Origin of the sequence: Methylobacterium adhaesivum, from assembly GCF_022179065.1 — a bacterium.
Lineage (GTDB): Bacteria > Pseudomonadota > Alphaproteobacteria > Rhizobiales > Beijerinckiaceae > Methylobacterium > Methylobacterium adhaesivum.
In genome coordinates this window covers 113,672-166,116 of sequence record NZ_BPQD01000008.1, presented here as the reverse complement: position 1 = coordinate 166,116, position 52,445 = coordinate 113,672, and the positions used below count along the sequence as shown (strand labels likewise).

Sequence of the window (52,445 nt, the reverse complement as noted above, 5' to 3'; positions counted from 1 at the left end):
GACCTGCACAGCACATCATAACCATCCCCTCAAAACGATCCCCCTTTGCCTAAACGGCAAACACCCTGGCGCGGGGTGGAGCAGCCCGGTAGCTCGTCAGGCTCATAACCTGAAGGTCACAGGTTCAAATCCTGTCCCCGCAACCAAATCAACGATCTCGAAAGCCCTTACCGTCTCGGTGGGGGCTTTCGGCGTTTCAGGGCTGGTCATGGACGAAGATCTGCCGGCTGAGAAACCACGGATCGATCCCCGCGAGGGGAGGGGGCTTTGCGCGGGCAACGTCGGACCCGAGAGTGCTGGCCGTCGCTCATGTTACGAGCGGACCGAGGTCGGTAAAAGGACGAGACAGTCACATTCGGCTTCGCCATCGCTTTCACGCGGAAGGCGTGTCGCAGTCCGCTCCAACCGAGGCCTCGGATTCTGCGCGTCCTGCGGTTCTGAATCCCGGGTCCCGCTTCGCGGGCCCGGGATGACGGGGGGGCGGGCCGATCACGTGGACACCATCCGCTCGGGCAAACAGAAGGGCCGGCCCGACATGTCGGAACCGGCCCTTCGCAAGCAATACCTTCGAGGACGCTGCGTCAGCGCCGACGCCTCACTCCCACTCGATGGTGCCGGGGGGCTTCGAGGTGATGTCGTAGGTCACGCGGTTGATGCCCTTGACCTCGTTAATGATGCGGGTCGCGACCCGGCCGAGGAAGGCCATGTCGAAGGGGTAGAAATCCGCCGTCATGCCGTCGACGGAGGTGACGGCCCGCAGGGCACAGACGTGGTCGTAGGTCCGCCCGTCGCCCATCACGCCCACGGTCTTCACCGGCAGGATCACCGCGAAAGCCTGCCAAATGGTGTCGTAGAGACCCGCCTTACGGATCTCGTCGAGGTAGATTGCATCGGCCTTGCGCAAGGCATCGAGCTTCTCGCCCGTGATGGTGCCGGGGCAGCGGATGGCGAGGCCTGGACCCGGGAAAGGATGACGGCCGACGAAGGCCTCCGGCAGGCCGAGTTCCTTGCCGAGCACCCGCACCTCGTCCTTGAATAATTCCCGCAGGGGCTCGACGAGCTGCATGTTCATGCGCTCGGGCAGGCCGCCGACATTGTGGTGGCTCTTGATGGTGACCGAGGGACCGCCCGTGAACGACACGCTCTCGATCACGTCGGGATAGAGGGTGCCCTGCGCCAGGAACTTGGCGCCACCGATCTTCTTCGCCTCGGCGTCGAACACGTCGATGAACAGGCGACCGATGGTCTTGCGCTTGATCTCCGGGTCGCTGACGCCCTCGAGTTCGCCGAGGAACAACTCCTGGGCCTGAACGTGCACGAGGGGGATGTTGTAGTGATCCCGGAACAGGCGCACGACCTCGTCGGCCTCACCCATGCGCAGGAGGCCGTGATCCACGAACACGCAAGTGAGCTGATCGCCGATGGCTTCGTGAATCAGGACCGCCGCCACGGAGGAATCGACACCGCCCGACAGGCCGCAGATCACCTTCTCGGCGCCGACCTGCTCGCGGATCTTCGCAATGGCCTCCTCGCGGTAGGCCCCCATGGTCCAGTCGCCGGTACAGCCGGCGATGTCGCGCACGAAGTTGCGGATGAGCAGGGCGCCGTGCGGGGTGTGGGCGACCTCCGGGTGGAATTGCACCGCGTAGTAGTGCCGCGATTCGTCGGCCACCGCCGCGAACGGCGCGTTCGGCGACATGGCCACGGTGGTGAAGCCGTCGGGAAGCTTCGTGACCCGGTCGCCGTGGCTCATCCACACCGGGTAGTGCTCGCCCACATGCCAGACGCCCTTGAACAGGGGACAGTCCGACAGGATCTCGATCTCGGCGCGCCCGAACTCGGCGTGATGCCCGGCCTCGACCTCGCCCCCGAGCTGGGCCGCCATGGTCTGCTGACCGTAGCAGATGCCGAAAACGGGAACGCCCGAATCGAACACGATCTGGGGGGTCCGCGGCGAGGCATCCGTGGTGACCGATTCGGGGCCGCCCGAGAGGATGACGCCCTTGGGGCGGCTCTCGGTGAAGGCTTCGGCCGCCTTCGTGAAGGGGACGATCTCGCAATAGACGCCCTCTTCGCGCACACGCCGCGCGATGAGTTGCGTCACCTGGGAGCCGAAATCGACGATGAGGATCTTGTCGTGGTCGGTATTCATGGAACCGGAGTTAGACGACGCATCGGCGCGGTGCAACGGAGTGTCCGCCCCGCCGGCCCCGATCGGCTGGGGATGCGGCGGATGTCTCCCCTGAAACCCCCGTCTTGCCATGGCTCTCGGACCGCGAGCCGTCCGAGACCGAACGTTTCATGACACCGGCTCAACTGCCCGACCGGCGCTCCAGGGTGGCGACGTAGAATCCATCCGTTCCGGTCAGGGCCGGGCTCATCTGCAGGCCGTGATCGGTGAAGCGCACGAAGGGCGCGAGATCGGGTTTGGCCGCAGCCACAACCTCGGTGGCCGGAATCACCCGGAAGGCTTCGCCCGTTCGGCTGAGGAAGCCCGCGATGGCAGCGTCGTTCTCGTCGGGGATCAGGGAGCAGGTGACGTAGGTGATGCGCCCGCCCGGCCGGGCCAAGGCGCCGGCCCGGTCGAGGACCGCCGCCTGTTCGTTGACGCGCGCGGCGAGGGCGCCGGGACGCATGCGCCACTTGGCGTCGGGGTTGCGGCGCCAGGTGCCCGATCCCGTGCAGGGGGCATCCACCAGCACGCGGTCGGCCGTGCCGTCGAGGTCGCCGAGGACGTCGGTGCGGGCGCGGCCGCCCCGGGGTGTCCGAACCTCGGCCTGGGCCCCGGCCCGGCGCAGGCGCTCGTGGATGGGAGCGAGCCGGCGCGGATCGTCGTCGCTCGCGACCAGGCGGCCCTCGTTGTTCATCATCGCGGCGAGGCTCAGGGTCTTGCCGCCGCCCCCGGCGCAGAGGTCGACGATGGTCTCGCCGGGGCGCGCCCCGGACAGGAGGCTCGCGAGCTGCGAGCCCTCGTCCTGAATCTCGTACCAGCCGTCCAAGAATTCGGGCTCGACATGGAGCGCCGGGCCGCGGCCGTCCTCGCCGATGGGGATGCGCAGGCCGTTGGGGGCATGCGGCGTCGCCTTGGGCGCGAGATGATTCAACTCGCCCATGGCCGCTTCGCGGCTGTGCTTGAGCGTGTTGATCCGGATGTCGAGGGGTGCCCGGCGTCCCAGGGCCCGGGCCTCGTCGAGGAGGGCGGGGCCGAAGGTTTTCGCGAGGGCGGGCAGCACCCATTCGGGCACGTCGCCGGCGACATGGTCGGGGGCGTCCGCCAGCGTCGCGTCGGCGAGACGGGAGCGCTCGTACTCGGACAGGGGCTCCGGCGCGAAGCGCTCGCCCGAGAACAGGCCCGCGATGGTGGGGGCGGCAAGGCCGTACTGAAGGCGCAGCATGCCGGCCACGAGGGCGCGGGGGCTGTCCTCGTCCATGATCCAGGCGGCCGAGGCGCGCCGGCGCAGGGCATCGTACACGAGGCTGGCGATGGCCGCGCGGTCGCCGGAGCCGGCAAAGCGGTGGGCGAGGCCCCAATCCTTGAGGGCATCGGCGGCGGGGCGGCGGCGCGCGGCGATGTCGGCGAGGACTTCGATGGCGGCTGAAAGGCGGGCGGGGGGCGTCAGGGTCGGAATCCTTACGGTTGCGGCCGGCGCCGCGATACGGCCACGCTTGGGCCGGGGCAGGGTCACAAGTCGGTCGAGCTTTCGGCGGGATGTCGCGTCAGAACGAAGGCGGGGCCGACTTGTCCGGCGCCCGGAGCTTAGAGAACCCCATGCCCTCCGTCATCCATCTCGGCCTAGCCGGCCTCATGATGCTGTTTGTCGCCGCCTGCGCGACGGCGCCGGCGGCCGTCGATCCAACCCCGCCGCCGCGTCGCCCGGACGCGAAGACGCAGCTCGAATACGGCAACCCGCCGCCGCCCGGCCCGCGCTACTGAGTTCGGCTTCGAAGGGCTTGGCCCTTCGCGGGTCCAGGGCAGAGCCCTGGGGTCTTCGTCGGGCTCTGCCCGACACCCGCCGAAGGGATGATCCCTTCGGAAACCCGGATTTCAGCAGGACCTATGCACTTTCGCGGGCGCGACGGGTCTCGTAGGCTTTGAGGTGCGTCAGAAGGCGGTCGAGCATCGGGTGCCCGGCCGCGCCGGGTGCCCGCGCGATGAGATCGCCGATGATCTGGTCGGCCTCGATCCGGGCGCCGTTCTCGATGTCGCGCAGCATCGAGGCGGTGAAACCGGAGCCCTCCGCCGTCAGGGTGGCGCGGGTGCGGGCCAAGAATTTCTCACGCGGCGCATGGCCGGACGCTTCCGCGATGCCCCGGCATTCCTCCAGCAGGGCCTCGATGAACGCCCGGCCGCCCGGCGCCGCGACGATGTCGCCGATGGTGGCCCGCATAAGGCAGGTCGATCCGGCGAGGGTCGCGAGAAACGTCCACTTCTCCCACATCTCCAGCAGCATGGTCCGGCTGAGGCGCGGCTCGAAGGTGGCGCCCTGCATCAGGGCGTCGATGGCCTCGATGCGCGGCGACAGGCTGCCGTCGCGCTCTCCGTAGGTGAGCGTGTGCAGGTCGTTCATCTGGTGGACGGTGCCGTCCGCCCCGAGGGTGGCCGCGATGGCGCAGGTGCCGCCGAGCACGCGGTCCGCGCCGAACCGGGCGTCGAGGACATCGAGATGGCGCAGGCCGTTGAGCACGGGCAGGATCGCCGTGTTCGGCCCGATGGCGGGGGCGACATCGGTCAGCGCCCCCTCGAGGTCGTAGGCCTTGCAGCTCAGGAACACGAGGTCGAAGGGCTCGGCCGCGTCGAGCCCCGTCGCCGTGACGGTCTTCGGGGCTGGGATCGTGAGGTCGCCGTGCGGGCTCTTCACCCGCAGGCCCGACGCCGCGAGCTTGTCCGCGCGGGCCGGGCGCACGAGGAAGGTCACGTCCCGGCCGATCTCGGCGAGACGGGCCCCAAAGTATCCACCGGTGGCACCGGCGCCGACGACGAGCACGCGCATGGGACGATCCTTGTTGTCCGGCGCCGTCACGCCCGGCCGGGGTAGTTCGGGCTCTCGCGGGTGATGGTCACGTCGTGGACGTGGCTCTCGCGCAGGCCCGCGTTGGTGATGCGGACGAACTGCGCCTTCTCTTGGAATTCGGGGATGGTCGGGGCGCCGACATACCCCATGGCGGCCCGCAGCCCGCCGGCGAGCTGGTGCAGGACCGCCGCGACCGGGCCCTTGTACGGCACCTGCCCCTCGATGCCCTCGGGCACGAGCTTGTGGGTGTCGTTGACCTCGGCCTGGAAGTAGCGGTCGGCCGAGCCGCGGGCCATGGCGCCGACCGAGCCCATGCCCCGGTAGCTCTTGTAGGAGCGGCCCTGGTGCAGGAACACCTCGCCGGGCGCCTCGTCGGTACCGGCGAGCAGTGAGCCCAGCATGGCGACGGAGGCACCCGCCGCGATGGCCTTGGCGAGGTCGCCCGAATACTTGATGCCGCCATCGGCGATCACCGGCACGTCGGCCCGGTCGGCGGCCTCCACGGCCTCCATCAGGGCGGTGAGCTGCGGGACGCCTACACCCGCCACGATGCGTGTGGTGCAGATGGAGCCCGGTCCGATGCCGACCTTGATGGCGTCGGCGCCCGCATCGATGAGGGCCTGGGCACCGTCGCGGGTGGCGACGTTGCCGGCCACGATCTGGACGGTGTTGGAGAGCTGCTTCACCCGGCGCACGGCGTCGAGGACCTTGATCGAGTGTCCGTGGGCGGTGTCGACCACCACCACGTCGCAGCCGGCGTCGATGAGGCGCTCCGCCCGCTCGAAGCCGCCGTCGCCCGTGGTGGTGGCGGCAGCGACCCGCAGGCGGCCCTGCTCGTCCTTGACGGCGCCCGGATACGCGACCTGCTTCTCGATGTCCTTGACGGTGATGAGGCCGATGCAGCGGTAATGGTCGTCGACCACGAGAAGCTTCTCGATGCGGAACTGGTGCAGGAGGCGCTTGGCCTCGTCCTGATTCACGCCTTCGCGGACCGTGATGAGCCGATCGCGGGTCATGAGCTCGGCCACCGTCTCGCCCGGATTGGTGGCGAAGCGCACGTCACGGTTGGTGAGGATGCCGACGAGCTTGCCGCGCGATCCGTTGGGGCCGCGCTCCACCACCGGGATGCCGGAGATGCGGTTGCGCTTCATCAGCGCGAAGGCATCGGCCAGGGTCTCGTCGGGGTGGATGGTGATGGGGTTGAGCACCATGCCCGACTCGTACTTCTTGACGAGGCGGACCTGCTCGGCCTGCTCCTCGGGCTCGAGGTTGCGGTGGATGACGCCCATGCCGCCGTTCTGCGCCATGGCGATGGCCATGGGCGCTTCCGTCACGGTGTCCATGGCAGAGGCCAAGATCGGCAGGTTGAGATGGATGGTGCGGGTGAGGCGGCTCGCGACGCTCACCTCCGTCGGCATCACCGAGGACGCGGCGGGGCGCAGGAGGACGTCGTCGAAGGTCAGGCCCTCGATGATGGAATCTGCAGTGATGCGCGCCATGAACCAACTCCCAAACGGGCCTGAGACGCCGTTCCGGCGTCATCGAGTTGGCACGGGCCAGTATCATGCGGGCCCGACACGCGCAAAGGCGGAATCGGTGTGCGGCGGGGGGATATCCCCCGGCCGCATGGCTCACGGCGCCACGTCTCCCGGCCCCAGGGCCGGGCGGCCGCGTCAGTTGACCCGCGCGGCCGGCCCCTTGTCGGTGTATTCCGGCGGCAGGCCGATATAGTCGGCCGCGATGCCGTCGAAGCCCGGCGCGCGGCCGAACGCCTCGCAATCGGGGTCGAGGGGCGCTTCGCCGAGGGTGGTGATGCGGATGCGGTCGTAGCTCGGGATCGCGAGCGGCGCCTTGAACGGATCGACGCCGGTGGCGAGATAGCCGCCCCAATCCTGCCCGAACTCGCCGGCGAGGTCGTAGGCATCGGAGATGGGGGAGAAGCGCGGCTGACTCGTGAACGAGTTGGCGGCCCCGCCCCAGACCATGGCGGCGCGCTGTTCGTGGCGCCCGTCGAGGGCTTCGGCCTCGATGGTGAGGCTTCCCAGACCGATGGGGATGCGCGGGATCGGGATTCGGCCGACGGATGTGGCGAAACCGACGCCCGCCTGCGACGCGATGCTGACCCCCGCCGAGGTGGCGATGGTGGCGCCCGCCGCCGGCAGGCCGGTGAGCTCGATCCGGGTCACGGCGGCACGCACGGTGAGATCGGCCTTCCGGCCCGAGACCACGTCGTAGCGCAGGGACAGCTCGTAGCAGAGGGCCCGGTCGGCGGCATTGGCCACGAGGCGGCGTTCCGTCGGCGTCAGGCCGGGGCCCGAGACGGCCTCGGGGAACGACGTCGGAATGATCCGTACCGTGCGGGCGGCGGCCATGGCGGCACGGTCGATGTAGAGCTTGGCCCGGGTCGCGACCTCCTCGCTATTCACGAGGCGGTCGTAGCGGGTGAGCGAGCCGGAATCGTTCAGCACAACCGTGCCACAGCCGGCCATGGCGAGGAGCAGGGCCAGGCCGGCGGTCATGCCCGGCACCCTGAGACGACATTCGAAGCGCGAGGGCATCCAGGAACCTTGACGGAAGAACAGGAGAACCGGCCTTTGCGGACGTTCGGGACGCGGACGTCCGCGACCTACGCAAGGCCGTTCGTATAGGCACCAGCTTAGCGGGGCCGACGACACCGTGGAAAGGTATTCGGCCGATCGTCGCGACGGCGTCGGCTGCCTGTGGCGCAAGTGCCACGCCGCCGGAACGCCCTCGCGAGCCATCGTTTCCTCCATTGTCCGGCAACGAACGCTGGGTTCCGCCGCGCTTGCGCGAACTTTCTCGGGACGAGACGCAACCCGAGCCCGCTTCGGGGACTTGTTGCCCTCCGATGCGCCCGTCTCAGATCGTCCCCCTCGTCGTCGCCACCGCCCTGTTCATGGAGAACACCGACGCGACGGTGATCGCCACGGCCTTGCCCGCCATCGCGCGAAGTCTTGGTGAGGATCCCATCGCCCTCAAGCTCGCGCTCACGGCCTATCTCGTGAGCCTCGCGATCTTCATTCCGATCAGTGGATGGATCGCCGACCGTTACGGCGCCCGCACCGTGTTCCGGGTGGCGCTTGGGGTCTTCATGGCCGGGTCCCTGGCCTGCGCAGCCTCGAATTCCCTTGCGGGTTTCGTCGCGGCCCGTTTCTTCCAGGGTCTTGGCGGCGCGATGATGGTGCCGGTGGGTCGCCTCGTCATCCTGCGCAGCGTGCCGAAGAGTGAACTCGTCAGCGCCCTTGCGTATCTGACGATCCCCGCCCTCATCGGTCCGATCATGGGACCGCCGCTCGGCGGCCTGATCACGACCTATCTCGACTGGCGCTGGATCTTCCTCATCAACATCCCCATCGGGCTCATGGGGATCTGGCTCGCGAGCGTCTATTTCGAGAACGTGCGCGAGCCCTCCCGGCCGCCCCTCGACGTCGTGGGGTTTCTGCTCTCGGGCCTGGGGCTCGCCGTCCTGATGCTCGGGCTCGCCTCGACGGGCCGCCACCTCCTGCCGGAGGGCGTCTCGTGGGGATGCCTCGCCGCCGGAATCGTGCTGCTCGCGCTCTACCTCCAGCATTCGCGGCGCGTGGCGCATCCGGTGATCCGCCTCGATCTCCTGCGCTACCCGACGTTTCGCGCGGCGGTGACGGGGGGCAGCCTGTTTCGCATCGGCACCGGGGCGATCCCGTTCCTGCTGCCCCTGATGCTGCAGATCGGGTTCGGCCTCGATCCCCTGCAATCGGGTCTGCTCACCTTCGCGGCGGCGGCCGGCGCCCTCCTGATCAAGCTCGTCGGGCCGCGCATCCTGCGCACCTACGGCTTCCGGCCCGTGATGCTCGTCAACGCCGTCGTGGCTTCCGGCTTTCTCGCGGTGAACGGCCTTTTCACGGCCGAGACCCCGCACGCGGTCATCGTCTGCGTCCTGCTGCTCGGCGGCTGCGTGCGGTCCCTGCAGTTCACCTGCGTCAACGCCATCGCGTATGCCGACCTCGAGGCCAGGGACATGAGCGCCGGCACCAGCCTCGCCAGCGTTGCCCAGCAATTGTCCCTCAGCCTCGGTGTCTCGTTCGGGGCGCTCGCCCTCGAGGGCGCCGCCGGCTGGCATGGGCGTACGGCGATCCAGGCGGAGGATTTCGCGTTCGCTTTCTTCGCCGTCGCGGCGATTTCGGCCCTGTCGGTGTTCGCCTTCCGCCGACTCGCGCCGGATGCCGGCGCCGAGGTGTCTGGTCAGCGCCGGAGCGAGGCGGTTTCGTAGGTCAGGCTGCCGCGCGCGCCGGGCTACGTCCGGCAGGGCGCTTGGGCCGGGCCGGCGCCTTCGGGGCGGCGGCTTTCTGCGGTGCCGGCCGCGACGGGGCCTGGATCGCGCGGCTCATTCGCCAGCCCTGCCAGCTCCACGCCCCCGGGCCGGTCAGGGCATAGAGGAGGAAGCCCCCGGCGAGGCCGAGATCCGCGAGCAGGAGGGTGCGCTCAGCGATCGCCGTCGGCCCGGAGAACAGCCAGAACGGATGCAGCAGCACCGCCATCGCGAGGGCGAAGGCCGCCAGCGCACCGCCGGTGACGCGCGGCAGCACGCCGACGATCAGGGCGAGCGGTCCGAACACCTGCACCACGACGGCGAAGGTCGCCACGAGGTTCGGCGAGGGCAGGCCGGTGCCGGCGAGCGTCAGGGCGAAACCCGCGACGTTCAGGGCCCGGGCGATGCCCGTGGGCAGGAGCGCGGCGGCGAGGAGGAGCCGCGCGAGGAGAAGCGTTCCATCATGGATACGGCCGGGCACGTCGGGACTCCGTTTGATCGATTGAGAACAAACCATGTCCCGAGGGTTTGAAGACGGGGTTAAGCCCTCACCCCGAGACGCCGCCGCGATACAGCCGACCCCGCTCCGTCCAGGCCACGACGAGGAGGGCGAGGCCGCCGAGCCCGGCATAGCCGAGGCCGATGGGCAGCACCGTGCCGTCGAACGCCTGCCCGATGATGAAGCCGCACAGGGCGCCCAGGATCGTCGTGTAGAATCCGAGGAAGGACGAGGCCGTGCCGGCGATCTCGCCCAGCGGCTGCAGCGCCAGGGCATTGAAGTTGGGCATGGCGAAGCTGAGGAGGAACTGGTTGACCGCGAGAATTCCGAGGAAGAGGCCCAGGGGCGGACGGCCGCCATAGGCCAGGGCCACCATGACCTGAGCCACCGCCACGACGACGAAGGCGGTGAGCCCGGCATGGGAGAGCGGCCGCATGCCGATCCGGCGCACCAGGCGGGCATTGACGAGGGTGGCCGCCCCCATGGCCCCGGCCACGAGACCGAAGGCGACGGGGAACAGGGCGCCGAGGCGGTAGAGCCCCGTATCGAAGACCTGCTGGGCCGAGCCGACATAGCCCATGATGCATCCCGTCAGCAGGCCCAGCGCCGTGGCGTAACCGACGGCGACGCGGTTGCGGAAGGTGAGGGACACCGCCTGGCCGATGGACGGCAGGGAGAATGTCCGCCGGTCCTGCGGATGCAGGGTCTCGGGCATGCGGGCGGAAAACCAGACCACGAGGAGGCCGGCGAGCACGAGCATCGACACGAAAACGTAGTGCCAGGAGCCGAGGTGCAGCATGGCGCCGCCGACGGCCGGGGCGATCATCGGCACGATGAGAAACACCATCATGATGAGCGACATCACGCTCGCCATCTCACGCCCGGCGAAGCGGTCGCGCACGATGGCCGTGGACAGGACGCGCCCGCCGGCGGCACCGATGCCCTGGATGATGCGTGCGGCGAGCAGCCAGCCGAAGGAGGGGGCCACCATGGCGAGGAGCGTGCCGGCGACGTAGACCGCCAGGCTCGCGAGCAGGACGGGGCGGCGCCCATAGGTGTCCGACAGGGGGCCGTAGATGATCTGCGCCGCGCCGAAGCCGATCATGTAGATGTAGATCAGCCATTGCAGATGGTTCGGATCGGCAACCGCGAACTCGGCCCGGATCTCGGGAAACGCCGGCAGCAGGTTGTCGATGGAGATGGCGGTGACCGCCATCATCAGGGCGACGATGCCGACGAACTCGCCGAAGCGCGGGCCGTTCCAGGCGGGCTGCGCGACAGCGATGGGATTCGGCGCCGAGCGCGCCAGATCGGGCGGGGATGTGACGGTCAAGGGCGATCCTCGAAGGGGGCCGGCGCCGCATGGGACGCGCGCCGGCCGCGGGTCCGGACCGATGGCCCGGAGATGCAGCCCAGCCCAACGGACGGACGGGCGGCCTCGATCCGTCGCAGAACGCATGACGGCCCCTCGCGCGTCGGTGCCAAAACACGCGAGAGCGCCGCTTGGCCTGCGCGGCAAACCGCCTCAAATTCGAAGGCATGCCGCACCTTCGCCTTCTCGCCTGCCTCATCGTCTTGCTCGCCGGATGCCGCGTCGCCCGGGCCGGAGACGATCCCGATTTTGCCGTGCGCGCCGACGCCCTCGTGGCGCCCTATGCTCGATCCGGCATCTTTTCCGGCACCGTCGTCGTCGCCCGAGAGGGGCACATCCTGTTCCGGCGCGCCTATGGCCTCGCCAATCGCGAATGGGACCTCGCCAACACGCCCGAGACGCGGTTCCGCATCGGCTCCCTCACCAAGCAGTTCACGGCGGCGGCCGTGCTGCGGCTGGTGGAGGCGGGCCGGCTCAGCCTCGACGATCCGGTCTGCGCCCACGTGCCAGGCCTGCCCGTGTCATGGGCGACGATGACGATCCGGATGCTCCTGAACCACACATCGGGGTTGCCCAACGTCACCGCCCTGCCGGATTACATCACGCGGACGGCGCGCCTCGACCGGACGCCGCTGGAGACCGTGTCGCTCCTCTTCGGCGAGGATCTCCTGTTCCCGCCGGGGTCGGTCTACGAATACAGCAACACGGGCTACATCCTCCTCGCCGCCCTCATCGAGCGGATCACCGGCAGGCCGTTCGTGGATCACCTGAATCACGTGCTCCTGGCACCCGCCGGCCTCGCGCCCATGGCCGATGGCGACGCCCTCCTGCCCCGGCGCGCCTCAGGCTATCACCGGGCCGACGGTGCCTGGCGCAATGCCATGCCCCTGGCCGCGAGCGTCCCGTCCGGGGCCGGCGGCCTGTGGGCGACGGCGGACGACCTCGTCGCCTGGGACCGGGCCCTCCTGTCGGGCCGGGTCCTGTCGCCGGCGTCCCGCGCGACGATGTTCGCCGATGGCGGCAATGGCTACGGTCTCGGCTGGTACGTCGGCAACGCCTACGGGCGCCGCCTGTGGTCCCATGGCGGCTTCCTCAACGGTTTCGCGGCGATCAAGGACACCTATCCCGACGCCGATCTCACCATCGTGGTCCTCGGCAACACCGAAACGGCCCCGGCGCAGGCCCTGTCCCGACGCCTCGCCGCCCTCGTGTTCGAGGCCGTGCCCGACACGCAGCTCTCGGTCTCGGACGCGGTCCTGGCGCGCTACGTCGGATTTTACCGGATCGCTCCCCGCTCCGTCCTCGGCCTCACCCTCGAAGGCGGACGGCTCGTCGCCAGCATCACCGGACGGGGCCGGATCGTCCTGAGCCCCGAGAGCGACCGGGTGTTCGCCGGCGAGGGAGACACGCGCATCGCCTTCGATATCGAACCCGACGGGCGTCCCACCGGTGCCCTCCTCGACGAAGGGGGCCTCGTTCGGTCCGGTCCACGCATCGATTCGGCCATGGCCCGGCGGATCACGGCCCGGCGGATCGGCCGCCTCACGATCCCTTGAACCGGCTCGCCAGGATACGCGATCGGGTCTAGCATGCGCGCCACGTCCGAACGCCATTCGGCGTGAACGCAGGGCTCGATTGGCCAAAGGTCTATCTTGCGCCCGTCGACCGACTGGCCTTGTCTGCCCACACAAAAACAAGACTGGAGGAACTACTCATGAACAAGCCCGAATTCCTTTCCACCGGCACCAAGGCGCCGTTCTCGGCCCGCTACGACAACTTCATCGGCGGCCAGTGGGTCGCGCCGGTGGCCGGCCGCTACTTCGAGAACACTTCGCCGCTCACCGGCCGCGTCATCTGCGAGGTCGCCCGCTCGGACGCCGCCGACGTCGACAAGGCGCTCGACGCCGCGCACGCCGCCAAGGAGGCCTGGGGCCGGACTTCACCGGCCGAGCGCGCGCTGATCCTGAACCGGATCGCCGACCGGATGGCGGACAACCTCGACCTCATCGCGCTGGCCGAGACCTGGGACAACGGCAAGCCGATTCGCGAGACCACCCACGCCGACATTCCCCTGGCCATCGACCATTGGCGCTATTTCGCCGGCTGTCTGCGGGCCCAGGAAGGCTCGATCTCGGAGATCGACCACGACACGGTCGCCTATCACTTCCACGAGCCGCTCGGCGTCGTCGGCCAGATCATCCCGTGGAATTTTCCGATTCTGATGGCTGTGTGGAAGCTCGCCCCGGCGCTGGCCGCCGGCAACTGCGTTGTGCTCAAGCCCGCCGAGCAGACCCCGGCCTCGATCCTCGTGGTGGCCGAGCTCATCGCCGACCTGCTGCCCCCCGGTGTCCTCAACATCGTCAACGGCTTCGGCCTCGAATGCGGCAAGCCGCTCGCCTCCTCGCCCCGCATCGCCAAGATCGCCTTCACGGGTGAGACGACGACGGGCCGCCTCATCATGCAATACGCCTCGCAGAACCTGATTCCCGTAACGCTCGAACTCGGCGGCAAGTCACCGAACATCTTCTTCGCCGATGTCGCCAACGAGGACGACGACTTCTTCGACAAGGCGCTGGAAGGCTTCACCATGTTCGCCCTGAACCAGGGCGAGGTCTGCACCTGCCCGAGCCGGGCGCTGGTGCATGAATCGATCTACGACCGGTTCATGGAGCGGGCGATCAAGCGCGTCGAGGCGATCACGCAAGGCTCGCCCCTCGATCCCGCCACGATGATCGGCGCGCAAGCCTCCTCCGAGCAGCTCGAGAAGATCTTGAGCTACGTCGATATCGGCCGCCAGGAAGGCGCCGAGTGCCTGACGGGCGGCGAGCGCAACGTGAAGGACGGCGAGTTCGCGGACGGCTTCTACATGAAGCCGACCGTGTTCAAGGGCCACAACAAGATGCGGATCTTCCAGGAGGAGATCTTCGGGCCGGTGCTCTCGGTGACGACCTTCAAGGACGATGCCGACGCGCTCAGCATTGCCAACGACACCCTCTACGGCCTCGGTGCCGGCGTATGGACCCGCGACGGGACCCGCGCCTACCGCTTCGGCCGCGCCATCCAGGCCGGCCGCGTCTGGACCAACTGCTACCACGCCTACCCGGCCCACGCGGCCTTCGGCGGCTACAAGCAGTCCGGTATCGGCCGCGAGAACCATAAGATGATGCTCGATCACTACCAGCAGACGAAGAACATGCTCGTCAGCTACTCGGCCAAGAAGCTCGGCTTCTTCTGAGCCTCGCGCCGAAACCGCCTCGCCCCGGCCGAAAGGCCGGGGTTTTTTCGTTTTGCGCCCTATCTTCCCGACCGGATCGCCTGCGTGAGGATTGCCCGATGAGCGATGTCTCCACCCCCGAATCGACCACTGCCGATCAGGCCGGCGTCGACGGCACGCCCCTGCGCGTCACCGCGACGCCAGCGGCCCTCGCCCTCATCGAGGAATTGCGGGCCGACCACGGTCCGGTGATGTTCCATCAGTCGGGCGGCTGCTGCGACGGCTCCTCGCCCATGTGCTACCCGCAGGGTGAATTCCTCACGGGTGACAGCGACGTGCATCTCGGAACCGTGGCGGGGGCCGATTTCTGGATCAGCCGACCGCAATTCGAGGTCTGGAAGCACACCCACCTGATCCTCGACGTGGTGCCGGGGCGCGGCGGCATGTTCTCCCTCGAGAACGGGCGGGACAAACGCTTCCTCATCCGCTCGCGGCTGTTCACGCAAGCCGAGAACACCGCCCTCGCGGGCGCCTGCAAGCTCTGACCGCGACGCCTATGGCCAGACCTTGATGGCGAGGGGGCGTCGCACGAGGTCGCGGTCCGAGGTAACGGTGCAGCCGTTCACGCGCAGGGTGACGTAGGTGAGGACGGCCCGGTCGCCGGTATCGTCGAAGTTGCGGCCGGTGGCGGCGGGGTCGAGGAGCGACGGATAGGCGATGAGGCCGCCGGTCGCGCCGCACGGGTCGTCGTAGAGGGTGGGACCGGCGAGTAGCAGGCGCGGCGTGTCCCAGGTCAGGAGATCGCGCGAACTCGTCCAGTAGAACCCGGATTGCGGAAACGCCTCGGCGGCCTTCGCCATGAACACGGCGATCCAGGCCCCGCTGCCGCGATGGCGCACGATGGCGCCGACGGGGGTGGGGAAGGGGGCGATGGGCCGGCAGGTCGCCGGTTTCGGAGCGGGCTTGGCGTAGGGATCTGGAAATGCCGCCGTGAAGCCGGTTCCGGTCCAGGCGCGCCAGCGCGTTGGATCGGCCGGATCGTCGGTGCGGAACAGGCAGACCCCGGCGGATTGATCGCTGCCGGGAATCGTCCACCCCGTCGTCGAGGCGAACATGTAGCGCCAGCGCCCGTCGCCGAAGATATTCGACGGATTGAAGAAGCCGCGATGGCGCCCCTGTCCCACTTCCTGGCGGAACGGCGCTCCGGCCACCACCACGGGTGGGGTGGCCCGCGTGAAAAGCCGCCCGCCATCCCGCGAGGCGGCGGCCACCACCGTGTTGTACCAGCACTCCATGTAGACCGTGGAGCGGCAGCGCCCGGGATGCTCGTTGGCCTGGTACTCATGGTGGAGGAGGGCGGCCACGGCCGCGCCGTCCTCGGTCCAGGTCGCGGTGATCCAGGAGCGGTCGTCGTAGTGGGCGGGATCGGACTTTTCGCCCGAGTCGAGGACCACCGCGCAATCGAGCTTGAGCGTGTCGAGGGACGGGCCGCGCAGGGCGCGGTTGCGGTAATGCATCCCGTAGAGGGCGATCGCCCCCGACGCATCGCGAAAGGCCCGGGCCGAGGCGTCGGGCACGTCGGCGCCGTCGCAGGCGTCGCGTCCCGCCTTGAACACCACGCTCGGCGGTCCGACCAGGGTCAGGGCCGAGAGCGGCGGCTCGGTGCCGGCCCGGACCCCGCCCGCGAAGACGGAGAGGAGCAGGGCGGTGAGGAAGCGGCGCGTCATCGCGTGTGCCTGGACATCGCCGCGAGTTTGGGTTTTGAACCGTTACAGACTGATTGCCGCGACGGCCCCCATTCCGGCCGTCCACATCCCAACCGCGAAAGCCCTCCATGCTGATCCTGATCCTCGGCCTCGTGCTGTTTCTCGGCACGCACGCCTTCTCCATGGCGCGGGCGAAGCGCGCGAACGTCATCGGCGAGGTCGGCGAGAGCCGGTACAAGCTCATCTACACCGGGGTTTCGGTGCTCGGCCTCGTGCTCATCGCCTACGGCTTCCACCTCTACCGCCAGTCCGGCTACATCGAGGTCTGGAACCCGCCGGTCTGGACCCGTCACCTCGCGCTCCTCCTGACCCTGCTCGCCTTCATCGCCCTAGCCTCGGCGTATCTGCCGGGTCATATCCGCGCCAAGGCGAAGCACCCGATGCTGCTCGCCGTAAAGATCTGGGCCACGGCCCACCTCCTCGCCAACGGCGATCTCGGCTCGATCCTGCTGTTCGGCAGCTTCCTTGCCTGGGCCGTCGTCGCCCGCATCAGCGCCAAGCGCCGGGCCCTGAGCCCGGCCGCCGTGGCGGCCCAGCACGGCCCCGTCGCGACGCCCGCCGGATGGCGCAACGACGCCCTCGCAGTCGCCATCGGCTTCGCCGTGTGGTTCGTCTTCGCGAAGTATCTCCATCCGATCCTCATCGGCGTCGCGGCCTGGCCGGGACAGGCCTGAGCGCCGCGCAGACGAGACCGGTCGCCAAGGGCGCCGGCCTGTGCTAGGCGCTGGCCCTCCTCTTTCGTGAAGTGGTCGGCCGGGCGTTCCGGCCGACGTGAGGCAGCATGGCCGAGAACAACGAGTTCATCCGCGAGGTCAACGAAGACTATCGCCGGGATCAGGTTGCCGCGATCTGGCGCCGCTACAGCGGCGCGATCATCGCCGTGGCGATCCTCGTGGTGGCGGGTGTCGGCGGCTGGCGCTACTGGCAGCACGATCAGCGCGTGCGGGCCGACGCGGCCTCCGAGCAGTTCGACGCCGCCAACCGCCTCGCCCGTGACGGCAAGATCGAGGAGGCCGACAAGGCGTTCACGGCCCTCGAAACCGACGCACCGGGCGGCTACCGCCTCCTCGCGCGCTTCCGTTCCGCCGCCGAGACCGCGAAGCGCGATGCCGCCGCCGGCGCCACCGAATACGACGCCCTCGCGGCCGACACGGGCGTCAGCGATGCCCTACGCGACTTGGCCCGCCTGCGCGCCGCGCTCCTGCGCCTCGACGGTCCCCAAGCCGATGCGGCTCTGGCGAGTCTCCAGGGGCTTGCCGCACCCACCGGCGCCTTCCGCCACACCGCCCGCGAGATGCTCGGCCTCGTCGCCCTGCGCCGCGGCGAGTACGACGCCGCCGGGCGCTGGTTCGACCAGATCAACGCCGATCCGCAGGCGCCGCAGAACCTGCGCCAGCGCATCGAAGTCTACGCTGCCCTCGTGGCCGGCGGCCCCGTGACGGTGACGGCGGCGACGCCCGAGCCGGCCGCGCCCCCGCCCGTGACGCGCTGACACCGATCCCCATTCCGATCCCAACCGACTGAATCGAGCACACCATGGACATGCCGACCGTCGCGATCGTCGGACGGCCGAATGTCGGCAAGTCGACCCTCTTCAACCGCCTCGTGGGCAAGAAGCTCGCCCTCGTTGACGACCGCCCCGGCGTGACCCGCGACCGGCGCGAGGGCGACGTCAATTTCGGTGGCCTCGTCTTCCGCATCATCGACACCGCCGGTCTCGAACAGGCGGACGCCGATTCGCTGCTGGGCCGGATGCGGGCCCAGACGGAGGCGGCGATCCTCGAGGCCGACGTGGTGCTGTTCGTCATCGATGCCCGCGCCGGCATCCTGCCCGCCGACCAGCCCTTCGCCGAACTCGTGCGCCGGGCCGGCTGCCCCGTGATCCTCATCGCCAACAAGGCGGAGAGCGGCGCGGGCCTGAGCGGCGCCTACGAAGCGTTCTCCTTGGGGCTCGGCGATCCGATCCCGTTCTCGGCCGAGCACGGGGAGGGCATCGGCGAACTCCACGACGCCCTGTCCGAGGTTCTGCCGCAGCCCGACGAGGACGACGAGGACGAGGATCCGTCCGACCGATCCCTCAAGGTCGCCATCGTCGGCCGCCCGAATGCCGGCAAGTCGACTCTCATCAACCGGATGCTCGGCGAGGAACGCCTCCTCGTCGGCCCCGAGGCCGGGATCACCCGCGACTCGATCTCCCTGGACTGGGAGTGGCGCGGACGCCGGATCAAGCTCCACGACACCGCCGGCATGCGCCGCAAGGCTCGGATCGACGATAAGCTCGAGAAGCTCGCGGTCTCGGATGGGTTGCGCGCCGTGCGCTTCGCCGAGGTGGTTGTCGTGCTCCTCGACGCCACGATCCCGTTCGAGAAGCAGGATCTCACCATCGTCGATCTCATCGAGAGCGAGGGCCGGGCGCTGGTCATCGGCCTCAACAAGTGGGACCTCGTCGCCGACCAGAACGGGCTGCTGAAGAAGTTGCGCGAGGATTGCACGCGTCTGCTGCCGCAGGTGCGCGGCGTCCCCGTGGTGCCGCTCTCGGGCCTCGCGGGCGAGGGCATCGACAAGCTCATGCAGGCTGTGGTCGGCGCCGAGACGGTGTGGAACACCCGCGTCTCGACCTCGCGCATCAACGATTGGCTGAGCGAGGCGACGCAGCGCAATCCGCCCCCGGCCGTGTCGGGCCGGCGCATCAAGATCCGCTACGCCACCCAGGTGAAGGCCCGCCCGCCGCACTTCGCCCTGTTCGGCAACCAGCTCGACGGCCTGCCGAAATCCTACACCCGTTACCTCGTCAACGGCCTGCGCGAGGCGTTCGTGCTACCCGGCGTGCCGATTCGCCTCTCCCTGCGAACCTCCAAGAACCCGTTCGACAAAGAGAACAAGGGTTGAGGCCCGGGACAGACCGAAGGCCTTCGGATCTGTCCCGAGATAGCGAAAGACGTTGTCGTCGTCCGCCGGCAGGGCGTCTTCCGGCGGGTGCGCGGGGAGAACCTGCCCGTCCCACCCCACGATCGACAGGGGTCGGGGCTCCGCGGTGACGCGGGGGATCGCATCGGCATACGGCTTCCAGATTTCCCAGGCCGCCGGGTCCCAAGCCCGGTAGGTGAAGGCGATGAGGGGCAGGACCGCGATGAGATTCGGCGGTCGGTAGGGATAGCGTTGGGAGAGTTTTTCCCACGCGAGGGTAATGGTCGGTTCTTCCGCCGCATCCAGGAGGGCGAGGGCGCTGACGTGGATCATCTCGCAGATCGGGTCTTCGTTCGCCATGAGACCGACCGCGACGGTCCCGCGCCCCTTCGTCGGAGAGCCATAGGACGCCAACGGTCGCGTCTGGTTGATGGCCCGGGCGGCCTGTGACCGGATGTGATCGACCATGTCCCAGGGCCGGTGGATGGGCGATGTCAGGTGCGCGGGGGGATCGCAGCGCAACGCCGGTGCGGGTGCGTTCGGGTCGAGATCCGCGAAGTGGAGGCCCAGGTGGTCCACGAGGCGCCGATGCATCCACGCGAACGCAATGTCCTGGCGACCGCCCTCGCCGTCGTTCCACCGGCTATAGCCGCCGCCGATATCCGCATGGGCACCGGGGAACCACACCTGCTCGACATGGTGGCCGTTCGCCAGGCGCTTGACCTTCGGCCTATGCCACAGGGCGGCCTCGAAGGAGGGGCGGTGCTCGTCGATGGCCACGGCGTGGAAGCTGTTCTCCACGATGGAGGACAATTGGGTGTCGTGGAACTCGAACCGGCGCCGGTTCGCCGCGAGGAGAAAGCGGCTTGGAATGCCGAGGGCGCCCACCGTATCGAACACGGCCAGCGATTTGATCCTCAGGCAATCGACGTCGTTGAGGAACGGCTCGAGGGCACGCCAATCGCCGCGAGCGCGGTCGCCCGGACGGGTGCGATAATAGCGCCAGGCTTCCTCCTCGCGCTCCGGCGTGCAGTGCTCGGCCTTCAACAGGCCCGCGGCGAAGAGATAGCCGACGATGCTGCGGGCCGTGTAGGCGCCGCGCGAGAACCCGACGAGATGGATCTCGTCGCCCGGCCGGTAATGCTTGCTGAGGAAGCGATAGGCCTGCCGGATCTTGTCGTCCAACCCCACGCCGGTCAGGCCGCCCGACACCCGGTCCCACACACCCGTTCCCACGCCGGAATCGTAAGAGACGACGTATTCGACCTCGCCCTGATCGGTCTTCACACGGCTGCCCTCGACCGGGGCGTCGGATGGCGGGTCTTGGGCCTTGCCTCGGTCGATCCCGATCTTCAAGGCCTCGCGCAGCCGGACGACATTCGTCAGGGGATTCTTGGCGTTGTCGTCGCTCCACGTCCCGTCGAGAAACAGCACGATGCGGCGGGTGATGGCATCCGACATGGCAGGAAGGCTCGATCTTCGCCTAAACCAAGTCGTGATGCTAACTCAGGTGGTGTTCGCCCCCGTCCTAACGCGTGAAAAGCGCGGCGTCTCAACCTGAGACGGCTTCGCCCCGTGTCGTCCGCGCCAGCCAGTCCACCACGGCCGCGACGGACGATGCGCCCGCCTCACCCCCGGCGGCCTCAAAGGCCGCGATCTGACCGTCCGCGCTGGTGCCGTCGCGGACGATATATCGTGCGGCCTCGACGTCGCTCAGGCAATCGAGTGCCTCGGCGTCCTCGCGGATCAGGGTCAGCAACCCATCGAGGGCCTCGGCGAAGGGGATGGCTGTCTCGCTCGCCTCATCAATCAGCTCGGCCTTCGTGCCTCCGTGCTGGGCGCGCCAGAGATTCTCCTGTGCCAGGGCCCGCGAGACGCCGTCGAGGCCGGCGTTCAACTCAGGACGGCGCACGGCGCAGCGCACGAGGCAGCGATACAGGGCCGCGATGGTCACGGCGTCGTCGACCCGCGTGCAGGAATCGGCGATGCGCAGTTCCAGGGTCGGGAACTTGATGGACGGGCGCAGGGACCACCACAGGAAGCTCGCATCCGCGATGGAGCCGGCCCGCGTCATAATGCGGACGTAACGTTCGTAGGCCGCCCGATCGGCGAACAGGTTCGGCAGGCCGGTCCGGGGAAGCTCCCCGAACGCGCTGAGGCGATAGGCGGCGAGTCCCGTCGGCTTGCCCTGCCAGAACGGCGACGAGGCCGACAGGGCGAGGAGGATCGGCTGGAACGGCAGCAGGCGGTTCATGAGGTCGACCCGCGAATCCGGGTCCGGCACCTCGACATGAACATGCATGCCGCAGATCAGGCTGCGCCGTCCGGCCAACCCCACATCTGCCAGGATGCCCGTGTAGCGCTCGCCCTGCGTCACGGCCTGACGCGACCACGCCGCCACGGGATGGGTGCCGGCGGCGAAGACCAGCACCCCGTGCTTAGCGCCGATCCGCGCCAGGGTCGCGCGGTGATGGACGAGGATGTCGCGCGCCTCGGCGAAGCCCTCGGACGGCGGCGTGCAGGCCTCGACCTGGGATTCGAGGAGTTCGCGGCCGATTTCCGGCAGGGCGGCGCCGGCCGCCTCGTGGAAGGCGGCGAGGGACCGATCCGGCGTCCCCCGGGTCTCGGCATCGGCCAGGAAATACTCTTCCTCGATGCCGAACTGGTAGCTGTGCTGGCTCATCGGGCGCTTTCGGAACGGGTGGGCTTGCCTCAACCCGTCACGGCGCCGGTTGTGCCCTCAAGCGCGCAGGGGCCCACCGACGAGCCAGGCCGGATCGAACCAGCGGTCGGCCTCTCCGTCGTAGGGCAGGCGGGTCACGTCCCAATGCTGGATGTATTGCGCGTAGACGTTCCACACGGCGATCCCGCCGCCCACGAAGATGCGCCGGCCGGGATAGCGCTTGAGCACCTCTTCCGGATCCTCGTGACTGCGGATCACGTCGATGGTGCGGTCCTTGAACGCGAAGTCCGGCACCGACGCCACGGTCTTCGGCCCGGCGATGAGCACATGGCCCATGGTAAGGGCGAAGAACCGGGTCACGTCCTCGACGAACAGGGGATCGGTGTTGCCCTCCCACGGCAGCTGCCCGTTGAGGCCGAGCTGTCCCCGGAGGCCGATGGCGCAGATGCAGCGGACGTCGATCATGGTGTCACAAGCCTTCAGGGGAGCATCGGTCTTGGACCCGGCGGCGCGCCGCCGTCAGTCCGCCATGCGCGGGGTGAGCAGGCGGTCGCTCGGAAAGTCGTAGATCAGGCCCGTCTCGCTCCAGGCGGGGCTCGCCAGGCGGACGAGGTGGGGGGCGAGATCCTCCGGCGTCCGCAGGCTCTCGGGATCCTCGCCCGGCATGGCGGCGCGGCGCATGTCCGTCCGTAGGGGACCGGGATTGACCAGCATCGCGCGGATCGGCGTCGTCTCGGTCTCGGCCGCATAGGTTCGCACCAGGGCGTCGAGGGCCGCCTTGGAGACGGAATACGGTCCCCAATAGGCCCGGCACTTCTGCGCGGCGCCGGAGGTGATGAAGATCGCCCGGCCGGCATCAGAGGCGCGCAGGAGCGGATCGAACGAGCGGATGAGGCGCCAGTTCGCCGTGACATTGATATCCATCACCTGCGCCCAGGTTTTGGGCGTCACGTGGCCCAGCGGCGTGAGGTTGCCGAGGATGCCGGCATTGCCCACCACGATGTCGAGGCGCTTCCAGCGCTCGTAAAGGCCCGCCCCGAGGCGGTCGATGGCGTCGTAATCCGTCAGATCGAGGGGAACGAGCGTCGCGCTCGATCCCGCCGCCCGGATGGCGTCGTCGAGTTCTTCGAGGGCGCCCTGCGTGCGGGCGACGGCGACGACATGGGCACCGGCCTCGGCCAGGGCGAGGGCAGCGGCGCGGCCGATGCCGCGCGACGCGCCGGTGACCACGGCGACGCGCCCCGCCAGGGAACGATGCGGATCGAGCGCCATGGCGTCAGTCGGCTTCCGCCAGCATCGCCAGTCGCCGGGGACCGGTGATGGCCATGTCGGACAGGGGCGTCGGATAATCGCCGGTGAAGCAATGGTCGGTGTATTGCGGGCAGGCTTCGTCGCGCCGCTCCTCGCCCATGGCCTTGTACAGGCCCTCGATGGACAGGAAGGCGAGGGAATCGGCGCCGATGTAGCGGCGCATGCCCTCGAGATCGTGGGTGGCGGCGAGCAGCTTCTCGCGCTCCGGCGTGTCGATGCCGTAGAAGTCCGGATAGGTGATCGGCGGCGAGGCGATACGGAAATGCACCTCCTTGGCGCCGGCCTCGCGCATCATCCGGACGATCTTGATGGAGGTGGTGCCGCGCACGAGGCTGTCGTCCACGAGGACGATGCGCTTGCCCTCGACCACGGCGCGATTGGCCGAGTGCTTCATGCGCACGCCGAGTTCACGCACGGACTGCGTCGGCTGAATGAAAGTGCGGCCGACATAGTGGTTGCGGATGATGCCCATCTCGAAGGGCAGCCCGGTCTCCTGGGCGAAGCCGAGGGCGGCCGGCACGCCGGAATCCGGCACGGGGATCACCACGTCGGCGTCGGTCGCCGATTCGCGGGCGAGCTCGTGGCCGATGTTCTTGCGCACGGCGTAGACGCTCTTGCCGTTCACCACCGAGTCGGGCCGGGCGAAGTAGATGTACTCGAAGATGCACGGGCGCATGGGCCGGGCCGGGGCGAACCGGATCGACTCGATGCCCTCCTCGGAGATCACCACGATCTCGCCGTTCTCGACGTCGCGGATGAACTTCGCGCCGATGATGTCGAGGGCACAGGTCTCGGAGGCCAGGATGTAGCGTCCGTCGAGTTCGCCGAGCACCAGGGGACGGATGCCCATGGGATCGCGGGCGCCGATGAGCTTCTTGTTCGTGAGCGCCACGATGGCGTAGGCGCCTTCGATCTGCTTCAGGGCCTCGGTGAAGCGCTCGACGATGCGCGGGGCCCGCGAGCGCGCCGCGAGATGCAGGATCACCTCCGTGTCGGAGGTGGATTGCGTGATTGCGCCATCGCGCACGAGGTCGCGGCGGATCGACAGGGCGTTGGTGAGATTGCCGTTATGCGCCACCGCCAGACCGCCGCTGGCGAGTTCGGCGAAGAGTGGCTGGACGTTGCGCAGGATGGTGCCGCCGGTAGTCGAATAGCGGACATGGCCGATGGCGACCTGTCCCTTCAACCGCGCGATGGTCTCGCCGTCGGAGAACGAATCGCCGACGAGGCCCGGCCGACGCTCCGAATGGAACACCGACCCGTCGAAGGAGACGATCCCCGCTGCTTCCTGCCCGCGATGCTGGAGGGCGTGGAGGCCAAGCGCTACGATGGCCGAGGCGTCAGGGTGTCCGAAGATGCCGAAGACGCCGCATTCCTCGCGCAGGGTGTCGCCGTCGCGGTCGAGGCCGTCCACGGTGCCGGCGGGCGGACGGGCACTCGGTTTCACTGGAAACATGGTGAGGTGCATCCCTGGTTGCCCGCGACTGTCAGCGAACCGTCATGCGAGAACCGCCATGTAAGCGGCCTGGGCGCCGGCACCAAGCGCCGGCGCGCAGATCAGCGTCGCGGCGCGGTCGTGGCTGGGGACGGCGCATCGCTCCGGCGCTGCACCGGCACGTCGCCTTCCGGCGGCTCGACGGGATCGGCCGGGGTCTCGACCTTAGGCTTCTTGAACTGCTTCAGAAGCCCTTCGGGATTCTCGGGCAGTTGCGCCACCAGGGCCTCGCCGGATTTCTCCAGCATCGGCCGGCTGCGGGCCTGGGCGGCCCAATCGGGCATCTTGCCCTGGACGAGCCAGGCGAGGAACACCCAGCCGATCACGCAGATGAGGAAGCCGCGCCCGGCGCCGAACAGGAATCCAAGGGACCGGTCGACGGCGCCGATGCGCGAATCGAGGATCATGTCGGACACCTTCACGGTGATGATCGAGACCACGATCAGGGTGCCGAGGAAGATCGCCGCGATGGAGACCACAAGGGCCACGGTGGCGTTGGTGACCTGCTGGCTCACAGTGGGCAGGAGCAGGGGATAGAGCTTCCAGGCGACGGCCGCGGCGGCCACCCAGGCGATGATGGCCAGCACCTCGCGGGTGGCCCCGCGAACGGCCGCGAGCAACGCGGACACCACGACGATGCCGAGCACGACGAGATCGAGAACGGAGAACGGCATCGCGGGCGATTGTCACTTCGTAGGGAGTTGCGGCAACAATTGATAGGAGCTGCGGCTTCCCCGGGCCGCGGCCCTGTATATCGTGCCGAATCTCGGTCGTCACCCTCGCGGCCGATGGACCGCCCCTGGCGCTTGACCCTTCAGTCCTCGTCGTACTCCACGGCGGCCCGTCCCCGGCCCGAACCGACCCGGCGTGGGCCGTTGCTGGCGATGCCGGCGACGAGGTCGGCGATGTGGCGCAGGGCCTCCGTGGGAAACCCGTCGCCGCCGCCCTCGCCGCGCCCCTGCGGCGTCACCGCCTTGGCAAAGCCGAGCTTGAGCGCTTCCTTTAGGCGGGCCGGCGCCTGGGCCACTGGCCGGATGGCGCCCGAGAGGCCGATCTCGCCGAAATACACCGTCTCGGGCGGCAAAGCCGCGCCCGACAGGGACGAGACCAGAGCGGCGGCGACCGCCAGATCCGCCGCCGGCTCTCCGATCCGCAGGCCGCCGGCGACGTTCAGATAGACGTCGTGGGTGCCGAGGCGGATGCCGCCGTGGGCTTCGAGAACGGCCAGCACCATGGACAGGCGGTTCGGGTCCCAGCCGACCACGGCCCGGCGCGGCATGCCGAGGGACGAGGGGGCAACGAGGGCCTGGATCTCCACGAGGAGGGGGCGCGTGCCCTCCATGCCGGCGAAGACCGCCGTGCCGGGGGCGGCGTGGTCGCGCCCGGCCAGGAACAGGGCCGAGGGGTTCGGCACCTCGGCCAGCCCCATATCGGTCATCTCGAACACGCCGATCTCATCGGTGGGACCGAAGCGGTTCTTCACCGCCCGCAGGATCCGGAAATGGTGGCCCTGGTCGCCCTCGAACGAGGCCACGGCATCGACCATGTGCTCGACCACGCGGGGGCCGGCGATCTGGCCATCCTTGGTGACGTGGCCGACCAGGATCACCGCCGTGCCGGTGGTCTTGGCGAAGCGGATCAGGGTCTGGGCCGAACCGCGCACCTGCGTGACGGTGCCGGGCGCCGATTCAACCGTCTCGGTCCACATGGTCTGGATCGAATCGATGATGCACAGGGCCGGCGGGGTGCCCTGCGACAGGGTTTCGACAATGTCCTCGACGTTGGTCTCGGCCGCGAGTTCCACCGGCACGTCGGCGAGGCCGAGGCGTTCGGCCCGCAGGCGCACCTGCGCCACCGCCTCCTCACCCGAGATGTAGACGACGCGTTCTCCGGTGCGCGCCATGGCGGCGGTGGCCTGCATGAGCAGGGTCGATTTACCGATGCCGGGGTCGCCGCCGAGCAGGATCACCGAGCCGCGCACGAAGCCGCCGCCGGTGACGCGGTCGAGTTCGTTGATTCCGGAGGGGATGCGGGGGGCCTGCTTCACCTCGCCGGTGAGGCCCTCGAGAGGGAACACCCGGCCCTTGGCCCGGCTCGGCCGCGTCTTGACCGGACCGGATTGGGGACCGGCGGCGCTGCTCTCCTCGGCGATGCAGTTCCAGCCGTTGCAGGCCTCGCAGCGCCCCCGCCAGCGATTGTAGACCGCCCCGCAGGACTGGCACACGAAGGTCTGTTGGATCTTGGCCATAACGCGTCCGGAAGAGGCCCCTCAGGCCTCGGGTCCTGTCACATAATGGCGAACATAGCGAGAACCCAGCCCCGTCAGGATCTCGTAGCCGATGGTGCCGGCGGCCCGGCCCACGGTGTCGATGTCGAGGCCGTCACCGATGAGCACGGCCGTGTCGCCGCGCTTAGGCTCCGGTGCGTCGGTCACGTCCAGGATGACGAGGTCCATGGAGATGAGGCCGACCATGGGGCAGGGGACGCCGTTCACCAGGGCGGTGCCCCGGCCACTCGCGGCGCGGGGATAGCCGTCGGCGTAACCGAGCGACAGGGTGGCGAGGCGGCGCGGGCGATCGGCCGTCCAGCGGCCGTTATACCCGGCCGATTCGCCCGCCGAGACGGTACGGACCTGAACGATGGTGGCCTCGAGGCGCACCACCGGCCGCATCGGGTTCGGGGACCCGGGCGTGGGATTACCGCCGAACAGGGCGTAGCCGGGCCTGAGAAGATCGTGATGGGCCGGGGACCCGAGGAAAACGCCGGAGGAGTTCGCGAACGAGGCGGGCAAGCCGGGTAAAGCCGCGCGCAGCCGCGAGAAATCCGCCGCCTGACGGGCGTTGATGGCCTCGGCCGGCAACTCAGCGCTGACGAGGTGGGTCATCAGCAGGTCGATCCCGGCTTGGCGTACGAGGGGATCACCGGCCAGCGCGAGGGCCTCCGCCACCGAGAGGCCGAGGCGGTTCATGCCGGTGTCGACGTGGAGGGCGGCGGGCAGGGGACGGCTGGACGCGACACCCAGGGCCGCCCATTCCCGCATCTCCTCGTGCGAACCGAGGACCGGACGCAGGGCGTGCGCGGTGAAGACGGGTCCGGACCCGGGCAGGAGCCCGTTCAGGACATAGATCGTCGCCTGCGGAAGAAGGGCGCGCGCCGCGACGGCCTCGCCGAGATGCGCCACGAAGAAGGTCCGGCACCCGGCCGCCCATAGGGCCGGCGCCACCCGCGCGAGGCCGCAGCCATAGGCATCGGCCTTGACCACGGCGGCGCAGGCGAGGCCGTTCGCTTCGGCGGCGAGGCGGCGCCAGTTCGCCACGATGGCCCCGAGGTCGATGGTGAGGGTGGCGCCGTGGCTCGGTGCGATCACATGCTGTCTCACTTCGCTTGGAGCGGGGAGGGCCGCGCTGGGGAGCGCGGTACCCCAACAGACCAATGTGGATCGGATCACATATGCTGATCGGGAATCCGGTCCGACTGCGCGAGGTTCGAGAACCGGGTGATGTTGGCGTCGAACTGCAGTTCCACGGTGCCGGTGGGGCCGTGGCGCTGCTTGCCCAAAATCACCTCGGCCTTGCCGTGGACGCGGTTCATCTCGGCTTCCCAGGCGAAGAACTCTTCCGTGCCTTCTCGGGGCTTCTTGTTGTTGACGTAGTATTCCTCGCGGAACACGAACATCACCACGTCGGCGTCCTGCTCGATGGAGCCCGATTCACGCAGATCCGAGAGCTGCGGGCGCTTGTCCTCGCGGTTCTCCACCTGACGCGAGAGCTGCGACAGGCCGATGATCGGCACGGCGAGTTCCTTGGCCAGCGCCTTCATGCCCGTGGTGATCTCGGTCATCTCCTGCACGCGGTTGTCCGAGCGCTTGCCGGAACCCGACAGGAGCTGGAGATAGTCGACGATGAGGAGGTCGAGGCCCTTCTGGCGCTTCAGGCGGCGGGCCCGCGCGGCGAGCTGCGCGATGGAGATACCGCCCGTCTGATCGATGTAGAACGGGATCGTCTGCATGTCCCGGGCGGCATCGGTGATCTTGTAAAAGTCCTCCGGACGGATGTCGCCGCGACGGATCTTATAGGACGGCACGCCGGATTGCTCGGCGATGATGCGGGTGGCGAGCTGCTCGGCCGACATTTCGAGGGAGAAGAACCCGACGATGCCGCCGTTCACGGTCTTGGTGATGCCGTCCGCCCCCTTCTCGCCCTGGTAGGCCTTGGCGATGTTGAAGGCGATGTTGGTCACCAGCGAGGTCTTGCCCATGGCCGGGCGGCCCGCGAGGATGATGAGATCGGACGGCTGCAGGCCGCCCATCTTGGCATCGAGGTCTGACAGCCCCGTGGCGATGCCCGAGAGCTTGCCCTCGCGCTGATAGGCTTTGGCCGCCATGTCGACGGCGGTGGTTAGGGCCTCGGAGAACTTCTGGAAGCCGCCGTCGTACTTGCCCGATTCGGCGAGTTCGTAGAGGCGGCGCTCGGTGCCCTCGATCTGGTCGCGGGGCGAGGATTCCACCGGGGCCTCATAGGCGCCGTTGACGAGGTCCTCGCCGATGGTGATGAGCCGGCGCCGGATGGCGAGATCGTAGATGGTGCGGCCGTAATCGCCCGCGTTGATCACCGTGGTGGCCTCGGCCGCGAGGCGGGCGAGGTACTGCATCACTGTCTGGCCGCCGAGGTCGGCGTCGCCGAGATAAGTCTTCAGCGTGATGGGGGTGGCGAGCTTGCCGCCCTTGATCAGGCTCGCGGCCACCTCGAAGATCCGGCGGTGGACGTCCTCCATGAAGTGCTCGGCGAGGAGGAAGTCCGAGATGCGATAATAGGCGTCGTTGTTGACCAGGATTGCGCCGAGCAGGGCCTGCTCGGCATCGATGTTGTGAGGCGCGACGCGAAATTCCTGCGTCACCGGCTGAAGGTTCGCCACGAGGGCATTGGGCAGGGCCATGGGCTGACTCGAGGCTCCGACGCGTTGTCTTCGTGCATGGGGAGCCGGGCTCCCCACCAATGTCATTCAGGGGCCGACCATGGACCGCCATGGTTAAGTGTCCCTGACAAAATCCCCGTAGGGGGCGCCCCCGACACGAAACCGAGCGCCTTCGCGAAGGTGGCGAGGCCCGTCCGGCCTCGTGCACCGCGAACATGCGGACGCCCGCGACTCGGGGAGGCGCGGGCGTCCATGCTGGAACATACGGGGAACAAGTCAACCCGTGCGGGCGATCTTCCCCATTGTCCACCGCCCCAAGGGACGGTGATGAGGCTTACTCGCGATCGTCGCCGGCCTCGGCGAGGGCGGCGCCGACTTCCAGGCCGAGATCGTCGAGGTTGAAGGCCTCACGCTCGGTGGTGGACTCGCCGCGGGCCTGACGCTCGGCCTCCTCGGGGGAGCGGGCGACGTTGACGGTGACGGACACCTCGACCTCGGGGTGGAGCACCACCGGGACGGTGTGCAGGCCCAGCGTCTTGATCGGCTGGTTGAGGGCGAACTGGTCGCGGTTGACCGAGAAGCCCTCGGCGGTGACGACCTCGGCGAGATCGCGGGTAGAGACCGAACCGTAGAGGACGCCGGTCTCGCCCGACTGGCGGATGAGCACGAAGCTCTTGCCCTCGAGGGTCTCGGCGACGCCCTGAGCTTCCGTCTTGCGCTCAAGGTTGCGTGCCTCGAGCTGGGCGCGCTGGGTCTCGAAGTGCTTCTTGTTGCCGGCGGTGGCGCGCAGGGCCTTGCCGCGGGCGAGGAGGAAGTTGCGGGCGTAGCCCGGCTTCACGTTCACGGTCTCGCCCATCTGGCCAAGCTTGGCGACGCGCTCGAGGAGGATGACTTCCATGGGTGTGGTCCTTTGGTTGGAGGGGATCGAAAATCACCGACGACGGGTCGGTGGCGGGCTCGGAGTGCCTCACAAAAACTCCCGGTCCCGAACAGTTCTCGTTCCGAGACCGACGGTGCAGCGGGAGTTTTTGTGAGAGACACTAGGGTCGCCCGGACGCGTCCTTGGGACGGCGCCGGTCGAGGGCGGTGTCGGCGATGCCGAACAGGGTGAGGGCCACGAAGGCGACGCCCTGCGTGACGAACAGGATGAGGTAGAGGCCGAGCAGCAGGGCGAGGCGCCCGGGGCGGCCCCGGCTGCGGTCGTGGAAGGCGGCGAGCCCCTGGATGGCGAAGGCAGCACTCAGGGCACCCGCCAGCGCCACGCCAAGCACGCCGGGATAGCCCGGCACGAAGACGAGTAGGAGGGCGACGGCGAGGATGCCGAGGACCCGGCGCGGCATCCGCGTCGAGGGTAGATCGGGCCAGGGGCGGAGCAGGCGCCCCGACACCTTCACGATGCGGGCGGCGGCCCAGAGGTAGAAGACGAGGAGAACGGCCAAGCCCTGCGCCGCGAGGCCGGGGGCGATGCGCGCGAGGGCATCGGCGACGTCGTCCTTAAGGGCATCGTCCGGCTTGGTATTGTCCGACTTGGCACTGTCTGACTTGGCACCGTCCAGATTGAGCGCATCCGGCTTCACGTCGACCGATTTCGCGGAGTCGGCGCCGGGCGAAGCGGGATTTGCCGCGTCCGGAGCGGGCCGAGCCGGACCGGCCGCACGTCCCTGCGTCTGGATCGTCACGAGGGTGCGCGTCATGTCGCGCAGCTGCGTCTGGAAGGTCTCGTAGTTCGGGGCCGCGATCACCGCGATGGCGACGAAGGCAAGGGCCGCCGTGCCGGCGGTCCAGGCCAGCAGGCGGCCGGTCGGGTACCATTCCATGGTGCCGTCGGCGCCGGGGCGGCCGAGCAGCGCGAGATAGGCGAGCCACCAGGCGGGCAGGGCGAGATAGGCGAGGAAGCCGAGGCCGAGGAAGGGCTGCACCGCAACGGCGAGGGCGAGGCTTCCGGCGAGCGCGGCGACGAGGGCCGCCTTGTGGCTCCAGCCGAGGCCGACGATGAGGATCGGGATGGGGGCGAGGAGGTAGAGCAGGATCGCGAGCGCCGTCCCCTTCAGCAGCAGGCTGAACAGGAGAGCGGAGACGAGACCCGCGCCGATACCGATTCCGAGAAACTGACCCATCGATCCCGCTGTCCCACTGTCCCGATGCCGGGCAGGGTTAGAGGCGCTTGGCGCCCCAACGACTCCCGGCCCTCACCATCGAAGACCGGTACGAAATTCCTCGCTCAAGACGGCGAGGGGTGCCCCGGCCCGGTGACCGGGCCGGGGCGACGCGCTTACTTGATCACGTAGGGGAGGAAGCCGAGGAAGCGGGCGCGCTTGATCGCCTGGGCGAGCTCGCGCTGCTTCTTGGCCGACACCGCCGTGATGCGCGACGGCACGATCTTGCCGCGCTCGGAGACGTAGCGCGACAGGAGCTTGACGTCCTTGTAGTCGATCTTGGGCGCGTTCGCGCCCGAGAACGGGCAGGTCTTGCGACGACGGAAGAACGGACGACGTCCGCCGCCCGCGCCACCACCAGCGGCAGGCGCCGCGCCGGGTCCAGCACCGAATGCCATCGCTTAAGCCTCCCCGCCGAAGTTGCGCTCGGGACGGTCGCCCCGGTCACCACGGTCGCCGCGATCGCGGTCGCCGCCGAATCCACCACCGCCACCGAAGCCTTCATCGTCACGACGACGGCCGCGCTCGCGATCCTTGCGGTCGTCGCGGTCGCGCTTCTGCATCATCGCCGACGGCTCGGACTCGAGTTCCTCGACGCGGACGGTCATGAAGCGCAGGACGTCCTCGGAGATCTGCATCTGGCGCTCCATCTCGGCGAGCGCCGCCGGAGGGGCGTCGACGTTGAGAAGCGTGAAATGCGCCTTGCGGTTCTTCTTAATGCGGTAGGCGAGGGACTTCACGCCCCACATCTCGATCTTCTCGACCTTGCCGCCATTGGCTTCGATGACGCCCTTGTAGGTCTCGACCATGGTCTCGACCTGCTGGGTCGTCACGTCCTGGCGCGCCAGGAAGACGTGTTCGTAAAGAGGCATTAACGGGCCCTTCATATCCAAAGGGACCCGACGGCGGAGTTGTATGGAAGCAAAACGCGTCGGGCCGGTTCGTACGCGAGTCCTCCGGCGCCAAGCCCTTCGAGCCGTTTGAAGGCCCGAGCGGTTGATCGAAGGCGGAGACACCGGACGACGGAGAAGGTCCGACTTGGACTTTGCCCCTATGCCGACGAATCGGCACCATCCGTTCAGCCCCCAGCCGGAGCGAACGCGAGGGCTGGCGCTTAAATCATTTGGCTACAATGTCAAGGAATGCGCTCCGGCGCTATCAGACGATGTGGCACGCATCCACGCTCAGGATGCCCGCCTGGTGCCGCAGGCGGGTCGCGATCTCCTCGACCTTACGGTTCGGCAATTGGGCGAAGGCGACCGTGATCTCGTCCTGATCGTCCTCGTGGCGTTGGCGCGCGACGAATTGGCGGATGCGCGGCGCGTGGGGGCCGGCGAGGTCCCTCAGAAGCGGCAAGGAGAACGCGTCGCGTTCAGCGATCACACGCAGGCCCTGCTGCCCGATCGACGCCCGGTAGCGTTCTTCGAAGGGCTTCACCCCGGCCAGGATCACGAGCACGATCACCGTGGTGGCGAAGGCCGCAACGGTGAGGCCCGCACCCGAGGCGAGGCCGATGGCCGCCACCGCCCACAGGCTCGCGGCCGTGGTCAGCCCCTTCACCACCTCGCCCCGCAGCAGAATGGTGCCGGCGCCGAGAAAGCCGATGCCCGACACCACCTGGGCGGCGATGCGGGAGGGATCGAGCACGATGTTGGGCCGGCTCAGGACCTCGGAGAAGCCGTAGGCCGAGACGATCATGATGAGGCAGGCGCCCACGGCAACGAGCATGTGGGTGCGCATGCCGGCCGCCCAGGCGAGGCGTTCGCGCTCGAACCCGATGGCGCTGCCGAGCACGGCGGCCAGCAGCAGTCGGCCGACGATCTCGCCGTTGCCGAGCATTGTTCGCGGTCCCCGCTACTTGTTAGGCTTCTCCGACAGGATCGCCCCGGTCTTCGGATCGGCGTGGAACTGCATCGTCACGCCGTTCTTCACGCCTTCCCCCTCCCAATGCCCGTCATCGGCCTCGAATTCGGTGATGCTCGTGTAGCCCGTCGCCATCAGCTTCTGCTTGACCTGATCGGCGGGCATCCAGTCCGCCCCAGGCTGGTCGGCGAAGGCGGCCGTACAGGTGAGCGCGAGGGCGAGGGTCGCGGAAATCAGGCGCGGCATCGGGCGCTCCTTGAGCCGGCAAAAGGAAATTCGAAAATCAACCGAACGGATCGCGTGAGGTTCCGCGCCTATCGAAGCGACGCCGCGATGGCCTGCTGGATGCCCAGGATGTCGGCGCCGCGCTTGAGGGTCTTCTGGATCGGCTCGCGGCCCGAAACCCAGATCTTCAGCTCGGAATCGAGATCGAAGCTGCCCGCTGTCTCGACGGAAAAGCAGGTGATCGCCCGGTAGGGCACTGTCATGTACTGCACCTTGCGGCCGGTGAGCCCCTGTTTGTCCACGAGGATCAGCCTGCGGTCGGTGAACACGATGAGGTCGCGAACCACCCGGAAGGCGACCTGCACGGTTTCGCCCTGCGTGAGGATGCCGGCGAGCTGTTCGTTCACCTCCGCCGGCGAGAGGTCGCTGCCGTGGCCGAGCAGCCCGTCGAGAATTCCCATGGCGTCCCGTATCCCCGTTGGCGTGTCCGACCCCTATGTAGGAGCCGGATCCCCCGAGACGAACGGCCCGGCCGTGACGCGTTAGGGGGATCGCGTCTGGAGCCCGTCCGAACCATGTCCCCACGTCCCATCTTGCCCGGTGCCCTGCGTCTCGGCGTGAACATCGATCACGTCGCCACGGTGCGCAACGCGCGGGGCGGCGCGCATCCCGATCCGATCCGGGCGGCGCTCATGGCCGTGGAGGCCGGGGCCGACGGCATCACCGCGCATCTGCGCGAGGACCGCCGGCATATCCGCGACGCCGACATGGAGACGCTGGCCCGCGTGCTGACGGTGCCCCTCAACTTCGAGATGGCGGCCACGGACGAGATGGTCGCCCTGGCGATCCGCTTGCGTCCCCACGCCGCCTGCCTCGTCCCGGAAAAGCGCGAGGAGCGCACTACGGAAGGCGGCCTCGATATCGTCGGCGGCCACGACCACCTCGCGCCCCGCATCGCAGCGCTCGGCGCGGCGGGTCTGCGTGTCTCCCTGTTCGTCGAGCCCGACGAGGCGGTGATGGCGGCGGCCCACCGCCTCGGCGCCCCCGTGGTCGAGCTTCACACCGGCACCTATTGCGAAGCAGTGGCAGCGGGCGACGCCGCCCGCATCGCGTCGGAACTGGCCCGTATCGCCCGTGCGGCGACGTATGGGGCCGGCCTTGGCCTCGAGATCCATGCCGGTCACGGCCTTGCCCTCGACAGCGTCGGGCCGGTGGCGGCCCTGCCCGAGATCGCCGAACTCAACATCGGCCACGCCCTCATCGGCGAGGCGATCTTCGTCGGCCTCGCCCAGGCGGTGCGCGACATGCGGGCGGCAATGGATGCGGCCCGCGCGGGAGCGGGCGCGTGATCCTGGGGATCGGGTCCGACCTCTGCGACATCCGCCGCATCGAGCGGTCCCTCGAACGCTACGGCGAGCGCTTCACCCACCGGGTCTTCACCGAGGGCGAGCGGGCGAAATGCGACGGTCGCGCCGCGCGGGCGCCGTCCTACGCCCGGCGCTTCGCCGCCAAGGAGGCCTGCGCCAAGGCCCTGGGAACGGGGCTCGCCCGAGGGGTGTTCTGGCGCGACATGGAGGTGGTGAATCTACCCGGCGGCCGCCCGACCCTGCGCCTCACCGGCGGGGCGGCGGAACATCTCGCCGCCATGATCCCGGTCGGCCATGAGGTCCGGGTCCACGTCACCCTCACGGACGATCCGCCCATGGCGCAAGCCTTCGTGATCATCGAGGCGGTGCCGCCGGACACTTCACGGGGCTGAGGCCCCGGACCTCGCGTTGCGGCGTCACCGCGCATGGTCTATGCCGCCGCTCACCGTCGATGGCGGACGAGGCGCGGAATCCGGCCTCCCGCATCGAATCGGAGAGGCCAGCCAGATGGAACGTGCCCGCGTGGACCACCAGACGAAGCATGACCTGAAGGCGGCCGAGACCGGGACCTGGGCCAGCATCAAGGAGACCTTGAAGGTCGGCGGGCAGGCCCTGCTCATTGCCCTCGTGGTGCGGACGCTCCTGTTCCAGCCGTTCAACATCCCCTCCGGGTCGTTGGTCCCCACTCTCCTCATCGGCGACTACCTGTTCGTGTCGAAATACTCCTACGGATACTCCAAGTACTCCCTGCCGTTGAGCGAGTACCTTCCCTTCACGGCGGATGGCCGCGTGTGGGCGGCGAACCCGAAGCGCGGCGACATCGCGGTGTTCAAGCTGCCGAAGGACAACGCCACCGACTACATCAAGCGGGTCATCGGGTTGCCTGGCGACAAGATCCAGATGAAGGCCGGCCTGCTCTACATCAACGACGTGCCGGTCAAGCGCGAGAAGATCGCGCCGTTCGAGACCACCGGCCCCTACGGCGAGCAGGTGAAGGTCGAGCAGTACCTCGAGACCCTTCCGGGCGGCGTCACCCACCGGGTGATCGAGCGCGACGGCGACAACGGTTACTGGGACAACACCGAGCCCTACACCGTGCCCGAGGGACGGTTCTTCATGATGGGCGACAACCGCGACAACTCGACGGATTCGCGTGACCTCTCCAGCGTCGGTTTCGTGCCGTTCGAGAATTTCGTCGGCCGGGCGGAGATGATCTTCTTCTCCATCGACGAGGGCACGCCGGCGTGGCAGATTTGGAACTGGCCGGCGAAGGTCCGCTGGGGCCGCCTGTTCACCACCATTCACTAGGCCGGACATCAGAATCGAGACCATCGTGGACGAAGAGGCGCGTCCCTCCAGCCGGGCGCGGCGCACGCCCCGTCCGAAGCCCGGCCTGGCCGTGCTCGAGGCCGCGATCGGCCATGCCTTCGCCGACCCGAAGCTCCTGACGCTGGCCCTGACCCATGTCAGCAAGGCCGGCGGTAACGGGCGCCTCGGCAGCTACCAGCGCCTGGAATTCCTCGGCGACCGCGTGCTCGGTCTCGCCATCGGCGACCTCCTGTACGCCGCCTTTCCGGGGGCGGACGAGGGCGAGTTGTCCCGCCGCCTCGCCGGCCTCGTCCGGCGCGAGACCTGCGCCGCCGTCGCCACCGCCTGGGATGTCGGGCCCCACCTCCTGCTCGGGACCGGCGAGGTCCAGAGCGGCGGTCGCCGCAACCAGACCATCCTGGCCGATACCTGCGAGTCGATCCTCGGCGCGGTGTTCCTGGACGCCGGCTACGCCAAGGCCAAGGCCATCGTGGAGGCCGCGTTCACGCCGGGCGTCGACACCGCCGCGCCGCGCGGTCGCGACGCCAAGTCCTCCCTGCAGGAATGGGCCATGGGCCGTGGCCTGCCGATTCCCGTCTACGAGGTGGTGGAGCGGTCGGGACCCGATCACGCGCCGGTGTTCCGCATCGCCGCCCGGGTCGAGGGGTTCGCGCCCGGCTTCGGCACCGGTCCATCGAAGCGCCTCGCCGAGCAGGAGGCCGCCCGCCTCGTGCTGGAGCGGGACGTGCTCGGCCAGTCCCCGCACCAGCCCCCCCACTCAACCATGGAGACGTCGGCGGACGTCCGCGAAGGAAATTCCTCCGATGCCTGATCCCGATTTCGACCACGACCACGATGACGACGACGTGGAGCTGCCGCCCCTGGTGCCGCTGCCGTCGGCCCCGATGCCCGAGAACACCACCGCCGGCTTCGTCGCCCTCATCGGCATTCCCAACGCCGGCAAGTCGACGCTCCTGAACAGCCTCGTCGGGACCAAGGTGTCCATCGTCTCCCGCAAGGTGCAGACGACGCGGGCGCTGGTGCGCGGCATCGTCATGGAGGGGGCGGCGCAGATCATCCTCGTCGACACCCCCGGCATCTTCGCCCCGAAGCGCCGGCTGGACCGCGCCATGGTCCATTCCGCCTGGAGCGGCGCCTCGGATGCCGACGCCGTCTGCCTGCTCATCGACGCGCGCAAGGGCGTTTCGGACGAGGTCGAGGCGATCCTGGCCAAGCTCCCCGACGTGAAGCGCCCGAAGGTTCTGATTCTCAACAAGATCGACCTCATCCCGCGCGACCGCCTCCTGGCCCTCGCCGCCTCCCTCAACGAGCGTATCGCCTTCACCCACACCTTCATGGTCTCGGCGCTGAACGGCGACGGCATCGATACCCTCAAGGCGACGCTCGCTGGGATGATGCCCAAAAGCCCGTGGCTCTACCCCGAGGATCAGGTCTCGGACGCCCCCATCCGGATGCTCGCCGCCGAGATCACGCGCGAAAAACTCTACGACCGCCTGCACGAGGAACTGCCTTACCGCTCCACCGTCGAGACCGACCAGTGGCAGCTGCGCACCGACGGGTCGGTGCGCATCGAGCAGACCATCTTCGTCGAGCGCGAGAGCCAGCGGTCCATCGTGCTCGGCAAGGGCGGCCAGACCATCAAGGCCATCGGGCAGGCGGCGCGGCGCGAGATTTCGGAGGCCGCCGAGCAGACGGTCCACCTGTTCCTGCACGTGAAGGTGCGCGAAAACTGGGCCGACGATCCGGCGCGCTACCGCGAGATGGGCCTGGAATTCCCGCGCGGCTGAAACCAACCTCGACCGTCCATCATGCTCAGGGCCGCCGGGGCGCGCGTGCGCCGCCGCGGCGGAATCACATCACCATGTCCACCACATCGTTCCATCACGCCGTCTACGGCCTGCCGCCCGCCGAACTCACCGACAGCCCGGACGGGGCCGTTCAGGTCTCGCCCCTGATTCCAGGCTCGCCCCGGATCGAGGATGTCGAGTCCGCGAGCCTGGAACGCGTCGACGTGCTGGCTCCCGCCGGAACCATCGAGCGGCGTTACGTCCTCGCCCAGGCCCTGCGCGCCCTGCGGCCCGGCGGACGCCTGACCGCCCTGGCGCCGAAGGATCGCGGCGGCTCGCGGCTCGCCAAGGAACTCGCGGGCTTCGGAGCGCCCGCCTCCGAGAGTGCGCGACGCCACCATCGCATCTGCCTCGTCGAGCGGCCGGAGACGGTCGCGAATCTCGACGCCGCGTTGGAGGAGGGCGGTCCGCGCCATATCGACAACCTCGCCCTGTGCACGCAGGCCGGCATCTTCTCCTATGACCGCCTCGATCCGGGCTCGGCCCTGCTGCTGTCGCTGCTGCCGCCGCTCTCCGGCAGCGGCGCCGATTTCGGCTGCGGCCTCGGCATCCTGGCGCGCTCCGTGCTGCATTCGCCGAAGGTGACCGCGCTCACCCTCATCGACATCGACCGGCGCGCCGTCGAGATGGCGACCCGCAACGTCGGCGACCCGCGCGCCACGATCCGATGGGCCGATATCCGCGCCGGCAACCTCGGGCTCAGTCGCCTCGACTTCGTGGTGATGAACCCGCCGTTCCACGACGGCGGTTCGGAGGATCAGGCGCTCGGCCAGGGCTTCATCGCCCGGGCGGCCGAAGCCCTGCGGCCCGGCGGCACCCTGTGGCTCACCGCCAACATGCACCTGCCCTACGAGAAGCCCCTCAACGCCGCCTTCAAGACCGTCGAGGTCAAGGCCGCGTCCGGCGGCTACAAGGTGTTCGAGGCGCGCAAATGAGCAAGGCGGGCAAGGTCCCGACCCTGCGCCTTGACCGGTTGCTCGCCAACATGGGCTACGGCTCGCGCCGGGAGATCGGGCTGCTCACGGGCGCCGGCCTCGTCGTCCTCGACGGCGCGCCCCTGCGGGATTCGGACCAGCGCATTCCGGTCACGCCGGATCTGGCGCAGCGCATGGTGGTGGACGGCGAACCCCTCGACCCGCCGCCGGGCGTTGCCCTGATGCTGCACAAGCCGCTGGGCGTCACCTGCTCGCACAAGGAGGCGGGGCCGCTGGTCTACGGTCTGCTGCCCGACCGCTGGCGCCGACGCGACCCGGCCCTCTCCACCGTTGGGCGCCTCGACAAGGAGACCTCGGGCCTCCTCCTGCTCACCGACGACGGCGCCCTGCTGCACCGGATCATTTCCCCGAAAGCCAACGTCGCCAAGCGGTATCAGGTGACCCTGGACCGGCCGCTGAAAGGCAACGAGGCGGCGATCTTCGCCTCCGGCACCCTGATGCTGGAGGGGGAGGACAAGCCGCTCCTGCCCGTCGAGACGGAGGTCCACGGCGAGACCAGCGCGGCCGTGACCCTGCACGAGGGCCGTTACCACCAGGTCCGGCGCATGTTCGCGGCCATCGGCAACCACGTCGTGGCGCTGCACCGGGACCGAATCGGTGGCCTCGCCCTGCCGGACGACCTCGCCGCCGGCGCCTATCGCATCATGGGTGAGGCCGACATTTCCGCCGTGTTCGGCGGCAACCCGGCCTGATGGATCGGTCTGGACCGCCCAACCTTGCCATCACGAAAACCGTCTGGTAAGGCCCCGCCCATTCCACACGCGGAGCCGGCCTCATGCCTGAATGAGGCGTTTCCGGTGATCGGTGCCCCGAGGGGCCCGTTCACTTCCTCCGCGGCGGCATAACCGGAGAGACACAAGATCATGGCCGTTGATTTCAGCATGCGTCAGCTTCTCGAGGCCGGCGCCCATTTCGGGCACCAGGCCCACCGCTGGAACCCGAAGATGCAGTCCTACATCTTCGGGACGCGCAACAACATCCACATCATCGACCTGGCCCAGACGGTGCCGGCCCTTCACCAGGCCCTGCAGGCCGTGAGCGACACCGTCGCCAAGGGCGGCCGCGTGCTGTTCGTCGGCACCAAGCGTCAGGCCGCCGACACCATCGCCGAGGCCGCCAAGCGTTCGGCCCAGTACTACGTCAACTCCCGCTGGCTCGGCGGCATGCTGACCAACTGGAAGACCATTTCTGGCTCGATCCAGCGCCTGCGTAAGGTCGACGAGATCCTCGACGGTGGCGCGCAAGGCCTCACCAAGAAGGAGCGCCTGATGCTCGGGCGCGAGAAGGACAAGCTCGAGAAGGCGCTCGGCGGCATCAAGGACATGGGCGGCGTGCCCGACCTGCTGTTCGTGATCGACACGAACAAGGAGCAGCTCGCCATCAAGGAGGCCCAGCGCCTCGGCATTCCCGTCGCCGCCATCGTCGACACGAACTGCAATCCGGACGGCATCACCTACGTGGTCCCGGCCAACGATGACGCCGGTCGCGCCATCGCCCTGTACTGCGACCTCATCGCCCGTGCCGCCATCGACGGCATCTCGCGCGGCCAGGGCTCGAGCGGCGTCGATCTCGGCGCCTCCGAGGAGCCCACCGCCGAGGAGATCCCGCAGTACGAAGGCGCGGCCTCCATCGAGTCCGGCTCCGTTACCCAGGCCGATGTCGCCGCCCTCGTGGAGTCCACCGAGCACTTCGAGCTGCTCTCGGCTCCCCGCGGCGCGCCCGACGACCTGTCCAAGCTCAACGGCGCCGGCCCGCAGATTGTGCAGAAGCTCAACGAGGCCGGCATCTATCATTACTGGCAGCTCGCTTCCATGAGCGAGGGCGACGTCGCGAAGGTCGATGCCGATCTCAAGCTCAACGGCCGCATCGGCCGCGACGGTTGGGTCGATCAGGCCCGCGGCTTCGTCGAGGCCGCTGCCGCAGCCTGATCCTGGGACGCGGCCCGGCACCGGACATCCGTCCGGCACCGGGCTGCTCCAGACGGATCGATCGCATCATCCTGAAGCCCGGTGCTTTTTGCGAAGCGCCGGGCTCCTTCACTTCAATAGTCCCGCACTTCAAGAGTCCCAGAAAGGACAGGCCATGGCCAACATCACCGCCGCACTGGTGAAAGAGCTTCGCGAAAAGACCGGCGCGGGCATGATGGACTGCAAGGGCGCCCTCAACGAGACGGATGGCGACATCGAAGCCGCCGTGGACTGGCTGCGCAAGAAGGGCCTCGCCAAGGCCGCCAAGAAGGCCGGCCGCGTCGCCGCCGAGGGCCTCGTCGCGGTTGAGTCCGCCGGGCATCACGCCGCCCTCGTCGAGGTGAATTCGGAGACGGACTTCGTCGCCCGCAACGACAGCTTCCAGGGCTTCGCCCGCGAGGCCGCCAAGCTCGCCCTCGACACCGACGGCACCCTCGAGGGCCTCGAATCCGCGAAGTTCCCCGGTGCCCAGGAGACCGTCAAGGACAGCCTCGCGAACCTCATCGCCACCATCGGCGAGAACATGACCCTGCGCCGCGTCGCCAAGCTCGACGTGACCAAGGGCGTGATTTCCTCCTACGTCCACGGTCAGGTCGCCGACGGCCTCGGCAAGATCGGCGTGCTCGTCGCCCTCGAGTCCGAGGGTGACGTCGAGGTGCTCTCCACCCTCGGCCGCCAGATCGCCATGCACGTCGCCGCCACCAACCCGGTGGCCCTCGATGCGGCCGGCGTCGATCAGACGATCCTCGATCGCGAGATCAACATCCTGCGCGAGAAGAACGCCGGCAAGCCCGAGAACGTGCTGGCCAAGATCGTCGAGAGCGGCCTGAAGAGCTACTACAAGGAGGTCACTCTCCTCGAGCAGCCCTTCGTGCACGACGGCTCGAAGACGATCACGCAGGTCCTCAAGGAAGCCGAAGGCAAGGCCGGCGCTCCGGTCAAGCTCAAAGCCTTCGTGCGCTACGCCCTCGGCGAGGGCATCGAGAAGGAAGAGGCCCCGGACTTCGCCTCTGAGGTGGCCGCCGCCGCCCGCGGCTGATCCTCGCTTCGGCGACGACGAAAACACCCTGGGGGGCGGTGGCCGCGAGGCCGCCGCCCCTCGACGTTTCGACCCTGCTTGCGCTAGACACCCCTCCGCTTCCGATTGGCTCTCCGGTTCGTGACAGGACCGGATTTGAGGGGACTGGCTCGATGCCGGAGACCACACCGTTTCGCCGCGTCCTCGTGAAGCTCTCCGGGGAGGCCCTGGCCGCCCCCGACGGCTACTGGCTTCACCCACCGACGCTCGCCGGCATCGCCGAGGACATCGCCCGCACCCGTGAGGCCGGCATCCAGCTCGCCCTGGTCGTGGGCGGCGGCAACATGATCCGGGGGGCGCGCATTTCGTCCGCCGGCTGGATCGACCGCGCAACCGGCGATTCGCTCGGCATGATGGCGACGGTGATGAATTCGCTCGCCCTGGAAACGGCGCTGAACGCCGCCGGCGTTCCCGCCCGCACCATGTCGGCCGTGTCGATGCCGACCATCTGCGAGACCTTCGCGCGTCAGCCGGCCCTGCACCACCTCGACAAGGGCCAGGTCATCGTGCTCGCCGGCGGCACCGGCAACCCGTTCTTCACCACCGATACGGCGGCAGTCTTGCGCGCGGCCGAGTTGCGCTGCGAGGCCGTCCTGAAGGCGACGCAGGTGGACGGCGTCTACTCGGCCGATCCGAAGACCGACCCCTCCGCCACCCGCTACGATTGCCTCACCCACGACGAGGCCATCGCCCGCGACCTGAAGGTGATGGACACCGCCGCCTTCGCCCTCGCGCGCGAGAGCCGGCTCTCCATCGTGGTCGGCTCCGTGCATGCGCCGAGCTCGATCCGGGCGATCCTCACGGGAGAGGCCCCCGCCACCCGCGTGGTTCCGTGAGCCGGCGGCGGTGAAAGCCCGAAGCCCATTTGCGGGCCACGGGGTTTTGGTTCATTGAAGCCGCTGAACGGGCCCCGAGGCCCGGCCCCCTTCACTCCGTTCGCGTCGGGACTTTTGAACGCATGGCTGCCATCCCCGAATTCGATTTGAACGACATCAAGCGCCGCATGCAGGGCGCCGTGACCTCCCTCAAGGGCGACCTCGGCTCCCTGCGGACGGGCCGCGCGACGCCGAGCATCCTCGATCCGATCCAGGTCGATGCCTACGGGGCGATGATGCCCATGGCGCAGGTCGCCACCGTGAGCGTGCCTGAGCCGCGCCTGCTCAGCATCTCCGTGTGGGATCGCGGCATGATCGGCGCCGTCGAGAAGGCGATCCGCGAGTCGGATCTCGGCATGAACCCGCAGACGGAAGGCCAGACCATCCGCCTGCGCGTTCCGGAAATGAATGAGCAGCGCCGCAAGGAGATGGTCAAGGTCGCGCACAAGTACACGGAGGAGGCCCGCGTTGCCGTCCGCCACGTCCGCCGCGACGGCCTCGATCACCTGAAAAAGCTCGAGAAGGACGGCGCCATCAGCGAGGACGATGAGAAGCGTCAGGCCGCCGAAGTCCAGAAGGCTACCGATGCACACATTGCCGAGATCGATGGCGTCCTGGCCGCCAAGGAAAAAGAAATCATGCAGGTTTAGGACCCCTCCACGTTAGAAGAGGTCGGTTTCTAGGGAAAGAACGCGCACGCACGACGGTATGGAATCGCGTCCGTATCGACGGAAGCGATTTTCGCTCCCACCGAATTCGTGAGCGGACGGGACGAGGCAGGGGAGGGGCGCGTTGGGTCGGATCGAGGGCGCGCGTCACATCGAGGCCGGAGCGGCGGAAGGGCAGGATGGTTCGATCCGGTCGCAGGCCGCGCCGGGTGGAGCGCCGCGCCTGCCAGCGGGTCTGGCACTGCCGGCCCCGGCGCATGTCGCCATCATCATGGATGGGAACGGGCGCTGGGCGGCCCGGCGCGGCCTCCCCCGCGTCGAGGGCCATCGCCGGGGCGTCGAGGCCGTGCGCCGGGCCGTGCGCTCGGCGATCGATCTGGGCGTGGACTACCTGACTATCTACACCTTCTCCTCGGAGAACTGGCGCCGGCCGCCGGCCGAGGTTGCCGACCTCATGGGTCTGCTCAAGCTGTTCGTGCGCCGGGATCTCGCCGATCTCAACCGCAACAACGTGCGGGTCCGCATCATCGGCGACCGCGAGGGCCTGAGCCCGGATATCGCAGGGCTCCTCGACGAGGCCGAGGCGATGACCCGGACCAATACCGGCCTCACCCTCGTGGTCGCGTTCAATTACGGCGGGCGCCAGGAGATCGTCCGCGCCATCCGGACCCTCGCCCGGGCCTGTGCGGACGGGCGCGCGGTGCCGGAGGAGATCGACAGCGACGCCGTCACGGCGGCCCTCGACACCACCGGCATCCCCGATCCCGATCTCGTCATCCGCACCTCGGGCGAGATGCGCCTCTCGAACTTCCTCACCTGGCAGACGGCGTATGCCGAGTACGTGACGACGCCGGCCCTGTGGCCGGACTTCGATCACGACACCTTCGTCGCCGCCATCGGGGAGTACCATCGCCGCGACCGGCGCTTCGGTGGTCTCAGCGGCCAGAGCTGATGACGGGACTTCCCAACGAGGCGGCCTCCGGCGCCCGCCGCAATCCGTTCGCGGGGCGCGAATTCCAGCTGCGCCTCGTCTCGGGCGTCGTCCTGGCCGCCCTCGTCGTCTCGGCCCTCGTCATCGGCGGCGGCCTCTTCGCCCTGATCTGGCTCGCCGCCGCCGTCGTCGGCACGGCGGAATGGATCGGCATGAGCCGCACGGGCCCGCGCCGGCTCCTCGTCGCCGTCATCGCCGTGACGCTCGGAGGCCTCGCCCTGTGCCTGCGGGAGGGGGCGTCCCCCCTCGTGTTCGTCGCGGTGGCGGCGGCCGGTATCACCGGGCTCCTGATCGTAGCTCGGGACGGGGCGGCCCGGGGCCGGGCCGTCGCGGGTCTCGCCGGGGGCGCCGTCGTGGCCCTCGTGCCGCCGGGGCTGCGCGACGATCCCGCCATCGGCATCCTCGGCCCGGCCTGGATGTTCGCCGTGGTGTGGTCCACGGATGTGGTCGCCTACATCACGGGACGCACCTTCGGCGGCCCGAAACTGATGCCGGCCGTGAGCCCGAAGAAGACTTGGTCCGGGGCCCTCGGCGGCCTCACCGCCGGCACCGCCGCCGGCATCGGCGCCGTGATCATCGCTCGGGACCATGGCGGGAGCGCCCTCGCGGCGACCTCGCTCCTCCTCGTCGGACTCGTCAGCGCCGCCGCATCGGTGTTCAGCCAGGCCGGCGACCTCGCCGAATCCGCCCTCAAGCGGCACTGGGGCGTCAAGGATTCCGGCCGCTCGATTCCCGGTCACGGCGGCGTCATGGACCGCCTCGATGGCTTCGCCGCCGTGGCGCTGCTGGCCGGATTGTATCTCCTCGCGCATCGCATGGGCGCGGTCTGAAGGAACGTCTCCGTTGAGTCTCACCGTTTCCATCCTGGGCGCCACCGGCTCCATCGGCCGGTCCACCACGGACCTCCTCGCCCAGCATCCGGAGCGTTTCCGCACCGGCGCCCTGGTCGGCGGCCGCGACGCCGAGGCCATCGCCAAGCTCGCGCGTGAGATCGGCGCCGATTTCGTCGCCCTGGCCGACGCTTCGCAGGGCGCCGCCCTGAAGGACCTTCTCTCCGGCACCGGCATTCCCAACGGGGCGGGCGAGAGCGCCGTCCTCGAGGCCGTCGCCCGCGACGCCGACATCGTCATGGCCGCCGTCAGCGGTGCCGCCGGCCTGCGTCCGACCCACGCGGCCCTGCGTCTCGGCCGCACGGTGGCGCTCGCCAACAAGGAGAGCCTCGTCTGCGCCGGCGACGCCTTCATGCGCGACGCCAAGCGCTACGGGGCCACCCTGCTGCCGGTGGATTCCGAGCACAACGCCCTCGCGCAGGCCCTGGGCGACGGCAAGGTCGCGGACGTCGCCACCATGACGATCACGGCCTCCGGCGGCCCGTTCCGCACCTGGACCGCCGAGCGCATCGCCGCCGCCTCGCCCGAGGACGCCGCCGCCCATCCGACATGGTCCATGGGCATGAAGATCAACATCGATTCGGCCTCGCTCATGAACAAGGGCCTCGAACTCATCGAGGCGCACCACCTGTTCGGCCTCGAGGCCGACCGCCTCGACGCCATCGTGCATCCGCAATCCATCATCCACGGCCTCGTCACCTGGCGCGACGGCGCCGTGACGGCGGGCCTCGCCATGCCCGACATGCGCGTGCCCATCGCGCATTGCCTCGGTTTGGGCGAGCGCCTCACCATCGCGCGCGGTCGCGTGCTGGACCTCGCGGCGGTGGGCAGCCTCACCTTCGAGGCCGTGGACGAGGCGCGCTTCCCGTGCCTGCGGCTCGCCAGGGCGGCGTTGCGCGATGGCGGCGCCGCCCCCACGGTGATGAACGCCGCCAACGAGATCGCCGTGGCCGCCTTCATCCGGGGCGCCATCGGCTTCTACGGGATCAGCGACCTCGTCGAGCGCGCCTGCACCCATTTCGCCGGTATCCACCGGCAGGCCCCGGCCGATGTCGACGAGGCCCTGGCCATCGACGCCGAGGTTCGTGCCTGGAGCAGCCAGGCCCTGGCCGCCTGAGCACGCGCGGTACCTTCCCGGGGACCGCCGGCATTCGTTGAAGACCGGGCCGCGAAGGCAGAGCCCTGGGAAACCGTCGGGCTCTGCCCGACACCCGCCGAAGGGATGATCCCGTCGGAATCCCGGGGCCATAAGGCTTCACCTACGGTGGGACGTTATCGATCCTTCGGCCCGTAGCCCGCGAGGAACACGCGCACCGCCTCGTCCACCCGATGGGCGATGGCCTGCTCCGTCACCGCCTCGCCCACCGCGAACAGCAGACGGGTGAGAAGTCCGGCCTGACACAGGTGCAGGAAGTGCATCGCCGCGAGTTCGGTGTCGGCGGCCACGAGGCGCCCCGCTGCCACTTGGGCCGAAAGATAGGCGGTGAGGCGCGTGACACCCTTGACCGGGCCGGCCTCGTAGAAGGCCTGGCCGAAGCGGGGGAACTTCTCCGTCGCCCCGATCACCATCCGGATCACCGCCACCTGATCGGGGCGCGACAACTCGGTGAGATAGCTGTGTCCGAGACGGGCGAGGACCCCGGCCACATCGGGATCGTCGGCATCGAGCCGGAACAGGGCCTCGGCTAGCCCCTGACGCTCGGCGGTGGTCAAAGCCTCGAACAGCCCCTCCTTGCTGTCGAAATAGACATAGAGCGTGCCCTTCGAGACGCCGGCCACGCGGGCGATCTCACCCATGCTCGCCCCGTCGAAGCCCGCTGTCAGAAAAACCGTGCGAGCGCCTTCGAGAATCTGCCGGCGTTTGTCGGTCTCGGGCGCCCGGGCGCCCGGTCCATCCACCTCGGCGCTGCGCGCACCCGTCGCCTTCACCCCGTTCACCATCGTGCCGTCCGCTGTCTTGACCGAACCGTTCGGTCAATTTACCTACCGAATCTCCGGGCGCTGCTCAAGATGCCCTCGGGTATTGACCGAACGGTTCGGTCAATCTTCTGGTAGGATGGGTACTGATGACCCTGCGCGAGTCCGGCGACCGCGACGATCCATCGACGGTCGATCCATCCGCGTCCGAAGCACCGTCAGCTTCGCGCCAGGCTGCCACACCGCCGTCGGCGAACGTCGCGCCCCCGGGGGAGGCACAGCTGGTGAAGTCGCCGCGCAAGCGGGTGCGTCGGGTGATTCTCGCGACCCTCGCCTTGGCGATCCTCGTCGGGGGCGGCCTCAAGGCCCACGAGTGGTGGACGGTCGGGCGCTTCTTCGTCTCCACCGACGATGCCTACGTTCAGGCCGACATCTCCGTGCTCGCCGCCAAGGTGCCCGGTTACCTTGCGGCGGTGCCCGTGGTGAATGGCCAGGCAGTGAGGGCCGGCGACGTGATCGCCCGCATCGACGACGGCGATTACCGCCTCGCGCAGGACGCGGCGCACGACAAGCTCGTCACCCAGGAGGCCACCATCGCCCGCATCGGGCGGCAGATCGAGGCGGCCCAGGCTCAGCTCCTGCAGAGTGCGGCGCAGATCGACGCCGCCCGCGCCGATTCCGTGCGGGCCGCCGCCGACTACGTGCGCCAGCAGCAGCTCGAGAAGGTGGATTTCGTCGCCAAGGCCCGCATGGAGCAGGCCCGAGCCGACCGCGACCGCACCCAGGCCGCCGAGAAGGGCGCCGAGGCGTCCCTCGTCGCCATGAAGGCGCAGGTCGAAGTCCTGCGGGCGCAGCGCACGGAGGCCGAGGGCCTCGCCGCCGAGTTGCGCACGGCTGAGCGGCGCGCCGCCCGCGACCTCGCCTTCACCATCGTACATGCGCCGTTCGACGGCGTGATCGGCAACAAGGCCGTCGAGGCGGGCGCCTACGTGTCGCCGGGCTCGCGCATCGCCGCCCTGGTGCCGCTTCAGAGCGTGCGGATCGACGCCAACTTCAAGGAAACCCAGGTCGAGCAGATGCGGCCGGGCCAACGCGTCCACATCGCCGTCGACGCTTATCCGGGCCGCGACATCGTCGGGTCGGTGGAATCCCTGTCGCCCGCCTCCGGATCGGTGTTCAGCCTCCTGCCGCCCGATAATGCCACGGGCAACTTCACCAAGATCGTGCAGCGCCTACCCGTGCGCGTGCACGTTCCGGAGGACGTCGCCCGTGAAGGGTTGCTGCGGCCCGGCCTCTCCGTCACCGTCCGGGTCGATACCCGAGACGCGGTGACGCGAACCGCCGCGATGCGGCCGTAGGCGCCGCCATGGCCGCCACCGTCGCAGGCGCCGCCGCGCCCGCCGCCGAACCGCCCCTCGACCGCCGCCGTATGGTGGCGTTCGTCTGCATGGTGTTCGGGATGTTCATGGCCATCCTCGATATCCAGATCGTGTCGGCGTCGCTGGCCGAGATCCAGGCCGGCCTCTCGGCCTCGGGCGACGAGATCCCGTGGGTGCAGACGAGTTACCTCATCGCCGAGGTGATCGCGATTCCCCTGTCGGGCTTCCTGTCGCGGGTGCTTTCGACCCGGTGGATGTTCGTGATCTCGGCCGGGGGCTTCACCTTGATGAGCCTGATGTGCGCCACCTCCACCAGCATCAACCAGATGATCGTCTGGCGTGCGCTGCAGGGCTTCATCGGCGGCGGCATGATCCCGACGGTGTTCGCCTCGGCCTTCACGATCTTCCCGCCCTCGAAGCGCTCCATCGTGTCGCCGATGATCGGTCTTGTCGCGACCCTCGCCCCCACCATCGGCCCAACGGTTGGCGGCTACCTCACCGATCTGTTCGACTGGCACTGGCTGTTTCTCATTAACGTGGTACCGGGCATCGTGGTGACGGCCTCGACCTACTGGCTGGTCGATTTCGACGAGCCGAACCTCGCCCTGTTCCGCCGCTTCGACTGGTACGGCCTCGTGTTCATGGCGCTGATGCTCGGCTGCCTCGAATACGTGCTGGAGGAGGGGCCGAACCACGATTGGCTCGCCGATGAGGCGGTTCTCGCCTGCGCCGTGGTCTGCGCCGTCGCCGGTCCGGCCTTCTTCTGGCGCGCGTTCACGGCGCGGGAACCCATCGTCGATCTGCGTGCCTTCTCCGACCGCAACTTCGCCGCCGGCTGCCTGTTCAGCTTCGTCCTCGGCATCGGGCTCTACGGCCTGACCTACCTTTATCCGGTCTATCTCGGGCGGGTGCGCGGCTATTCGGCCCTGCAAATCGGCGAGACCATGTTCATCTCCGGCCTGTGCATGTTCGCCACCGCCCCCATCGCCGGCCGCTTCCTCGGCAAGGTCGATCCGCGCATCCCCATGGGGCTCGGCTTCGTCGGCTTCGCCGCCGGCACCTGGCTCGTCACCGGCCTGACCAAGGATTGGGATTTCGGCGAGCTGCTTGTGCCGCAGATCCTGCGCGGCTGCTCGCTGATGCTGTGCATGATCCCCATCAACAACATCGCGCTCGGCACCCTGCCGCCCGCCCGGATGAAGAATGCGTCGGGCCTCTACAACCTGACGCGCAACCTCGGCGGGGCTGTCGGCCTCGCCCTCATCAACACCGTGCTGAACGACCGCTGGGACCTCCACCTTGCCCGACTGCACGAGCGCTTCACTTGGACCAACACCGCCGTGCTGGAACGTCTCCAGATGATGCGCCGGGGCTTCGAGGGACTGGGCGGCGACCCCGATGCCATGGCCCTCAAGGCGATGATGAACACCGTCCGCATCCAGGGGCTGGTGATGAGCTTCACCGACGTGTTCCTGGTGTTGACGGGACTGTTCCTGCTCATGGCGTGCGCCGTGCCCTTCATCCGCCGACCGCGTGCCGCTTTGGCCGGTGGCGGCGGCCACTAGGCGAGTCGGGTCTTTACCGCGATCGCAGGAAAGCCGGGTTTCCGTCTGGTCTTTGCCTCCATGCGGCGGCACAACCATCCTGACGGATTTGCTTTCGCCGGCCGGGGTTCCGATCTGCTAAGGCGAGTGGGTGGGCCGGTGCGCCGCCGCGAGGATCGACGATGGACTTTCTAACAGCGATGGGCGGGACGGCCGCCGGCTTCTTCGGCAACGCGATCCCGTTCCTGATCGTCCTCAGCGTCGTGGTGTTCGTGCACGAAATGGGGCATTTCCTCGTCGGCCGCTGGTGCGGGGTCGGCGTCCACGCCTTCTCCCTCGGGTTCGGCCCGGAACTCTTCGGATTCAACGATCGTCACGGCACCCGCTGGAAACTCTCGGCGGTGCCGCTCGGCGGCTACGTCAAGTTTCATGGCGACGCCAACGGCGCCAGCGTGCCGGACTCGGAGGCCGTCGCCCGGATGACCCCGCAGGAGCGTGCGACGAGCTTCGCGACGCAGCCCCTGGCCAAGCGTGCGGCCATCGTCGTCGCCGGCCCCGTCGCCAACTTCCTCCTTGCCATCGTGCTGTTCTCCGGGGCGATCTATTTCGGCGGTCGCTACGAGATCCCCGCTCGCGTCGAGGCGGTCCTGCCGGGCAGCGCCGCCGAGCGCGCCGGCTTCCAGCAAGGCGACATCATCCGTGCCATCGACGGCGCGAAGGTGAATAACTTCAACGATATGCAGCGCGCAGTCACCACGAGCGCCGGGTCCAGCCTCGCCATCACCGTGGAGCGCGCCGGGGAGACCAAGATTCTCACCGCGATTCCCGATGGCGTGGAGGAGCGGACGCCGTTCGGCCGCCACCGCTTCGGTCGCCTCGGGATCCGGAGCCCCGAGGGGCGCGAGGCCAAGCTCGTCCAGTACGGCCTCGTGCAGTCGGTCGGACACGGCCTGTACGAAACCTACTTCGTCGTCGACCGCACCATGGACTATATCGGCAAGCTCGTGACCGGTCGGGAATCCGCCGACCAGCTGTCCGGGCCCATCGGCATCGCCCGGGTCTCGGGGGAAGTCGCCAAGGTCGGCGGCGCCGGCGGCCTGATTGGCCTGATCGCGCTTCTCTCCGTGTCCATCGGGCTCCTGAACCTGTTCCCGGTGCCGCTGCTCGATGGGGGACACCTGTTGTTCTATGCCCTCGAGGCCGTTCGCGGCAGGCCCTTGAGCGAGCGTACGCAGGAGATCGGCTTCCGGATCGGGCTGGCCCTCGTCCTGTTCCTCATGCTGTTCGCCGCCTGGAACGATGTCCTCAATCTCGGTGCGTCTTGGAGTTCCCGCGGCACCTGAACGCCGTCGCATGACGGGGCGGAATGAGCGCAAGTCCCTCACCGCGTGGCGGTATCCGCCGCGCGGCCGTCCCGCGTAGACGCTTTCTTAACCATGTTCAGCGATGCTGGTCGTCCGTCCGTGACCGGAAGGCCACGTGTCCCCGAAATCCCCAGTGGGAAGAACGCCGCGGCGTTTGCTTCGATCGGGAAACTCGGTAGAAGCTGAGCTTGGGACCAGATGACGGGATGACCGGGATAACCGGCGCCTGTCCGCGGGTGCGAACCCGTACTGATAAAAAAGAGACGGGCGATTACATGATGTCGATGACGGGGAAGCGCCGACGTAAGTCGGCGGAGCAGACCATCGTCCTAGTCGCCGCCACAGCCGCAGGGTTGGTTCTCGGTGGCACGGCGCAGGCCGAGCAGATCGTCGTCCAGGGCAACAAGCGCGTCGATTCCGATACGATCCGGTCCTACGTGACCGGCACGGCCTCCGGTTCTCCCGAGGAAGCCCGCCGCAACCTGCTGGCGAGTGGCATGTTCTCCGA

51 protein-coding genes and 1 tRNA gene (1 of these 52 cut by a window edge) are annotated in these 52,445 nt (G+C 68.8%); 27 read left to right on the top strand and 25 right to left on the bottom strand.

Features of this window, described 5'->3' with window-relative positions:
• Positions 1-69: 69 nt before the first annotated feature.
• Positions 70-146 (top strand) — tRNA-Met (locus MFF01_RS10330).
• 449 nt (positions 147-595) lie between these two features.
• Here MFF01_RS10330 and guaA read toward each other — a convergent pair.
• Both guaA and MFF01_RS10320 read right to left on the bottom strand, forming a co-directional pair.
• Positions 596-2,152 carry a glutamine-hydrolyzing GMP synthase gene (gene guaA / locus MFF01_RS10325; RefSeq protein WP_238224818.1) on the bottom strand — a complete coding sequence of 519 codons (1,557 nt, stop codon included), beginning with the start codon at positions 2,150-2,152 and terminating at the stop codon, positions 596-598.
• A 160-nt stretch (positions 2,153-2,312) separates the two neighbouring features.
• Positions 2,313-3,620: an RsmB/NOP family class I SAM-dependent RNA methyltransferase gene (locus MFF01_RS10320; protein WP_238224850.1), complete on the bottom strand. Its 1,308-nt coding sequence runs from the start codon at positions 3,618-3,620 to the stop codon at positions 2,313-2,315.
• A gap of 149 nt (positions 3,621-3,769) precedes the next feature.
• Between MFF01_RS10320 and MFF01_RS10315 the strand changes: the two genes are divergently transcribed.
• On the top strand, positions 3,770-3,934 hold the full coding sequence (locus MFF01_RS10315; RefSeq protein ID WP_238224817.1) for a hypothetical protein: 165 nt from the start codon (positions 3,770-3,772) through the stop codon (positions 3,932-3,934).
• 121 nt (positions 3,935-4,055) lie between these two features.
• Here the strand turns inward: MFF01_RS10315 and panE are convergent, their stop codons facing one another.
• The 3 genes from panE to MFF01_RS10300 form a co-directional block, all read right to left on the bottom strand.
• Entirely contained in the window at positions 4,056-4,991 is a 936-nt protein-coding gene (gene panE, locus MFF01_RS10310; RefSeq protein WP_238224815.1) for a 2-dehydropantoate 2-reductase, read from the bottom strand.
• 26 nt (positions 4,992-5,017) lie between these two features.
• Complete coding sequence (gene guaB, locus MFF01_RS10305; RefSeq protein WP_238224814.1) at positions 5,018-6,511, bottom strand: IMP dehydrogenase; 1,494 nt, start codon at positions 6,509-6,511, stop codon at positions 5,018-5,020.
• Positions 6,512-6,685: 174 nt separating this feature from the next.
• Complete coding sequence (locus tag MFF01_RS10300) at positions 6,686-7,570, bottom strand: DUF3313 domain-containing protein (RefSeq protein WP_238224812.1); 885 nt, start codon at positions 7,568-7,570, stop codon at positions 6,686-6,688.
• Between the two features lie 311 nt (positions 7,571-7,881).
• Between MFF01_RS10300 and MFF01_RS10295 the strand changes: the two genes are divergently transcribed.
• Positions 7,882-9,282, top strand: coding sequence for an MFS transporter (locus MFF01_RS10295; protein WP_238224811.1), 1,401 nt, complete (start codon positions 7,882-7,884; stop codon positions 9,280-9,282).
• 1 nt (position 9,283) lies between these two features.
• Here MFF01_RS10295 and MFF01_RS10290 read toward each other — a convergent pair whose 3' ends face one another.
• Both MFF01_RS10290 and MFF01_RS10285 read right to left on the bottom strand, forming a co-directional pair.
• A complete protein-coding gene (locus MFF01_RS10290) occupies positions 9,284-9,838 on the bottom strand; it encodes a DoxX family protein (RefSeq protein WP_238224809.1) in 555 nt (184 codons plus the stop codon).
• Positions 9,839-9,869: 31 nt separating this feature from the next.
• Entirely contained in the window at positions 9,870-11,036 is a 1,167-nt protein-coding gene (locus MFF01_RS10285; RefSeq protein WP_373319719.1) for a multidrug effflux MFS transporter, read from the bottom strand.
• Positions 11,037-11,359: 323 nt separating this feature from the next.
• Between MFF01_RS10285 and MFF01_RS10280 the strand changes: the two genes are divergently transcribed.
• The 3 genes from MFF01_RS10280 (at position 11,360) to MFF01_RS10270 (ending at position 14,951) form a co-directional block, all read left to right on the top strand.
• Complete coding sequence (locus tag MFF01_RS10280; RefSeq protein WP_238224807.1) at positions 11,360-12,748, top strand: serine hydrolase; 1,389 nt, start codon at positions 11,360-11,362, stop codon at positions 12,746-12,748.
• A 158-nt stretch (positions 12,749-12,906) separates the two neighbouring features.
• Positions 12,907-14,427, top strand: a complete 1,521-nt coding sequence (gene adh / locus MFF01_RS10275; RefSeq protein ID WP_238224804.1) for an aldehyde dehydrogenase — start codon at positions 12,907-12,909, stop codon at positions 14,425-14,427.
• Positions 14,428-14,525: 98 nt separating this feature from the next.
• The gene (locus MFF01_RS10270; protein WP_238224802.1) at positions 14,526-14,951 is read left to right on the top strand and encodes a DUF779 domain-containing protein; all 426 of its coding nucleotides are present in this window, start codon (positions 14,526-14,528) and stop codon (positions 14,949-14,951) included.
• A gap of 9 nt (positions 14,952-14,960) precedes the next feature.
• Here MFF01_RS10270 and MFF01_RS10265 read toward each other — a convergent pair whose 3' ends face one another.
• Positions 14,961-16,133, bottom strand: a complete 1,173-nt coding sequence (locus tag MFF01_RS10265) for a hypothetical protein (RefSeq protein WP_238224800.1) — start codon at positions 16,131-16,133, stop codon at positions 14,961-14,963.
• A 107-nt stretch (positions 16,134-16,240) separates the two neighbouring features.
• Between MFF01_RS10265 and MFF01_RS10260 the strand changes: the two genes are divergently transcribed.
• The 3 genes from MFF01_RS10260 to der all read left to right on the top strand — a co-directional run bounded on the left by MFF01_RS10260 (position 16,241) and on the right by der (position 19,061).
• Positions 16,241-16,846 (top strand): NnrU family protein, encoded by a 606-nt coding sequence (locus tag MFF01_RS10260; protein WP_238224798.1) that lies wholly within the window; start codon positions 16,241-16,243, stop codon positions 16,844-16,846.
• 107 nt (positions 16,847-16,953) lie between these two features.
• Positions 16,954-17,664, top strand: a complete 711-nt coding sequence (locus tag MFF01_RS10255) for a tetratricopeptide repeat protein (protein ID WP_238224797.1) — start codon at positions 16,954-16,956, stop codon at positions 17,662-17,664.
• Positions 17,665-17,708: 44 nt separating this feature from the next.
• The gene (der, locus tag MFF01_RS10250; RefSeq protein ID WP_238224795.1) at positions 17,709-19,061 is read left to right on the top strand and encodes a ribosome biogenesis GTPase Der; all 1,353 of its coding nucleotides are present in this window, start codon (positions 17,709-17,711) and stop codon (positions 19,059-19,061) included.
• Here der and MFF01_RS10245 read toward each other — a convergent pair.
• The 16 genes from MFF01_RS10245 to MFF01_RS10170 form a co-directional block, all read right to left on the bottom strand.
• Positions 18,990-20,540, bottom strand: a complete 1,551-nt coding sequence (locus MFF01_RS10245) for a T6SS phospholipase effector Tle1-like catalytic domain-containing protein (protein ID WP_238224787.1) — start codon at positions 20,538-20,540, stop codon at positions 18,990-18,992. The two genes, der and MFF01_RS10245, sit on opposite strands and share 72 nt — an antisense overlap.
• 91 nt (positions 20,541-20,631) lie before the next feature.
• On the bottom strand, positions 20,632-21,762 hold the full coding sequence (locus MFF01_RS10240; protein WP_238224785.1) for a carboxylate-amine ligase: 1,131 nt from the start codon (positions 21,760-21,762) through the stop codon (positions 20,632-20,634).
• Between the two features lie 57 nt (positions 21,763-21,819).
• Positions 21,820-22,227: a dihydrofolate reductase gene (locus tag MFF01_RS10235; RefSeq protein ID WP_238224776.1), complete on the bottom strand. Its 408-nt coding sequence runs from the start codon at positions 22,225-22,227 to the stop codon at positions 21,820-21,822.
• Between the two features lie 54 nt (positions 22,228-22,281).
• Positions 22,282-23,034, bottom strand: coding sequence for an SDR family NAD(P)-dependent oxidoreductase (locus MFF01_RS10230; RefSeq protein WP_238224774.1), 753 nt, complete (start codon positions 23,032-23,034; stop codon positions 22,282-22,284).
• Positions 23,035-23,038: 4 nt separating this feature from the next.
• Positions 23,039-24,529, bottom strand: a complete 1,491-nt coding sequence (gene purF, locus MFF01_RS10225; RefSeq protein WP_238224772.1) for an amidophosphoribosyltransferase — start codon at positions 24,527-24,529, stop codon at positions 23,039-23,041.
• 101 nt (positions 24,530-24,630) lie between these two features.
• Positions 24,631-25,242 (bottom strand): CvpA family protein, encoded by a 612-nt coding sequence (locus MFF01_RS10220; protein WP_238224770.1) that lies wholly within the window; start codon positions 25,240-25,242, stop codon positions 24,631-24,633.
• Between the two features lie 140 nt (positions 25,243-25,382).
• Positions 25,383-26,816, bottom strand: coding sequence for a DNA repair protein RadA (gene radA, locus MFF01_RS10215; protein WP_238224768.1), 1,434 nt, complete (start codon positions 26,814-26,816; stop codon positions 25,383-25,385).
• 21 nt (positions 26,817-26,837) lie between these two features.
• Positions 26,838-27,935, bottom strand: coding sequence for an alanine racemase (gene alr, locus MFF01_RS10210; protein WP_238224757.1), 1,098 nt, complete (start codon positions 27,933-27,935; stop codon positions 26,838-26,840).
• Between the two features lie 77 nt (positions 27,936-28,012).
• Positions 28,013-29,503 carry a replicative DNA helicase gene (locus tag MFF01_RS10205; RefSeq protein WP_238224749.1) on the bottom strand — a complete coding sequence of 497 codons (1,491 nt, stop codon included), beginning with the start codon at positions 29,501-29,503 and terminating at the stop codon, positions 28,013-28,015.
• A gap of 313 nt (positions 29,504-29,816) precedes the next feature.
• Positions 29,817-30,380, bottom strand: a complete 564-nt coding sequence (gene rplI, locus MFF01_RS10200) for a 50S ribosomal protein L9 (RefSeq protein ID WP_238224747.1) — start codon at positions 30,378-30,380, stop codon at positions 29,817-29,819.
• A gap of 142 nt (positions 30,381-30,522) precedes the next feature.
• A complete protein-coding gene (locus tag MFF01_RS10195) occupies positions 30,523-31,599 on the bottom strand; it encodes a DUF2232 domain-containing protein (RefSeq protein ID WP_238224745.1) in 1,077 nt (358 codons plus the stop codon).
• A gap of 155 nt (positions 31,600-31,754) precedes the next feature.
• On the bottom strand, positions 31,755-32,036 hold the full coding sequence (gene rpsR, locus MFF01_RS10190; protein WP_238209240.1) for a 30S ribosomal protein S18: 282 nt from the start codon (positions 32,034-32,036) through the stop codon (positions 31,755-31,757).
• A 3-nt stretch (positions 32,037-32,039) separates the two neighbouring features.
• Positions 32,040-32,510 carry a 30S ribosomal protein S6 gene (gene rpsF / locus MFF01_RS10185; protein ID WP_238224731.1) on the bottom strand — a complete coding sequence of 157 codons (471 nt, stop codon included), beginning with the start codon at positions 32,508-32,510 and terminating at the stop codon, positions 32,040-32,042.
• Positions 32,511-32,796: 286 nt separating this feature from the next.
• On the bottom strand, positions 32,797-33,477 hold the full coding sequence (locus MFF01_RS10180) for an MgtC/SapB family protein (RefSeq protein WP_238224729.1): 681 nt from the start codon (positions 33,475-33,477) through the stop codon (positions 32,797-32,799).
• A 15-nt stretch (positions 33,478-33,492) separates the two neighbouring features.
• Positions 33,493-33,747, bottom strand: coding sequence for a PepSY domain-containing protein (locus tag MFF01_RS10175; protein ID WP_238224727.1), 255 nt, complete (start codon positions 33,745-33,747; stop codon positions 33,493-33,495).
• Positions 33,748-33,815: 68 nt separating this feature from the next.
• Positions 33,816-34,187 carry a PH domain-containing protein gene (locus tag MFF01_RS10170; RefSeq protein WP_238224725.1) on the bottom strand — a complete coding sequence of 124 codons (372 nt, stop codon included), beginning with the start codon at positions 34,185-34,187 and terminating at the stop codon, positions 33,816-33,818.
• 114 nt (positions 34,188-34,301) lie between these two features.
• Here MFF01_RS10170 and MFF01_RS10165 point away from each other — a divergent pair, with 114 nt between their 5' ends.
• From MFF01_RS10165 to dxr, 14 genes are all read left to right on the top strand, one after another.
• The gene (locus MFF01_RS10165; protein WP_238224723.1) at positions 34,302-35,075 is read left to right on the top strand and encodes a pyridoxine 5'-phosphate synthase; all 774 of its coding nucleotides are present in this window, start codon (positions 34,302-34,304) and stop codon (positions 35,073-35,075) included.
• Positions 35,072-35,485 carry a holo-ACP synthase gene (acpS, locus tag MFF01_RS10160; RefSeq protein WP_238224721.1) on the top strand — a complete coding sequence of 138 codons (414 nt, stop codon included), beginning with the start codon at positions 35,072-35,074 and terminating at the stop codon, positions 35,483-35,485. Before MFF01_RS10165 ends, acpS begins: the two co-directional genes overlap by 4 nt.
• Positions 35,486-35,600: 115 nt before the next feature.
• Complete coding sequence (gene lepB, locus MFF01_RS10155) at positions 35,601-36,401, top strand: signal peptidase I (protein ID WP_238224706.1); 801 nt, start codon at positions 35,601-35,603, stop codon at positions 36,399-36,401.
• A 25-nt stretch (positions 36,402-36,426) separates the two neighbouring features.
• Entirely contained in the window at positions 36,427-37,233 is an 807-nt protein-coding gene (rnc, locus tag MFF01_RS10150) for a ribonuclease III (protein WP_238224704.1), read from the top strand.
• The gene (gene era, locus MFF01_RS10145; protein WP_238224693.1) at positions 37,226-38,209 is read left to right on the top strand and encodes a GTPase Era; all 984 of its coding nucleotides are present in this window, start codon (positions 37,226-37,228) and stop codon (positions 38,207-38,209) included. The genes rnc and era overlap by 8 nt, the downstream gene beginning before the upstream one ends.
• A gap of 74 nt (positions 38,210-38,283) precedes the next feature.
• On the top strand, positions 38,284-39,204 hold the full coding sequence (locus tag MFF01_RS10140; RefSeq protein WP_238224691.1) for a class I SAM-dependent methyltransferase: 921 nt from the start codon (positions 38,284-38,286) through the stop codon (positions 39,202-39,204).
• Positions 39,201-39,956, top strand: a complete 756-nt coding sequence (locus tag MFF01_RS10135) for a pseudouridine synthase (protein WP_238224689.1) — start codon at positions 39,201-39,203, stop codon at positions 39,954-39,956. The genes MFF01_RS10140 and MFF01_RS10135 overlap by 4 nt, the downstream gene beginning before the upstream one ends.
• A 171-nt stretch (positions 39,957-40,127) precedes the next feature.
• Positions 40,128-41,192 (top strand): 30S ribosomal protein S2, encoded by a 1,065-nt coding sequence (locus tag MFF01_RS10130; RefSeq protein ID WP_238224688.1) that lies wholly within the window; start codon positions 40,128-40,130, stop codon positions 41,190-41,192.
• A gap of 154 nt (positions 41,193-41,346) precedes the next feature.
• On the top strand, positions 41,347-42,270 hold the full coding sequence (gene tsf / locus MFF01_RS10125; protein WP_238224686.1) for a translation elongation factor Ts: 924 nt from the start codon (positions 41,347-41,349) through the stop codon (positions 42,268-42,270).
• A gap of 152 nt (positions 42,271-42,422) precedes the next feature.
• A complete protein-coding gene (gene pyrH / locus MFF01_RS10120) occupies positions 42,423-43,145 on the top strand; it encodes a UMP kinase (RefSeq protein WP_091969818.1) in 723 nt (240 codons plus the stop codon).
• Between the two features lie 122 nt (positions 43,146-43,267).
• Positions 43,268-43,834: a ribosome recycling factor gene (frr, locus tag MFF01_RS10115; RefSeq protein ID WP_238224678.1), complete on the top strand. Its 567-nt coding sequence runs from the start codon at positions 43,268-43,270 to the stop codon at positions 43,832-43,834.
• Positions 43,835-43,976: 142 nt separating this feature from the next.
• The gene (locus tag MFF01_RS10110; protein ID WP_373319714.1) at positions 43,977-44,804 is read left to right on the top strand and encodes an isoprenyl transferase; all 828 of its coding nucleotides are present in this window, start codon (positions 43,977-43,979) and stop codon (positions 44,802-44,804) included.
• Positions 44,804-45,673 (top strand): phosphatidate cytidylyltransferase, encoded by an 870-nt coding sequence (locus MFF01_RS10105; protein ID WP_238224676.1) that lies wholly within the window; start codon positions 44,804-44,806, stop codon positions 45,671-45,673. Before MFF01_RS10110 ends, MFF01_RS10105 begins: the two co-directional genes overlap by 1 nt.
• Positions 45,674-45,686: 13 nt before the next feature.
• Positions 45,687-46,850, top strand: a complete 1,164-nt coding sequence (gene dxr / locus MFF01_RS10100) for a 1-deoxy-D-xylulose-5-phosphate reductoisomerase (protein ID WP_238224673.1) — start codon at positions 45,687-45,689, stop codon at positions 46,848-46,850.
• Between the two features lie 155 nt (positions 46,851-47,005).
• Here the strand turns inward: dxr and MFF01_RS10095 are convergent, their stop codons facing one another.
• Positions 47,006-47,674, bottom strand: a complete 669-nt coding sequence (locus MFF01_RS10095; RefSeq protein WP_238224671.1) for a TetR/AcrR family transcriptional regulator — start codon at positions 47,672-47,674, stop codon at positions 47,006-47,008.
• A gap of 125 nt (positions 47,675-47,799) precedes the next feature.
• On the opposite strand from MFF01_RS10095, the gene MFF01_RS10090 reads away from it, so the two are divergent.
• The 4 genes from MFF01_RS10090 to bamA all read left to right on the top strand — a co-directional run.
• Positions 47,800-49,008, top strand: a complete 1,209-nt coding sequence (locus MFF01_RS10090) for an HlyD family secretion protein (RefSeq protein ID WP_238224662.1) — start codon at positions 47,800-47,802, stop codon at positions 49,006-49,008.
• An 8-nt stretch (positions 49,009-49,016) separates the two neighbouring features.
• Positions 49,017-50,594, top strand: a complete 1,578-nt coding sequence (locus MFF01_RS10085; RefSeq protein ID WP_238224660.1) for a DHA2 family efflux MFS transporter permease subunit — start codon at positions 49,017-49,019, stop codon at positions 50,592-50,594.
• A gap of 161 nt (positions 50,595-50,755) precedes the next feature.
• Complete coding sequence (gene rseP / locus MFF01_RS10080) at positions 50,756-51,916, top strand: RIP metalloprotease RseP (protein WP_238224650.1); 1,161 nt, start codon at positions 50,756-50,758, stop codon at positions 51,914-51,916.
• A gap of 296 nt (positions 51,917-52,212) precedes the next feature.
• Positions 52,213-52,445, top strand: the 5' end (the start) of a protein-coding gene (gene bamA, locus MFF01_RS10075; protein WP_238224648.1) for an outer membrane protein assembly factor BamA. It continues 2,341 nt past the right edge of the window; the window shows 233 of its 2,574 coding nt (coding positions 1-233); the start codon lies at positions 52,213-52,215; the stop codon falls past the right edge of the window.

Excerpts from the sequence above, each read along its gene's own strand:
- MFF01_RS10255 (WP_238224797.1), top strand. The coding sequence starts at position 16,954 with ATGGCCGAGAACAACGAGTTCATCCGCGAGGTCAACGAAGACTATCGC.
- rseP (WP_238224650.1), top strand. The coding sequence starts at position 50,756 with ATGGACTTTCTAACAGCGATGGGCGGGACGGCCGCCGGCTTCTTCGGC.
- MFF01_RS10230 (WP_238224774.1), bottom strand. The coding sequence starts at position 23,034 with ATGGCGCTCGATCCGCATCGTTCCCTGGCGGGGCGCGTCGCCGTGGTC.
- MFF01_RS10095 (WP_238224671.1), bottom strand. The coding sequence starts at position 47,674 with ATGGTGAACGGGGTGAAGGCGACGGGTGCGCGCAGCGCCGAGGTGGAT.
- era (WP_238224693.1), top strand. The coding sequence starts at position 37,226 with ATGCCTGATCCCGATTTCGACCACGACCACGATGACGACGACGTGGAG.
- MFF01_RS10285 (WP_373319719.1), bottom strand. The coding sequence starts at position 11,036 with ATGGCGGTCACCGCCATCTCCATCGACAACCTGCTGCCGGCGTTTCCC.
- MFF01_RS10165 (WP_238224723.1), top strand. The coding sequence starts at position 34,302 with ATGTCCCCACGTCCCATCTTGCCCGGTGCCCTGCGTCTCGGCGTGAAC.
- guaB (WP_238224814.1), bottom strand. The coding sequence starts at position 6,511 with ATGGCGCGCATCACTGCAGATTCCATCATCGAGGGCCTGACCTTCGAC.
- MFF01_RS10240 (WP_238224785.1), bottom strand. The coding sequence starts at position 21,762 with ATGAGCCAGCACAGCTACCAGTTCGGCATCGAGGAAGAGTATTTCCTG.
- lepB (WP_238224706.1), top strand. The coding sequence starts at position 35,601 with ATGGAACGTGCCCGCGTGGACCACCAGACGAAGCATGACCTGAAGGCG.
- MFF01_RS10130 (WP_238224688.1), top strand. The coding sequence starts at position 40,128 with ATGGCCGTTGATTTCAGCATGCGTCAGCTTCTCGAGGCCGGCGCCCAT.
- tsf (WP_238224686.1), top strand. The coding sequence starts at position 41,347 with ATGGCCAACATCACCGCCGCACTGGTGAAAGAGCTTCGCGAAAAGACC.
- rpsR (WP_238209240.1), bottom strand. The coding sequence starts at position 32,036 with ATGGCATTCGGTGCTGGACCCGGCGCGGCGCCTGCCGCTGGTGGTGGC.
- frr (WP_238224678.1), top strand. The coding sequence starts at position 43,268 with ATGGCTGCCATCCCCGAATTCGATTTGAACGACATCAAGCGCCGCATG.
- radA (WP_238224768.1), bottom strand. The coding sequence starts at position 26,816 with ATGGCCAAGATCCAACAGACCTTCGTGTGCCAGTCCTGCGGGGCGGTC.
- guaA (WP_238224818.1), bottom strand. The coding sequence starts at position 2,152 with ATGAATACCGACCACGACAAGATCCTCATCGTCGATTTCGGCTCCCAG.
- purF (WP_238224772.1), bottom strand. The coding sequence starts at position 24,529 with ATGTTTCCAGTGAAACCGAGTGCCCGTCCGCCCGCCGGCACCGTGGAC.
- MFF01_RS10220 (WP_238224770.1), bottom strand. The coding sequence starts at position 25,242 with ATGCCGTTCTCCGTTCTCGATCTCGTCGTGCTCGGCATCGTCGTGGTG.
- MFF01_RS10260 (WP_238224798.1), top strand. The coding sequence starts at position 16,241 with ATGCTGATCCTGATCCTCGGCCTCGTGCTGTTTCTCGGCACGCACGCC.
- MFF01_RS10195 (WP_238224745.1), bottom strand. The coding sequence starts at position 31,599 with ATGGGTCAGTTTCTCGGAATCGGTATCGGCGCGGGTCTCGTCTCCGCT.
- MFF01_RS10280 (WP_238224807.1), top strand. The coding sequence starts at position 11,360 with ATGCCGCACCTTCGCCTTCTCGCCTGCCTCATCGTCTTGCTCGCCGGA.
- MFF01_RS10235 (WP_238224776.1), bottom strand. The coding sequence starts at position 22,227 with ATGATCGACGTCCGCTGCATCTGCGCCATCGGCCTCCGGGGACAGCTC.
- der (WP_238224795.1), top strand. The coding sequence starts at position 17,709 with ATGGACATGCCGACCGTCGCGATCGTCGGACGGCCGAATGTCGGCAAG.
- MFF01_RS10135 (WP_238224689.1), top strand. The coding sequence starts at position 39,201 with ATGAGCAAGGCGGGCAAGGTCCCGACCCTGCGCCTTGACCGGTTGCTC.
- MFF01_RS10270 (WP_238224802.1), top strand. The coding sequence starts at position 14,526 with ATGAGCGATGTCTCCACCCCCGAATCGACCACTGCCGATCAGGCCGGC.
- MFF01_RS10295 (WP_238224811.1), top strand. The coding sequence starts at position 7,882 with ATGCGCCCGTCTCAGATCGTCCCCCTCGTCGTCGCCACCGCCCTGTTC.
- MFF01_RS10265 (WP_238224800.1), bottom strand. The coding sequence starts at position 16,133 with ATGACGCGCCGCTTCCTCACCGCCCTGCTCCTCTCCGTCTTCGCGGGC.
- MFF01_RS10180 (WP_238224729.1), bottom strand. The coding sequence starts at position 33,477 with ATGCTCGGCAACGGCGAGATCGTCGGCCGACTGCTGCTGGCCGCCGTG.
- MFF01_RS10085 (WP_238224660.1), top strand. The coding sequence starts at position 49,017 with ATGGCCGCCACCGTCGCAGGCGCCGCCGCGCCCGCCGCCGAACCGCCC.
- MFF01_RS10090 (WP_238224662.1), top strand. The coding sequence starts at position 47,800 with ATGACCCTGCGCGAGTCCGGCGACCGCGACGATCCATCGACGGTCGAT.
- MFF01_RS10140 (WP_238224691.1), top strand. The coding sequence starts at position 38,284 with ATGTCCACCACATCGTTCCATCACGCCGTCTACGGCCTGCCGCCCGCC.
- rpsF (WP_238224731.1), bottom strand. The coding sequence starts at position 32,510 with ATGCCTCTTTACGAACACGTCTTCCTGGCGCGCCAGGACGTGACGACC.
- MFF01_RS10245 (WP_238224787.1), bottom strand. The coding sequence starts at position 20,540 with ATGTCGGATGCCATCACCCGCCGCATCGTGCTGTTTCTCGACGGGACG.
- adh (WP_238224804.1), top strand. The coding sequence starts at position 12,907 with ATGAACAAGCCCGAATTCCTTTCCACCGGCACCAAGGCGCCGTTCTCG.
- MFF01_RS10105 (WP_238224676.1), top strand. The coding sequence starts at position 44,804 with ATGACGGGACTTCCCAACGAGGCGGCCTCCGGCGCCCGCCGCAATCCG.
- MFF01_RS10170 (WP_238224725.1), bottom strand. The coding sequence starts at position 34,187 with ATGGGAATTCTCGACGGGCTGCTCGGCCACGGCAGCGACCTCTCGCCG.
- MFF01_RS10300 (WP_238224812.1), bottom strand. The coding sequence starts at position 7,570 with ATGCCCTCGCGCTTCGAATGTCGTCTCAGGGTGCCGGGCATGACCGCC.
- rplI (WP_238224747.1), bottom strand. The coding sequence starts at position 30,380 with ATGGAAGTCATCCTCCTCGAGCGCGTCGCCAAGCTTGGCCAGATGGGC.
- MFF01_RS10175 (WP_238224727.1), bottom strand. The coding sequence starts at position 33,747 with ATGCCGCGCCTGATTTCCGCGACCCTCGCCCTCGCGCTCACCTGTACG.
- MFF01_RS10315 (WP_238224817.1), top strand. The coding sequence starts at position 3,770 with ATGCCCTCCGTCATCCATCTCGGCCTAGCCGGCCTCATGATGCTGTTT.
- MFF01_RS10205 (WP_238224749.1), bottom strand. The coding sequence starts at position 29,503 with ATGGCCCTGCCCAATGCCCTCGTGGCGAACCTTCAGCCGGTGACGCAG.
- pyrH (WP_091969818.1), top strand. The coding sequence starts at position 42,423 with ATGCCGGAGACCACACCGTTTCGCCGCGTCCTCGTGAAGCTCTCCGGG.
- panE (WP_238224815.1), bottom strand. The coding sequence starts at position 4,991 with ATGCGCGTGCTCGTCGTCGGCGCCGGTGCCACCGGTGGATACTTTGGG.
- MFF01_RS10290 (WP_238224809.1), bottom strand. The coding sequence starts at position 9,838 with ATGGTTTGTTCTCAATCGATCAAACGGAGTCCCGACGTGCCCGGCCGT.